Source organism: Campylobacter sp. RM12651 (genome assembly GCF_022369475.1).
Lineage (GTDB): Bacteria > Campylobacterota > Campylobacteria > Campylobacterales > Campylobacteraceae > Campylobacter_E.
In genome coordinates this window covers 1-57671 of record NZ_CP059601.1, presented here as the reverse complement: position 1 = coordinate 57671, position 57671 = coordinate 1, and the positions used below count along the sequence as shown (strand labels likewise).

The window sequence follows — 57671 nt, the reverse complement described above, 5'->3', positions numbered from 1 at the left end:
GCACTTTTATTGAATTTTAAGTTTTAGATTATACAATTTTTTACATAAAAAACAAGCATATAAAAGTAAACTTTAAAACTTAAAACACTTGTAATTAAACGTAAAGGCAGGATAAAATGAGCGAAATGGTAAAAAAAATTTTATTAGATTTAAAATTTCAAAATACCTTATTTACAAAAAATAAAAAAGATACCAAAGAAGAAATCATAAAGCAAGTTGCAAGAGAAAAATATATAGACGCAAATAATGAAAAAGCAAAAATTATTTATCCTGTAAAAAATTTTGAGTTCAAATATTTTTATAAAGCTACTAATAAAGAGAATATATTTATTAAATATGTCTATAAGGATATTATTAAACTTTTTGTTTTATTTTTTACTAATTACGATAAAGAGCAGTTAGAGCAGTACGGAAATAACTATAAGTTTCTTTTCAAAAGCTTTTCTCCGTTTTTAATAAAAGAAATTTTTAGGAATGGTGATTATATTTTTTTTCAATTAGGGAAAATTTTACATTCTTACGCTGAAGATGAAAATTATGAAAGAGTTGTTGAAAGACTCAAGAGATTTAAAAGAGAAATCTGTGTAGCAAAAATTGATTTTACTAAAACTAAAATAGATTATATGTTAGAAATATTTCAAGAAATACCTGATAGTTACAAAAATGCTAAATATGTTTTTGAAATATTTAAACCTAAAAAACATTTTTACATAATTAAAGATGAAAATAATAAAAATAAGTTTATTGCAGAAGAAAATAAAAACTCAATCTATTGTATTGCAGAAGAAGTACAAAATGATAGAGTCGATGCTAATATTTTTTTACCTTTAACAGATTGCTTTCAAAACGACAGATTTTCAAATGAACCAAATAAAGATGAAAAGCTGTTTTCAAATCTAGATTTTTCAGAAGAATTTTTTTCAGATTGCTTTGATTGTATTTTAAAAGAAAGTGGCAAATTTTGTATAGTAGGAAGTAACGAGAAAAGTAACTTTAGCTATAGTTATGAAGATACAAAAAATTATTTAGTAAACAATACCTTTTTAGGTTTGATTGACAATAATACTTATGAGTTTGTAGATGGATTTTTAAATATGAGTATGCAAGATTTCCATTTAAGAGAAGCTGAGTCTTATTTTGATAATACTACAATAAAAACTACCCAAAGCTATGAGATTGGGTATGGCAATAAAACAAAACAAGAAATTAAAGAATTATTTGATTTAAGTAACGAAGTATTTGAAAGATATATTGCAGAAATAAAAGGTGATAGTGTTTATTTGGGATTAATCACTTTAGTAGATTCATCGATTGTAGGATTAACACCTGCAGAAATTGTTCTAGAAGATATTTTTAGTAAAGAAATATCTTATAATCCAAACACGTTGAGTGTTTATTTTGCAACAATTATAAAAGAATCTAATTTAAAATATCTGGCATTCAATCCACAAATTATGAAGAATTTGTGGTATTTTGATTACGAAACTAATGAAGAAACTAGTTCTTTAATAAAAAGAGAATATGAAATAAAACAAAGGTTTTACACAAATTTAAGTGAAGCAGGGATTAATTTGAATAATGACAATGAACAATTTAATCCCAAGTTTATAGAATATTATACTAATTATTTAAGAGAAAGAGAAACATTTTTAATTCAAGCTATTAGTGAATATGATAGTATAGATATAAAAAATAGAATCACATTAAGAACTGATTTAGAAAAATTATTTACAACTGATGCTAATAGTACAGATTGTATTTATTTTCACAATAAAACGAAGATAAGCAATCCAGCACTTGCTTATCAAGCTTTTTACTCAAGATTTGATGCAATTGGTTTAACAATACCAAATTTTATAACTTCAAAAGAAGAATCGTTTTTTAAGATTACTTATCTCAATACTTCTTTTGAAAATGACCTCAAAAAAATGATAGAAAGCATATTTTATTTATACATTGAAGTGTTAGATGAATATCCTGAATATTATAACCAAATATTTAATGTTTTATACGATTTGGCTGTTTGTGGGTTAGACCATAATTTTGAAGAGATTAAGTTTTTTCATAACGGTTTAGATAGTAAAAATAATGATGTAATTTCACTCTTACAGCAAAAATGGGGGGCTTATAGAATTGCTTGTTTTAGAGAGTATGCGAAAGCATTTATCTTACCTAAAAAGATGTTAATTTCTTTTCACCAAAAAAGAATAGCATTTGTAAATAATGGCGAAAAAGAGACAAAAATTAACGAAAGTAAAGCAAACGCCGAAGCCTTGTTTAAGATTTTAGATTCTGCTCGTGTTGGTAGATTGTCATAACATAATTTAATCCCCCATTTATGCGTGGGGAATATGTCATTTCTTTGAAAAAATAGGAGAAAGATTTTCTGTAGTTACATAGAAGTTTTTATAAAATTTTGGCAGGAAACTATAGCAATAATCTTCTAAAAGATTTTCAAAGTGTTTAGGGCTGTATTTTTTACAAATGCTAATTTCGTAAATAATTTGTTTAATATTATTTTCATCTTCTTCAATAGCATCAAGGGAAGCTTTTACTTCGTTAATATCAAAATTATCAATATTGATATTTTGTGATAATAAATCTATCACATTTAAGATTTCCATATATAAGTCCGCTTCGCATTCTTTATATATAAGTTGTTCATTGAAAGCATATTCATCTATAAATTCATCATATACAATTAAGTTTGTTTTTTCACATATTAACTGCAAAATTTGTGCAAGTTTATCATAATACAAACCTGACCCAATTTTTTTTTCACCTATAATAAATTCAAAAAAATCTTCTTTATAATCTTTTATTTTTATTTTACTTTTTTGATACCAAGTAACAAATGAACTGTACGTTGTCTTTAATGTTTTTGTCATTGGAAAAGGATTATTGCTTTCTAATTCACTAATAAAAACATCATAAAAATCTTCAAGCTCAAAACTTGTTTTATGATAAATAGGTAATTTTAACAATATACTCATAAAAATAAGTGTATTGATTGCGATTTTATGTCTAAAATTAATACTTAAATAAGAAATTAAATACTCTGTTTTTATCTCATAAGCTGATTTTTCATCCATATTTTTTTTTAAAGTAACAAGTCTATGATTGTAAAGTTCTTGAACTGATGGAATTTCATCAAGTTTTAATAAACTAATGTCTTTCCATTTCTCAACTTCTTGAATTTGTCCGAAAAATCTACAAAGAAAATCTAAAGTAGGCACTTTTTCTACCAATTGAAAAACATAATCTCTATTTTTTAATATGTTTTCTAAAATTATTGTTTGCTCTAGTAGATGATAGTTTTTAGCTACACAATTAAAAATTGTATCTATATCTTTTTCTATTAAAATTTTTCTACACAAAGCATCATCAAAATTAACACATTTATATGTTTTATGTAAAAATATATTTTTCTTGCAGTATTGTAAGATTTTTGATGCAGGATAATATATAAGCAAATAACATATAAACATATCATCTTCTTGGTGTATTTTAGAATATTGTAAAAGCTCTAAATCTTTAGCAATTACATAAGAAATATTTCTAAAGTTTTCTTCTAACTCGTTTTCATTTAAGAGATAAATAAGTTTTTTTTCAAAAATAACCGTTTCTTTTAGTTTTTTACTTTTAACTTTTGTATATTGGTAAAGTTTTTCAATATTTTTAAATACATATTTATCTTGCAATTCATCATTCATTTTTTTATAGATATTTAAGAAAAAATTAAAATTATTTTTCAATAAAAAATCTAAGATTTTTTCTTCTTCTTTTAAATCCTTATTTAATCCATCAAAAATAAAAGTTCCAAAAGCTTTAATTAAAGAAATTGCTAAATCAATATCTTTAATATTTTTTAATTCAGTGATAGCTTTATTTTTATCTTTTTTTATCAAATCTTTAAAATATTTAAAATCCATTCTCGCTCCTTTTTATATTATTATAAAATAAAAAGATAAATATTTTATAATTTTTATATGAGATATTGACAAAAGTATAAAAAAATGTTATAGTAAAATGTTTAAAATTATAAAGGAGAAAAAATGTTAATTGAAATAGAAAAACTAGCAAAAGAACTCGTAAAAAATAGTTTTTTATCTTTAAAAGAAGAGGATTATAAAAAAGCTTTATTGCCTTTAGTAACTTTTCCTCTTGAGGATATTCAAAAACTAGACATAAAAGAACATATTTTGTTAAATAACGGGTTTAGAGTAGATTCAAGAATGAGTCAAGAACAAATAATACTTTTACAAATCTTTAAGAAAAAGCTTATAGATAGGCTTTTAGAAAAACGTCAAACTCTATATGAAAAAGTAGAGAAATTGTTCAGGGAAGAATCTCTAAAAGAAAAAAATTATCAAGAGGAATTATTATTTATTGAAATAACAGATACGATAAGAGCGATAGAAGAACAGCGTTCTTTACCAAAACCAGGTCTTTTAATGAAAGGAAATTTTAGAAAGAAGATATGCTTTTTATTTGGTCTTGAGAGTCAAGAATGATAAAATTGGTAGATGTTAATGGTAATATAATTTTAGACGCTCTATCAGATTTTCAGAAAGAGCGTCTAAATAGGGTAGAGCAGATAAAAGATATTGCAAAGCTAGCTGTTTGGTTTGGAAAATTAGATTATATTTGGCTTGATAGTGATAATATTGAAGAGCCTACATTTATAATAATAAAAGATATTGATATTATTAAAGAATATATTTTAATGTTTAACGCATTAATGTATGAATATAAGGCTTCAGGGGAAGAAGTATATACTTTAGCCGAGTTCATACAAACTTATAACAAATATCTTCCTAATAATAAAATGATTCCATTTTTAAAAAAACATTTAAAAATTGATAGGTTTGAAGATTACGAAGAAAACATAGATTATGGATTAATTCCTATATTACATTGTTCTGAGTATGTTTGTTTTGAAAAATCACTAGAAGAAGCTATCGAATATGATAAAAGATTTTTTCCTTGTTTTTTTAGGGGGCAAAATGTATGATTTTGGATTAAAAATGTTGTTTTTCATCTTATCAATTTGTATATTTTTTGTATCAGACGCATTTATTGTTTATTTTTATACAATTAATGAGCATATTGATTCTAGTGCTTTAAAACCGATAATTGATTTTTGCATAAAGTATCATATTTTATCTTTCTATATATGTATATTAAGTAACTTTATTTTTTACAAACATTACAATAATTATAAAAAGAGAACAAAATAATGATTTTAAAAGATACAATTAATAAGACAGGTCTAACGTATAATCAACTTTCAACTCTTGTAGGGTGTTCTGAAGCACTTATTAGAAAATACGCCTATAAGAATATTCAAGATTTACCGAATAAAACAGGCTCTAAAATATTAACCGAATTAATGAAAGTTCAATATAACAATAATCAGGCTCTAATTAAAAAATTGGAAGAAGAGCAAATACAAATAACAATAAATGAAATATCAAAAAACCTTTGGGAAGAAAACGAGCTATTATATATGTTTTTATATAGCTTAAAAGAATCCTTGCCAAAAAATAACTTAAATAATTTATTAGATATTTTAAGGTTTTGTGTGTTAAAACATTTTGATAAAGATATAAATAAAGCATTAGAAACTATAAATGTTTTTAGCAAAAGCTGGATTCGGGCAAATCCGCTTGAAAAGAATATAATAATTGCAGACCTTTTTGCTGTTTTTCCTAGTTCATATAATATTTTTCATTTTGATAAAAATAATAAAGACAATCATATAACCATTGATGATGATGGAGTAGTTTTAACTATTTTAAGCGATAAAGAACGTATCTTATATGATTGTATAGGTTTCGAAATACCTAAAAAAAGCAATCCAATAAGAGATTTTATTAAAAATGATTTCTTAAAAAAATATTAATTTTTTTATTTTTAAGTTAACTCTAAACTATTGTTAGTTATCCTATTGCTTATGATAACTCGACAAAAATTAAAGAAAATAAAAGAACAATTATTGAAGGATATATTAGACTTACAAAATAAAATTGAAAATCCGAAGGACTTTTCACAATTGATTCATTTATTACAAAATAGAGAGATTATATTAGAGAGAAAAGAAAAACAAATTTTAGAAATTTTAATGGATGTAGAGAAAACATTATGACTGTTTTTTTAATAATACTTATAGTAGCTTTTATAGCTTATAAATTCTTGACAGATGTAGAGAGATTAACTAAATGGGCAGAAAAATTGAGTAAACGGATTAAAAAATCACAAGCAGAGAGTATTGCTCAAGCTAAAGATTTTATGGAAAATAAAAAAAGAAATGAAGAAATAAGAAAACAGCAAAAATGGAATAGTTATCATAACAGCCAATCTAGTTCTTATAGTCAAAATTCATATCACAATATAAATCAGCAGAATACTTATAATAATTCATATAAAAAACAAAATAATTATAATGATGATGTTGAAGTGAAAAAATATTACAAGCAAAAAGGTAATAGATATGAATATAAAGTAAAATGTTTTTATGAAAGTATAGGATATAATGTTTATCCGCAAGGTTATATTCATGGTTTTAACGATAGAGGTATTGACCTAATAGCATATAAAAATAACGAAGTGCATTTAATACAGTGTAAATGCTACAAATACCCACCAAGACAAGACCTATTGAGAATTTTTATGGGTGATTGTGAATTATATATTCAAAAAAATTTAAACAAACTGCAAGGTAAAATTATTCATAAAGATTTTGTTACAAGCTGTAAAACTAAAGATTATGGAGTAGCAAGATTTTTAGAAGAAAATAATAACCCTATTAATTATTTAGTAATTGAAGAATAAAAATATGGAAACAAGCTTAAGAAAATTAAAAACTTTAATACGAGAAGTTTCCTTATTAAAAAAAATTCCGCAAAAGACAATTATTAAAACTTTAAAAATATCAAAAAATTTATCACATATGAACAAAGAAAATATAAATAATAGCATTTTATTTTTACAGGATATACAAGAGATAGAAAAACTGATAAAAACAAAGAAATGTCTTTTAGATAAATATTGCCAATTAGTATTAAAACAAAGTCAAGACCCAATTCAAATTAAATTAATAACAAAAAAAATTAAAGAAGTAAAAAGAAAAGAAGAAAAACTAAATAAAATTATAGAAAAAATTAATCCTTTAATACCCCTAATTTAATCATACCCTAAAATTAAAAATATACTTAAAAAGTCTACTATATAAATAAATGCTTGACCTTACAATAATAAAAGGGTATAATTATGTCAAAATAAAAAGGGGATGCTAAAATGTATATAATCGAATCTGATGTTTCTATAACAACAAGTGCTAAAAATGCTCTAGAATTATCTAGTTATTATAAAAATAATTATTTTAATTTTAAAAATAATTTGGAACACTATATATATAATGCGGATGATGTATTAAAAACCTATCTAAAAGACGAAATACTTTTAAACCTCAATGATAAGGAAAGTCCAGAGTTTAACAAGTTTCAAATTATCCTAGACGAAATCAATTCTAAAATAATTTTTGATATTTTAGTTCAAGATATGAAAAATCAAGAACAGATAGAAAAAGAAATTTTATTAGAAGAAACAACTAATGAAACATCAAATATTACAAGAGAACAAATAATTGAATACTTATCAACAGAGTTAAAATGCCTTGATAATACAGAATTTGATAAAAACTTATTTGCCCCAATAATCGAAAAGATTAAAGAAAAGGATAATGAACTCTCATTCTTATTAAGAGATAAAACTGCAGATATTAATCTCAACAATATTAACGGTGTAGATACTAGTAGTGTTAATTTATTAACAAAAGCTGAAAGATTTTATGAAAAAATATATTCACAGATTTCTTTTGAAGAAAAAGAAAATTTAATAAATGGGTTAAAAAATAGTAGCAGATATAATATTTTATATAATTCGCTTTTTGCAATTAATTTAGAGCCACGCACTGGAAAACAACTAGAAAGAGGACATGAAACTGAAAGAAAAGATTATTTTGCGAAAGGAACTTATTTATCTGAAAACAAAAATCCAATTTGGAAACCAAACTTTGTAGCAAGTTTGCAATCGGCAGGTTCTAGCGTTGCAGGTGCAACATTAGTTGCTGGGTTTGGAAGCAAGGGTGCTTCCCTTGCAGGGTTAATTTATAATAAAGTTAGATTATCACAGCTTGATGATATTGAGTGGATTAACTTTAAGAAAGAAATCATTAATAATCACAAATGTTATGCTTTAAGAGAAAAAATAGCATTTGATGATGAAAAAAGAGAAATACATCATATTTATACAAAAAACCATCACTTAGTAGCTAGCGAAATTAAAATAGCTCCAATGTTATTAGATTTAACAAGCGATAATCCATTAAAAATTTTAAAAACTGAGGAAGAATTAAGTAATGCTGAAAAACTATTAGAGCAAAACACACAAGCAAATTTAATCACTAGTTTCGATGATTTAAAAATGCTTATTATTAAAGACTCACAAAATATCAATAATTTAACTTTTAAAAATATTAAAGATAAAGGAAGATTGCAAAGCGATAGGGTAGATAATTATCCTGATGAAGATTTTCAAGCACTTTGTCATGTTTATAAAAATGAAAGAATTACTGCAAATGAGCTACAAACTAGAAACTCTAACTTAAGTGAGCTAATTCATTGTATTTCTTATAGTGCTAAGCCCGAAGATGAAGGTAAAAATAATAAGATTTCGCAAGTTCAAGCGGCCAACCTGAATATGTTAGAGCATCAATTTTTTAATGAAGTTGGAAATGCTTATATTAAAACAAAAAAAATACTCAGAGATGAGCTGTTGATTGTTACAGGTGCTACAAGAAAATCACCTTTTTCTTTTGATGCTTTAAATGGCTTTATTGTAGGAAAAGATACACTTGCTTATGAATGGGTTGAGACTAATTCTAAGCTTAGAGAATTTAACCAAACAGGCTCTTTGTCGCCTAATAAGTCAATTGAGCAAATAGAAAAAGATTTCAATTCTTCAAGTATAACAAATGAAGACAATAGTAATAGCATAGAAGATTTAATTAAATCTATGCCAAAACCTAAATTGGAGCTAGACGATATTTTAGAAGATGATACCGAAACTAAAACTTATTTCGGCGATGATTATGAAAATAAATCAATCAATGAAAAATTAGAGATTATAGAAAACAGAGTTTTAGAAGACTATAAAGTATTTCTTTTTGGCAATTTAGGCCAAAATGTAATCAATACTCAAATGGAAACAGAAAGAGCGTTAAATACGTTTAGAACAAACAATTCACAAAAAGAACAAGCGTTTTCTATAATGCTCGAGGGGCTAAAGAAGACAACACCAAATAAAGAGTTTACACTAGAGCCAATCGTAAGAGATATTATTTTAAAAGTTTTACCACAAAATATAAAAACCACAAATGAACAAGCAAGGTTAGCAATAACCGAAATTGTGCAAGGCTTCATGTCTTCTTTGGCAGTTCAACACTTAGAGAATGCTACAAATCTAGCTAATAATATAGAAGCATTAAAAGCCGAAAGAATAAAAAATTCAACATTGTTAGAAGATTTAAACAAAACAAACGAAGAAAATCTAAAACTTCAAAACGAAGTCTTAGATTTAAGTGATAATTTAAATAAAAATATATTAGCATTAGAAGACACTAGAATAGAACTTACTGTTGCTAGTGAATTATTGCAAGAGCAACTACTAACTAATAGTAAGTTAGAAAAACATATTAATGAAGTTCAAGATAATATTAAAATATTAATGGATAATCTACAAAAGATTACAGGCACAGAAATATTTGAATTTGCTGATATAACTAGTGCGGTAAATAATATGAAACTAGAACAGTTGGCTCAAATTAATTCTTTAAATGACAATATAAATAATTTACAACAGCAAAATAATTCTTTAGTAAGCTTAATAGAAGACCAAAAAATAGCGATACAAACCTTAGAAGAAAATATAACCAATAAGACTACTATAATAAATCATCTTACTGAAAATCTAAATAGTGCTAATGCTAAGATTAATGATTTAGAAAACACAAATAATCATCTTACTGAAAATCTAAATAGTGCTAATGCTAAGATTAATGATTTAGAAAACACAAATAATCATCTTACTGAAAATCTAAATAGTGCTAATGCTAAGATTAATGATTTGACAGTAGAAAAAGATAATTTAGAGCAAAAATATAAAGATTTACTTGAAAAGTATAACGAACAAAATCAAGATTACCACTCTTTAGGTGCAACAGTAGAAAGATTTAACAAGCAGTTTAAGGAGATGCTTGAAACAATTAAAAATCTAACTGAAGAAAATGAATACTTAAAATCATTAAAACTTGATGATAAAAAAACGGAAGAAGACTCGGAAGAAGATAATTTATTTTCTAATATAAACAGGAGATAAGTAAATGTCAAAAGTTATTATAAAAAACAAAAATTGAGAACTTTATAGAAAACACAAATAAAAAAATTATTGAGTTTTTAGAAATAATTAAGTTTGAAGATAAAAAGATAAAAGACCTAGAGAATGAGGTAAAAAAATAAAAAATTATAATAAATTAAATAACAAAAGAAATCAAATAAACTAAAAGGAGTTAAATATGAAATTAAAAGATTTAAACTTAATAGATTCAAAAATACAAGATTTTTATGAGAAAGAAAGTTTAAAAATTATTTTTGATGCAAGAAATTATAAATATCAAGAAACAGATGATGGTTTTATTGTTGATATAGTTTCAAAACATCAGGATAAACCAATACAAACACTAATAATAAGTGAATTAAATTCTTTTCATGCCAAGATAACATTAAAAACTGATGAAACTTGGGGTGAATATTTGGAGAATAATAATGAAAGACATAAACGATTTATAGATATAAATCGCCTTAATTTTATTCAAAACGCAAACAAAGATTATGTTTTAGAACTTAACCATCCTGAAAACATATATGGAAAGCTAGTTAGTGCTATACGCTTATCAGATATAACTACTGATATAATTAACGAGAAATTAAAAACCGATTATAAAGATAATGCCGATATTTTTCTAAGAGATAGTGGATTTTATAAACAAACAGATTTTAATTTTTACGGTAGAGAAAAAGACTTTATTATTCAAGAGGTTAGCTTTGAACATTCTAATAATATTAATAGAGATGATAAGATAAATATTATATTTAAAAGTTCTCATGATGTTAAGCTTTGCCAAAGTATGTTTCACAGACTAGAGGATTTTAACAATATAGCAAAACCATACTCATCAATAAATTTGAATCTTGAGCAAAACTCTATTACTTATAAAACAGATGTTAAATATAATTCATTAGATGATTTAAAAAGAATAAATGATACTTTTGATTTTTTACATAAAGAAATAAAAGAATTTGTGACCAATCAAGCTTTAAATCATCAAGATAATAAATATAAATTTCATGAAGAAATAAACTATTTATTATTTAAAACCTTACCGAATAAAAGCTTATTAGAAAAAGAATACAATTTTAATGATAAAGAAAGACATTGGCAAGATTATAAAGCATTTATTACACAGCAGTTAATAGCAATAACAGACCCAAAAGACTTACAGGCTTTAAATAGCACAGGCTTATTAAAAAATATGATAGATAATATATTTGATTTACAAGTTACTGTAGGAAAAACAAACCTCATACACGATAAAATTAGAGAAAGCCTAAAAGACATAAAAATAGACGAAAATCATTTTTTATCTAGACATGGATTTATTAATTATGTTTTAAACGACCAAACGGAAGAAAAAGAGCTTTTTAAAGGAGAAAGTAAACCTTTTGTTTTAAACAAAGATAATTTCTTTTTAGCAATGGATAGGTTGGTAGAAAAGATAGATAGTAAAAATCAAAGACATCAAAATCTTTTAATTGCAAAAGACACTTTATTATATGTTCCTCATATAGAAAGCAAAAATACAATTTTAAACATGTTAAAGGACAATAAAAACATTGAGAGTTTTACAGAAGATAATTCTTACAGCGATATTATATTTAGACAATATAACCACCCTAAATTAAATAACAAAGAAACAGCTACTTTTGTTGTAGATTTAAAAAATGAAACTTTAACAATAAATACTAATTCTTTTTATATTAATGGTGACAAAGTTATTCAAGACAATAACTATAATAAAATGTCTCAAGCTTTAAAAAATATTGCTATTCAAAACGACCTATATATAAGCGAACGCACCGCTAATAATTGGGATAATACACAATTTAAAATATGCGAAATTACCACTAGTATAAATAATAAAAATATTGATGAGATAATTAACGAAATCAATAAATATAGTGAAATGACTAAAAATTATACTGACTATGTTTATGAACATCATACAAGCAAAAACATAGAACACATACAAATTGTGGAAAATAGACAGGAAAACATTAATACTATGAGAATGAAATAATAGTGATTGTAATATTAACTTTCTCTAGCAAAAACAGGGTCGGGGGTTTCGTTAGAGAAAGTATTTTTGATTGTTAGCTTTTTTTATATCTCGTCTAGAAGGAGAATAAAGAGAAAACTTAAACTCTTTTGTTGTGATTTTGCAGATACTTTTAGTATCTACGAGCATATTGTAGTAAAATTAATTAAATAAAATGCAACAAAAGGAGTAAAATAAAATGAAAGTTTATACACCAACTAACAAACAAGAATTACAAGAAATTTTAAAAGAAGTAATTGCTGATTTTAATAACAATGGAATGATTGAAGTTGAAATTAATACTTCAGAAATAACAGATTTTTCTAATCTATTTGATTTTGCAAAAGATGAAAACGGAAATGTTAATCTCCCTAAAAGCTTTTATGAAGATATTGGTTTAACTAAATGGGATTTTTCTAAAGCTAATAATTTAGAAAACATGCTAAATGGTTGTAAAAATTGTAATGTAGAAATAATAATAAATTCAAAAAACACTAACATTAATATTTCAAATGCTTTTGCTAATACAAATATAGAGCCAAACAAAATTAATATCCCAGCTCACGAAAATATCAAGGGCTTAGAAGATATATTTGGAGCTGATAAAGATAAATACAATGCTTTCATGGAAAATGAGCTTTTATACAATAAGAATACTTCTTTTGCTTTCAAAGAATTAAGCATATACGATTTTGCTAGATATGAAATAATTAATGATATAGATAGCACACTTTCAGTAGTTAATAGTGAAGATATATTAAATCTTGAATATCCTTTAAGAATAGGTAAAAACGATGAGAGATTTAGCGAAAACCAAAATGAGGAAATAAAAAATCTTTTAGACGAGAGCAAAGCTTTATCTTTTAAAATTACAGGAAAGCTTTTAGATAATGAAATTACACAAGCTTTAAAAAATAACCCTGATGCTGATATTCAGGCGTATGTCTATAATGCTATTAATAAAAAGATAGAAGTTTTATTCGGACAAGACAACAACTTAAAAGATAACTGGGCTACTTATTTAAAAGACATTAATTGGGGAGTAAAAACAAATGAAGATGGAAGTTATGAAGCAACTATTGTTTTAAGTACCCATAACCAATTAAATCAAAAACTAAGAGAAAAAATAATTGCTGATATAGCACAAAAAGAAAAAGCATTAAATGATTTTATACAAACACAAACAAGAACTACACAAACACAAATCATTCCTATAACAGCAATGATTGAATTGCCAACACAACAAGAAGAAGAAAAAGCACACGAATTTATTGCTAATATAAGTAATTCATCGCCAATAGCCAAATATGATTTAATCCAACACGGTTTAGAAGAAATAAAAAATACTATAGCAACATTAGAAGAAGCAAAAGAAAAGCCACAAGAAGAAATAAAGCATAATTACACATACAATAGAAAAAGATTTTTCGACTATGATAGCTCTTTGGCTCAAAATATAGCAAACTATTGCAAAGCTTCAGCAGATAAATCAGGCAAGGCCGCTTGGCTTGGACTTAAATGTGGTATTAAAATGTTAGCCTTGTCTTCTCTTGAAGCAACTAAAAAAATAGGGCAAAGTTTAGTAGGTAGTTATATAGGTTTTTTTGGAGTAGGTTCATATGAACAATATAAAGATATTGTAATGAATGAAACAATAAAAAGAGATGAGGCTAGGGCATTGGCCGCAAAACTTTCTATGGGTGCTATAATTAATCCTGAAGAATTAGCTAAATACGAACACATATTACCAAGAGAATTCTTACCATCAACTGGGCCAAATGGAGAAATAATTCCTCCACAAAGAGATATAAATGAGTGTAGAGAAGAAGTAGCAAAACTCTTAGAACATACATTACAAAAATCTGAGTTTGACGTTTGGATGAATCATGCACTACTTAATATATGTGCTGGACTTGCAGAAAGCCAACAAGTTGATATAGCACGTCGTGCAAGGGGCGAAGATGTTGGATTTGATAAACTAATAAGAGAATTAGATAATAGCATACGCAAAGATTTGGAAAAACTAAATAAACTACAAAACGAATTCTCTAATGACACGAAAGATTTTTGGAGCAGAACGCAGGAAATGCTTAATGATGAATATCCTAAATACCAATCATCAAAAGCTGAAATTAAACTAGATGGAGCTATACCAAAAGTAGACCTATCAAATGTAAAATTTGCCTATAAGACAAGAATATTTTCTTGGAATGGTGAAGCTTCAAAATATGATAAAGACAATAATTTAAAGAGTGAAGAACAATACATAAAAGAAAACATATTCTTTAGAACTACAAGCGATTTAAAAGATGGTGAAGAGAGATTTACTAGATATGAAAAACCATTAGCTGATATGGAAGTAAAAGCATTTATAGATAAAGATGAGATTTTACTAAAAAAACTAAAAGATAATTCTTTACATGCAGTACATTTAAACGTAGGAGAGTTAAATAATCAAATACTTGATAAGATTTTACCTCCAAATCATCCAATGTTAAAAGAGTTAAAAAATGACCCTGAAGCATTTAGAAGATATTACAAAGGTTTTTTAAAAGAATATCTATTAAACCAAAACAGTATTTTATATGAAGAATCATACGCAAAAGCTCCGTATAAAATAATGGATGACACTTTTACAGGCAAAGATGGACTAATTTTATTTTTTGACAAAGATGAGGTAAAAAATCTAAACGAAACTCTAAGAGATTTAGAATTAGCACTAAGTGCAATTACTCAAAACGCTAGAATTAATCCTAAAACAGGCGAAAGCAATTTCTCTGTTTTAATTAAAGATTATGAAGAAAAAGTAAAATACGCAAGGCAAACTCAAGCTAATAGACAAAAACAAACTGGTGAAAATAACCAAACTAATAACACTGAAACTAACCAAGATGATATTTTTAACACAAATAAAGAAGCTGAAGTTAAAGAAACAGAAACAACAATTCAGGCTAGAAAAGAAGCTGTAAAAAATTGGAAACAATTTTACGAGACAACTCATCCCGAAACAAAAGAAAAGAAATACCCTTTTAATTGGGCTAATGAATTATCAGAATTTAACAATGACGGCTCTCCAAAATCTTATATTCAAGAAAGATATGAAAAACTTTATGCAAAAACAGTTATTGAAGGAGATTTGGTTTCTTTAATTAAAGATGCTGGCACGACTGCTCCACAAGGTTTTTACGGTTCTGATTTATCCTTACAAGGAACATCTGATATATTAAAAAGAAAAAATGTATATTTTGAAATAACAATTCCTGATAATTTAACCAATAGTTTTTATGGTAGAGTAAGACCCGATGCTTATGCTCAAGCACTTGCGAGAGCCTTTAACGACCCAACAAGCTTTATAAAGCAGGATGTAAATTTTCCTTCATCGTTAAAAGCTTTTTATAAAGATAACAAAATCTTTATAGCAGTAGAAGATACTGAATCAGAAAAAGCCCATAGAAAAATATTAGTGGCTATGAATAATCTACGCCGTTTTGCCTTAGATGAAAGTATAGAATCAAGAGTAAAAGCTACAAATGAATATTTTGCAAAAAGTAACGAAACAGCCACTTATAAAGAAAGAGATAAGTCTGATGCTTTAAGACAAAAAGAGCTTGATGAATTATTTTGTTGTGAAAACGAAAAAACTATCAAATACAATGGTGAAGGTAGTCAATATTTATCAAACGGGGACAAAAAAAGTGATACTCAACTTAGAGACGAACTTATTTTAATGAATACTTTTAAAGCTAAACCATACGGAATTAAAGCTTCAAACCCAAAAATATGGGATGGTTTAGGTTTAAGTAAGGCAATGCAAGAAAAGGCTAAAGATAATCACGTCGTAATGGTATCTATGACTTTAAAGCTTGATGAAAATTTAATAAACAATAAAATAAAAAATATAAGTCAAGATGAATATTTAAAAGTTCTTACAAAAGCACTTATTGACAATAATTCAATTATAAACTCACAAAGCGGTTTAAAAGGTGCAAAAGAGGTTGTATATCAAAAAAATATTGATGGAACATATACAATTAATTTATTCCAAGAAGTATTCAATAATGCCGAAGATGTATTAGTAAGAAGTGCTGTTGCAGATAAAATTAGAAATTCTATAAGTAGTTTTGCTGATTATACTTATTCTACAAAAACAAGTCACTCAAAATATCAAGATGACATGTTAAACTATGAATTAGAAATATCTTCAAAACAACAAAACACCAAACAAACTACAACGCAAGAAGATATTAAACAAGATAATCAAAAAGAGCAAGAAGAACCTACTGCTAAAACAAAACAAGATAACCCACAAGAAGAACCTAAAAAAGAAGAAGTAAAACAGCCTAACCAACAAGAAGATAAAAAACAAGAAGAAAATACGACTGAAATTAAAGAAGAAATAAATACAGAACCTATAGAAAAAGAAATAGATACAAGAAATCAATTCTTATATAAAATTAAAGATTTTAAAGGCAACGAGCATACTGTCATTTTACAAGATGAAACTACTTATTTTGATGCTAGTAATATGGATAATTTAAAAAGAAAGGATAATAATATTTTAAACGATGAGGTAAATGTATTACTGTCAAGCGTGAAAAATATCACAGCAACTCCTACTCAACAGCAAATTGAAAAATTAATGGCTTTAACAGATTACTATCCAGAAGATTTAAAACAAAAAGGGTTAAATGGTGAAATTGCAAGTGTTGTAATTAATCTTGATACATTTGTAAGTAAGACTACGCAAGAACCACAAATCTATAATAGCCAAAAAGGTATTATAGATACACATAACTATTTAAATTCTTTAACAAATATGCTTAATAATCAAAATAGTATATTTTATAGAAATACAAATTTAGAACCTTTAAAAGCAGTGCTTCTTGAATCAGGTAAAATTGCCTTATTTTATGATGCTATAAATCCTAATAATAAAGATTTTACAAATACTTTAAATAAACAATTTAGTGGCATTCTAGCTCTTACACAAGATAAAATTTCAGATACGCAAAAGACTATAGTTGCGTTTAGAGAAACTGCTGAAAGTGTATTTACAAGCCTTTTAAACCAACAAGAGGCTGAAGCATTAAAACAAGAACAAGAAAAAAGAAAGCAAGAAGAAGAAAGAGCAAAAGAAGAACTTGAAAAATTACAAGCTGAAAAAGAGCAAGAAATTTTAAAAGAACAACAAGCAAAAAAAGAGCAAGAAGATACAAAAATATTACAAGAAGATATTGATTTTATAGAAGATTATAGTGATGATATTTTAGATGATGATATTTTAGCAGAAAACGAAAGTATAGAAAAAAAACTAGCAGAAAACGAAAATAATGAAGATAATCAAGCACAACCTTTGCAAACAGAAGATACTAAACAAGAAGAAAATTATCAATCAATTAAGCAAGAGCCTGCGGATATAAGTCAAGAACCTAAATCACAAAACGAAAATAATTTAGCAATTGAAGTAATTAATGCTATACGAGAGTTTAAAAACTTTAAGGGTAAAAATGCTTTAACTTCTGAAAACATTCAAGATAGATTTGATAGTTGGTATGAAGTAATACAAAGATACAAAGAAGCAAATACAGAGTCTAAAATAATAGATAAAGCTTCTTTGCAAGAAATATCTGAATGGCTTGAAAACAATAAAAGCATTAAAGAAATAATGCAACAACCCATTCAACCTATAAAAGAAGTAAACCCAAATGAAGAGCTTTTAAGTGAATTAAAAAACGTAGAACATTATTCAACAATTTTGCAAGAAAAAAATAAAAATAGTAATATCCAAGAAGACGAAAACATTCTTGAAAGTTTACAAAAAACCTATGCTTTATTAGAAAAAATCAAAAAACTAGCTGAAAATGATAATATTGATATAAATAAAACAAGCTCATTAAACCAATTAGAGCAGACTATGATTAATTCAATAAGAAATCTAAAAAGCGAAATGGTTAATTTATCAAGTAAAGAACTTGAAAAAATTTATAAAGATATATCTACTAGTGTAAAAAATAAGGAATTAACAACTCAATTACTTGAAAGCTTTGATAAACAAATAAGTGAAATAGTAAAATATGTCCCACAGCAAGAGAGCAATATTTTTGTTAAATGGTTTAATAATGATTTTAAAAATGATAAAGCTATGCTTGATAAACTTTTAGCACAAAGCAATAATATTTCAACAATATCTGAAAATATCCCTACTCAATCAGATGTTTCACAAGAGAAAAAAGTATCTCAAGAAGATGAAACAATAAAAAACGAAATATTGAATAATATAGATGAGGTAGCGATTAAAGAAGCTTCTTTACCACAATCAGAAAATAAGCAAATAATAGAAGAAGAGCAAAAAGAAATTCAACAACTACCTCAAGAAGAACCAGTGAATAAAGAAGAACCTTTACAAATTGAACCTAAACAAGAAGAAACCATTTTACAAGATAATGATTTTAGTGAATATGACTATTCTATGAGTAGTAGCTACAACGATGATTATCCTTTAGATGCTTATTTAGGTGATTATTCAGATAACTATTTAGAATATACACAAGATACAGATATTCTAGCTGAAAATGAATTGATACAGAAAAATATAGCAGAATTTGAACGAACTCAACAACTACCTCAAGAAGAACCAGTGAATAAAGAAGAACCTTTACAAATTGAACCTAAACAAGAGTATAAACAAGAAACTGAAAATACAAAATATCCAATAGATTTTAAAGAAGCTATCAATTTACAAAATATCAATTTTGCAAGCATTAGTGAAATTGATAATAAAGTAATAAATCTTTCATTATTAATGTATAAAAATAGCACTTTAAACAATCAATTCTATACCGAAAAACCTATTATATTAGGTCAGGCAAATAATGAAGAAAGACAGATACTCTCAGATGCTATGGAAAAAATTCTAACAAGCAATGTGAAATATTGTTTTTATAATGCTGATACACAAGATATAGAGTTTCCTATAGAAGGAAATTTTAATGAGAAAAATATACCTACATCATTAAGTAGAATAAGATTACATATAACCTCATTTTTAACACACAATGAAGCCGTTAATTTTGCTAATATGATTTTAGCAAATAGGGTGGTTGTTTATTCTGATGGTAAATCGGAGCATAATATTTTTAAAGATAATGCTGACCCATCTTTATTTAAAGCAAGAAGTATTAATATTGATAGAATATTAGATAAAATTAACAATGATTATTATGCAAACGATGTTCAAAAACGTAAAGAGTTTAACAACTATTTAGAAGATATATCTAAATATAAAGATAGAAGCACAAATCGTATTATTAGACATCCTGGTTCAACGCAAGTATTTAAAAAGTTTTACGTAGTTTATTGTAGGTCATTTTCAAAAGAAAAAAATGAACTAGAAGAATCTAAATTATTAGCATATAACAAAGCAAATCCTAACACTCAAAGACAATTAGCATTTCAAGGCAATGCTTTTGAAACTATATATAAAGAGTTTGTTAAACAAAATGATATGGCTTTAAATGAATTAATCAATTCTCATCAAAATCAAAGACAAGTAGTTAATAATATAGAGCCTGTTAATAAAAATTTACAACAAGCAAGCAATATCAATATTGAAACTATTGATTTATCTAATATTCCTGCTCCAAGAACTCAACAAGAGATTAGAGAACAAAGACAAAGATTATTAGATAATATAGGAGATAAAAGTTTAGTTGCTGATTTTACAGGTTTAAGCAATATTGCTACGGTTGTAAATACTGAATATTTTGGTGAGATTTTAAACACTCTTAGAAAAGCATTATCAGATAACACCCACCCTTTGCATGAATTACCTATAAATATTATTAAGAGTTTTTACGGTGAAAGAGGTTTAGCTAGTGACCAAAACCCATATTTATACTTAAAAAAATCTTTGCAACAAATAGCGACTGAGTTGCAAAGAGACGATACAAAAAACAAATTAACTAAACTGTTTAATATCTATGATTTTAATCTTAATAAATTAAACACGGTAACAAGAGAGAGTGATTTAAAAAAACTAACATTAATTGACCCTAATGGAGATTTTACATTTGATAATTTAAATATAGATGCTAAAAGTTTAGGCATAAATACAGATTGGCCATTTAAATACACATTGTTAAATGGTGCTAATATGTCTCCTGCAATTCCAAGAAAGTTTGGAGAAGATATAAAAGCTTATAAAGCTAGAGTTGATGAAAAATTTCCTAATATATATGAAATTAGAAATCCTGTTATTGAAGAGATTAATAATACAATCAAGGAATTACAAATAGACTATAAAAATCGTAATGTAGGGGATGTGAAAAATACAGAACTTTTAAATGGTTTTATTTCTTATTTAGGTAATCCTAAAGACGTTAATAAAATGAATTATTTTGTGGATGCTTTTGCAAGTAAGGTATATGATTCTTTGTTCAATGATAAAAACTCTACTAGGGCTGTAGAAATAGCTTATTCTAGTTTAGTAAAAAATGAAAGTGTAAGGGATTACATTAAGAACAACTTAAATTCTACGACAGGTGGCAAAAAATCTTTGATTAAAACATTGGCTGAGAGATTAGAAAAAGTTAGTAGTATTGAAAAAGCTATTATTGATTTAAAAGCACCTGAGAGAATAGCTATTAACAGTAGTTTTCATTCGCTTTATAATACCGATGAAGAATTAAATTATGCTATGATAACAAATACAGTTCAAAACAATAAAGATTTGATGCAAAGAACAGTATTAGTTAATTTAATAGCTGATATTCAAACACTTATTAATGGCTTAAATGTACAAGTTTCGGCTCAAAAAGATTTATATAAAAACAAGATTTTAAACAATTTAGGTGAAGGTGTTGTTTTACCTAGTGAAAATAAAAATGTAAAAATAGGTTCAAGATATGAACTCTTAAAAACAGGTCGTTCTTCGTCAAGGGGTGAAAATGTTAAGGGTGATAGAATTGGGGTTTCAATTCAGTCCTTCAGTGGAAAGACAGAGAAATTTTTAACGTTAGATTCATTAAATAATTTTGGCTTCGTTGATTATAAAAAAACTGAGGTTATAAAGGATAAAATAAAAGATTTTTCTTCTAATATGATTTTAAAAGGTGATAAAGCAGATGATTTTGTTTCTATTGACTTAGCACAAGCAGAAATCAGAGCTGTTGCAGTGTTATCTCAGGACAAAAGATTAATTGGTGACCTTTCAGGTGGTAAAGATTTGCACGCTGAAACTGCTGATAATATGAATAGTGTATTAACTGAAAAAGACAAAAAAGTATCAAGAAGCGAAGCGAAGCAGATAAATTTCCAAATGCTTTATGGTGCTGGAGTAGAGAGAATTACAGAAGCAGTAGGATTAATTGATGAAAATTTTAGGCAAAAATTAGATGATTTATTTAAACTTACAAAAATGACAAAGGGTGTAAATGAAGCACTAGAAAATATACAAGAAAAAATAAATTTACATAAAAAAACATATCCAAATTTACACTTACTTAAAGATGCTATTACCGTTTGCTCTCGTGGTATTGATGAGGTTAATAAAAATACTGGGAATGAATACCAAAGAGAAATTAAAATATTTGTCAATTCAGATAAAAAACAAATTTCCAAAGAATTTTTTGATTGCCTTATAGGTATAAAACCTGAAGATAGTATTGTTGATAAAACTAGAGCTTATAATAGAAAAAATATTGCTGGAGAATTGGATTATTTAAAGAATTTCTCTGGTTTTGTTAGAAGCTATGATGAATTCTACTATAATATTTCAAAAAATAAAGATGTTCTTTATATAGCTGACCTAATTAGTAATTTAGTTAAGATTGAAACAATAAACGATGTTTCAAAAACAAGTGTAAAAACACTATTTGGTTTCGAAACTGAAGCGTTTAATCCAAAAATGGCTTCGACTAAAGCGTTAAATAGTCTTTTACAAGGTTCTGTTGCAGATATTATTGAAATTGGTTTAGCAAATCTAGAAAAAAACAATATTTCTACTTTAGCACAAGTTCATGATGAAATTATTTTGTCATTAGATAGTCTTGTAAAAGATAAACAACTTGACTTATCTAATGTAGAAAAAATACAAGAAGCATTAGAAAATCCTTTATCAAAAAAATCACTTATAGAAAATCCAAATATTGCTTCAGGTTTAGCGACACCTGTTAAAGAAAGATTACTAGCTAACGATTTAGATGGATGTTGGTTTAAATCTGATTTTGAAATACAAAAAGGAAAAAAACTGGTTAATGAAGAAGCAACTTCGTTAATTAAAGATGCTTTTAAATCTTATAAAGGCATTGAAGCTCAAAAATTAGTTAATTTGAATGGTTTAATAAATGATGGAAAAGAATTAAATTATTCTAATATTCAAACGCTATTAAAAATACAAAAATATGAAGTGGAACAAGAAGCAAAAACTAATACGCCACAAAAGGAGTTAGAAACTAATAATTTTTTAGGTATAAAAATGTTTGACATATTGAAAGGGAGTAATATACAAGAAGAAAAAAATAATTACAAAAACATACTTGATTTTATAAAAATTGATGATATTCAAGCATTGCCTAAATTAGAAACAAACAATATAAAAACTATGCTTTTTGAAAGAGGGCTTGCAGGAAAAGATAATTTTTCAATATTACAAGATAAAGAATTATTATTAAGCTTTGCAGAAAAGGTTTTAAATATAGATTTTAAAACTGATTCTATATTAAAAATCATGAACTCTAATTTAAAAAACGGAAGTTTTAATCAAGTTTTATCCATAAACTTTGAAAGGTTAGGAGAAAATATAGAACAGATTTTTGGAAAAGAGATTATGCCAACTTTATTTAGTAATAATGGCAAAAATATAACGAATTTTTTAAAAGCAAATAATGATATTGCTGTAGCATTTGACCCTACCACAAAAATAGCCAAATCATACCTTGAAGTAGGATTTAGGTCAGATATTCCTTTTGATTTAGATAAAAAAGAAGCAGAAAAAGTAAAAATTGATTTAGCTTTAACAGTTTTATTACCTGTTTTAAAAGATGAATTATTGCATTTAAAAAATCAAAAGCTTGAGAAAACTGAATATTTAGAAAGCAATAATATTAAAAAAGATGAAAAAATACTTTTTTATGAAAATTTAAGAGACAGTTTAAATAATAGATTATCAAAAGAAAAATTGCAGGATAATGATGAAATAATAAAAGACATTAATTTTTTATTAAGTCTTAAATTGACCGAATTAAATCCAAACGGCAAAAATACTTTCAATAACATGCTAGATAATCGAAATTTAACAAAAGAAGCTTTTGAAGATATCATAAAAGAATTAGAAGCTCTTGACGAAACTCAATTAGATTCAATTAGTTTTACAAATAAGATAAAAAGTGTCAGTAGCGATTTAAAATCTCACTATAGAGTTAGAGACTCTATAAAACATATTACAACTCAAAATCAAGAACCTTTAAAAAATGACGATACTAGTATTTACCAACAGCGTTTATAAAACTTTCAAGAATAGAATTTATTTTCTATTCTTATTTTTTGTGTATGAAAATAATTACAATTTAGCATGATTTAATTTATATAATTGTCTTGATATACAGATAAATTGATTAGGATTAAATCTATTAGTTAAATTTGACAAAATTTTTATTTCATTATAATATTTAAAAAAATTAATATATTTAACGAAAGGTTTTTTTTGGCTATAATATCGAGAAAGAGAAAAAGAAGCAAATTTTTTATTGGAGTTGAAATTATAAAAAACGACTCTTATAAAGAAAATTATGGGAAAATTCTTTTTAGATATGAAACTGAAATAAATAAAAAACAATACCTTGCAATAATACAAGATATGCTTTCTCTAAATTACATAAATTGTATAAAAAAAAATATAAAATTAGAATATGCACAAAATAGTATAGAAGAAAAAATTTATACAAAATATATAATTCCTAATTATAAAGCTGAAGATATGTTTTTTGATAAAGACTTTATAATAGAGTTTTACGAGCGTGTTTTTATGACATTAAATGATAGGGTGAGATGTCATAAAAAAGAAGAATTATCAAATATTGGTTTTTACATTCTTGCACCAAGAAGAGTATTGAATCACAAAACTAGAAAAAAAATTCTTGAAAATTTTGAAAATTCATTATCTGTAGAAACTACAGATTTTGAATATAGAATTTACAATGAAAAGCATATAAAGTCTTATATTTTTGCTTTACTTCAGTGCAAAATAAATCCAAAAAAAATAAATAAATACTATAAAATAGGAAATGTATATAAAACGTTTGACGTTTATAGTTATATATTAAGCTATAAAGAAGCTATAAATATAATAAAGGAAATAAAGTTCCCATACAAATACTTATATAATTCGCCCCATCCTGATAAGTTTTTAACTTATTTAAAAGATGGTAACAAAAATACATTTTTTGAAATTAACGTACCTGTAAAATGTAAGTTTTTAAAAGATATAGATTTGTCAACCGAAGCCAACTAAAAGTTGGCAAAGGTTATTTGTTGCTGAATCCTATAAATCTGTAATTTACCTGTCCATTAATTATGTACGGATGTGTTTGGTCTACTAAATTTTTACAATCTAATTGATACGAAGTTATGTTTGTATTTAGTAATTTAAATTCGTTAGGAACATAGTAACAATCCGTAGTTCTGTAGTCATTATGACTATTTAGTGCTATCCACACAAATCCATTTGGAATTAGTGTTGTTCCAATTTTTCTTAAATTTAAAGGATTATATAGTGCTATAAATTTAAATTTGTAATCATAAAAATATTTATCTACTTGTTTTTTATAATATTTTTCCAAATTATTCCAAACTTTAAAAGCTTTTGGTGTAAAAGCTGTATATTCAAAATTTGGAATTAACTTTCCTTCTTCAATCATTTCAGCACTATTACCTAAGTTATTAGATAATAAACTTACTACATAACCTTTTGTTAAAATTAAATCATAGTTTTTATTAGATTCTTCTAAATTATAGTTTTGGGTACTTTTACTACTAATTTTGAAATTATCAATTTTTGTTTTTCGTAATTTCATATCTCTTAGTTTTTGGTGGTCTATTTTCCCATTTGAAAAAATAATAGCATTTGCAGGACTAAAAGTTTCTTCATAGTTGCTTTTTAACATGAAAGGGTAACCATAAAAATCACCTTTAACATTTAAAACTTGTGTATCAGTATCTATTTTAGTGGTTGTTGATGCAATAGCTAATGCAGAAAGCACACTCAAAAATAATATTTTTTTCATTAAAATCTCCTTAAAATGGTTTTAAACATTATATTTTTAAAAAATAAAAATTAGCTTAATTTTTTTATTTTTAAGCCAAAGCTAAGTTTTAAAAAGTATGATTTTAAAAAATAATTTGATATAAATAATAGGGAAGAATATGGTTTTATCCAATAAGAGAAAAAAAGAAATTTACATAAAAGTGGCAAAAACTGTTAATACCGTATTTTTAGCAATTTTTGCTATAATAAGTGTACTTTTCTTATTAATACCTACATATGTGATTTTATTTATTGACTACGATACTCCTGCAGAATTTAAGGATGCTGAAAATGTTTTACATATGTTCTTTTATATTTCAGGGTTTGGTGGATTATTTGCAACATATTTATTAAAAAAAGTATCTGAAAAATTTGTATTTATCCCTGAATTAACTAAAACTGGAAGAAATATTAATGATATAAAGCTAAAAGCTATAAGAAGATATAATAAAATTAGAGGTAAGAAAGAAACTGTATTAGAAAAAATTAAAATATTATTGATAGTAGTATATATTCCAAATACTATATTTTTTAATAAATATTTTTATAAAGCATTTGAAGGATTAGACAGTGGCAACAATAGGTAATTATTCAAAGTCATTTTTAAGAGAACAAAATAATTTTGCTCTTTCAATTAATATCTTAGATAAAAATGGAGATGAATTAGATTTAAGTGAATATAAAAAAAATAATATAAAAACTATACTTTTAAATAACAATGCTTATGAAAGATGCGTTGTTGGAGCTTCTTTGTTAGAAGGAAAAAGCGTGGAAGAGTGCAAAACTATTTTATCTGAAGTAAGAAATTATTTAAAAGAAAGAGGTTTTTTAGGTATTGTAGAACTACACGCTAGCGACACTACTGTTAGTCAATATCACTTTCATTATTGGGGTGCAAATGCTAATTTGGCAAAAAGAGAATTATTTACATTTTGTAAAAAAAATAATTTAACAGATAATAATTTTAATATAGAAAACTGGGATACAAATGAAAAAATTCCGCAAGAACAGAGATATGATTTAAGTATAGATGTTTTAAATTTTAATGAAATTGCTGAAAATCAAAGAAAAGAAGCTGAGGAACAAAAACGCAAAAAAGCTTTAATGGATTCTTTTCGTAAAGCATCAGAAAGGATGATAGAAATTGCTGAAAATCAAAGAAAAGAAGCTGAGGAAAAACAAGTAAAGGAAAAAATGTTTTTGTTTAATTTTAGACAAAAACAAATAAAGGAGCTATTGTTAAATGGTTCAGAAAGAGAAAAAAGAGTAGCACTTTTACGAGCATTTGAATTATTAAAAAACAGCAATATTGAACAAGATTTTAAAGCGTTAACAATAAAAGTATTTAATGATTTAAACACTCCTAATAAAAATAGCACTACATATAACATATCTTTACCTTATGATAAAGAAGAATATAAAAAACGATTTTTAGAAAAAATTAGAAGTCAAAAAACATATAAAAACAATATTGAAAACTTAGAAGAATTAAAAAATCAAAAATTAAAAGAGTTAAAAGAAGCGTTAAAGATATGAGAATAGAGTTAATTCCTGAGATTTTTAGACCCACAAAGTTTGGCTGTGCAAGACTTTATAATAGTATTAATAATATCCTAAGCCACTCTCCTATTGAGCATAAATTATTAACTTATGATAATATCTTAAGATTAGATACTACTTTATTAGACGATAAGGAAAAAAAATATATAAATGCTATCTATAATGATAGACCTGATTTGCTTGTAGATGCCACGATTTTACCTAAAGAGTTTTTTAATGAAGACTTTGTTTTATGTACTCCAGGTTCTACACTAAGCAAAGACACTATATTAAAATTTTGTGTACCTTTTGACGGTAATACTATTAGCGATAATAACGATAGAAGAAAAGAGCTTACTTTAAATGGTGCAAAAGTTAAAGAAGAAGACCTAGAAGAATATCATAGAATCTCACAAGAAGATGGCAATAAACCTGTATTTGAAGGTGGTTTATTAGCTAGTATTATAGATATGGATTTTTTCTTAGATGAAATATTTGATGAATTAAAAGATTATGCACTTTTACCTAGCCATAAAAAATGGAGAGAAACACTAGAAACAATGAAAGCCGAAATAGAAGAAAAACTATTTACGGAATTAATGGTGAACGAAAAACAATTAAAGGACTTTAATAAAAAGGTTAAAACTCTAGGACTTATGTTACACGGAGAGCCACTAGAGTTCAAGCTTCCTTATAGAGAAGAAGTTTTAACATTTGCAAAAGTATTAAAGCAAGCTCAATCTTTAAATGATGGTATAGGCTTAAGAATTATTTTTGATAATATATTGGATAATTTATTTAAAGCTTCTCATGTAGTAGTAGCAAAACGCACAAGTATTAATGACGGTAATTTGTTTTGTGATTTTTATAATAAAAGAATTTCATTCATTAATGAACTAAACCCAGACTACAATGAAAACTTAGACTTCTTTATTAATTTCTTTGATAAAGAAGAATATAAAAAACGCTTTTTACACACTAAAAGAGCGTTTAAATATTTATATGAAAACATGGAAAGACTTGATATGTCTTTTTGTGATAAATTACATGGTAAAAAATTAATTGAAATTTTAGACATTTTATATCTTGAAAGAGATAATTTTCCTATATCTAAAAATGAAAAACAAATAACTATGTCTAAAAGTTTAGCTGAGGAATTATCTTCTTTAATCGCTCTTGCATCTTTAAACCCAAACTTAGATAGCGTATCTGAAGAGTTTTATTTAAAAGACCTCGCAAAAGAACTAAGAGATTATTCTGAAAGCACAACTAATATTAACGAACCATTTTTTCTTTATCATGAACAAATCACAGCAAAAGCTTGGTTTTCTTTAGCTTATAGGTTTTTAAATTATTACGTATCTAGAGGTATAAAAGATTTTGAAAAAGCACTTGGTATTTGCCAAACATTTCTTTTAACTTTTGGTAGCGAAAACATAATTCCTAGTGCAAAAATAAGCAGAATTAAAAAAACACAATTATTTTGCTTATTAATTAATGATAAGGAACTAACCATACTTTATGAGGGTATAGATAACATTATTAGCACTAATGAAGACGTATTAGCATCGGAGATTGAAAGGATAAGAACATTGCTCCTTAACGGTGGTGGTGGGCTTTTGTATTCAAGACCAGCATATGAGACTATCCATAAACCTAAATCTTCAAACGACCATTATTCTTGGGGGGTTCAAGAAGTAGGTAAAGATAGCGTCTATGACATGTTTCATAAAGATATAAAAAGAATTTATTGTAAAGAAATTATCCCTGAAACTACTAAGGAACAATATGATACTTTCAATTCTACAATTACAGACAAGCATAGAACAAGAACTTATAATAAAAATATTAATGGGTTTTCGCTATTTAATAGTTTTAAAAAATTATTTTATAATAAATATAATTTTAGCTATGAAAATCCACAAATAATTCAAGCTTTTGATTGTAAAATTACTGAAAATAAATACTATTTAAGTCAATCAGAACTACCTATTTTTACAGAACATTTATTTTTTATTGCAAATAGTAAAAAAAGAATTCATAATTATTTTCTTACTTACTTTGATAAACAAGAAAATAGCGTATTTACTCATTTCAATTGTAGAGGGCATTTCTTACAAAATATCAATTTTTCATTAAAAGATAATTTATTTTATAATGACATAAATAATCGTAAATATAAAAAAAACTTTTCAAACAATTTTTTAAAATGGGATAGAGGTTTTATCCGTGAGTCAATAGAACCTATCAATCAATGGAAAACATTTGGTATAACAATAATTACATTTTTTTTCCACCCAGCTAGATTTCTAGGATGGAATATAGAATTTGAGATTGTCAAAAAGGAAAACTTTTACGATTCTTTAAGAGAAGGATTTTTCTTTTATTATAAGAATAATTTTTATAAAAAAGGAGCTTAAATGGAAATAATAAATGATGAAGTTATAGTTAATGAAAATCGTATTAATTCAGACTTTAAGGAATTAAAAGATTCAATATTAGAGCTTCAACAAAATATGAGAATGACAAAAACAAGTATCGAGGACTTAAGGTCTGAATTAGATGATATCACTGATAAGATTAAATCTTTAGAGAAAAGAATTATTGATGAATATGTAATAGATTCTAAAATCAGAGGCGTAGAACAAGATATTAATATGATAAAAATCATAGATAATGAAGAAAAGAAAAATGTTGTTGAAAGTTGTCATAAACTTGTAAAAAATGAGATTAATACTAAAGAAAACTTTACAGAAGTAATTAGAGAATCTGAAGATTTTTTTAATAATTTTTATAAATGGATGGTAGGTAAAGATTGGGCTGAATTAAAATCTAATAACAACAATAAGGTAGAACAAATAGAAAAAGTTATAAGTAAAGCTACAAAAAGCTCTATGACGAATTTAATACTAATTATTTGTTGTTTTTTATTATTTTCAGGTGGTTTGTTTTTCACTTATCAAACATTGAAAAACAATATAAATACGATAAATATAACTCAGCAAAAAATTATTAATCATTTAACAAAAGGTAGGTAAAATGAAAATATTATATGAAGAATTAAAATATTTAGAGGATTTTAAAAATAAAACCCAAGATGGGGCAAGCTTTGAGGACTTTGAAGATTTTTTTAATCAGCAAAAAGATAGATTTTCTGAAGCTTTTGAAAAATCTAATTTTTTTGGATACAACTATAATAAATCTTATTTTGAAAATGTTAAAGATATGAGCAAACGCTTCCAGGATACAGCAAATGAATTTTTAAACGATAATATGTCTTTCAAAGGTAGCTACAAAGATAGACTACGAGAGGGTATAAAAAACTTACGTTCTATGGAAAAACATTTAAAAGATAATCCATATGATGAGAAAACAGCTGAGCTTATTAAAGATGGAAGAGAACAATTAAAAAAATTACAACATAATGGTAAAGCTTATAAAGATTTGATGAAAAGGTGTATCCCTTCTATGATGGATGGGCTTAATAAAGATATAAAAAAAGAAACTGATAGAGCAATGAAAGCTCTTAAAAACCCTGATTTGCAAAAAGATATTACAGGTGAGGCACAAGCTATAATAATTTTACTCGCCATATTAATGTCAAGTAAATCAGTTATTAAAGGAACTGCTATGGCGGGTTTTCTTACAGTTAGAAAACTATTACAAGATAATAAACACTTATCTGAATTAGAGTCCTTAGCTTCTAATTTTACTAAAGAACCAAATTTGAATAATTTAAATCGTTTAGTTGATGGTATTAAAAATACAAGCACTGGAAAAGAGTTAACGCAAATAGCTTCAAAATCTTTAGATGTTACCGCAAAAGACTCTTGTCTTTTGCTGGAGCAACATGGCAATTTAGATAAGCTTATCGCTGTTACAAATGTTGGCGGACATTCATTAGATACGAAATTTTTATCAATAGAAAATCAAACAAAATTGGAAGATTATAATACAGGTAAAATTAGTAAAGGATATATGGCTTCGGATACTTTGAAAAATTTAAAGAATGAAAATTTTAACGTAAGTGAGGCTAAAAATTCAATTTTAGATTTAAATAATTATTCTATTACAGCTGGTATATTGTCTTTAAAGGGAGAATTAAGCTCCGATTTAGTTAATAGCTTAAAAGAAAATAATATACAATTTGCACATTTTTCTGAAAACTGTTATAAGTTAGCTGAAAGTTTGAGAGATGAGGCAACTAAGTCACCTGAAATCAAAGAAATTTGCGACAAATCTATTTTATATATAACATCATTACAATATGAAGTTGGAAAGGCCGCTGAGATTGATGATAACATAATTTTGGAAAATTCATTATTTTCAAAAGATATAGAAAACAATATCTTTGGTGAAGGGACAAGAGGTTTATTTAATGAAGAAATGTATAAAAATTTATATGAATATGTAGATAAAGAAAAAGCCCCATTAATGAAAGAAGCTTTTGAAAGTATGGATAAACTTGTTGATTCTACAACAAGTCAAGAAGTTAGAGAACATGCAAAAAATTTCCTAACTGAAAATAAACAAGAAGTTTCACAAACCGTAGCTGAAACTTCATCAAAAATAGTAGAGTCAGATTCGATTAGGTGAATGTCTTAAATGAATGGAATTGGTATAGTAATTACTATTGTAGCCGCTTGTCTTTATTGGCTTAATAGATATATGAAAGAATTACGCCATGTCTTATTGGCATATTGCGTTATTGTAGCAATAGGTTATTGGGCAACTTTAATGTTTATATCTAAAGCAAATATAGCAGTAAACTCCTATCTTATTATACTTTATACGTTTTGTTCGATTGTTGCATTTTTTTATTTAAGAGGAACTGTTTCTATAAAACCAATTATAATCAAAGCAAAACAGCAAACCTACTGGGGTATTGACTCTAACAAAGTAGATAGAGCCTTTAAACATTTAGAAGATGTACGTTCTAATAGAGTTGAAGTTAAAGTTCCGTTTGGGAACACCTTTTTTACTGTTTTAAACGATAAAGAGGTATTAACACCTTCAACAATTGAATACTACACTTATATGAGTTGTTATTACCCAATCCCATTAATAACTAACGTCTCTGTTTTAGAAGATAATTCTTTAGCAGAATTAAATATTCATAGAATGATTTTTAAAAAACTAAAAGAGTTGATAAAGGATAAAGAACAAAATATAAATTATAATGAAATTTTAAGGTTTTGTAATTACAGAGCTGACTTCTTTTTAATGGCACTCTGGGACAGAGTAGTTCCTGAATTTAATTTGGCAATAGGGCAATTAGAAGCATTAGTAACTGACAATATATTTCTCCAAGAGTTTATAAATGCTCTTGATTTATTAACAAGAAAATCAGTAAAACTAAGAGGGTCTTATTTAAGAAGCGAATATGAATGTTACATTAATGGCATAAAATCTGCCTATTTTAAAGATGAAACAGATAGAGTATTCAGCACAACAGCTGGTGAAGCTCTTGACCATTTACTAAATAATAAATAAAGGAAAAATATGGCTGTAAGAAGTGATGGAAAAAATGTTGTCTATGACGATATACAAGAAAGGGTAATGCGTCCTAAAAGAGATAACTTTTACGACGCATTCACCACTCAAGAAAGTATTAATTTTATAACTACTTCACTTAATTTTATGGGAATAGGAGTAGGTATTTACTTGGTTTTTATGATAATATTTAAACAGCAATATATTTTTAGTAAGGAAGTGCTTATATTTTTTTTATTATGGCACTTTCCATTCTTTCGTGATGGGCATTGCTGTTTTTTTTGGACATTTAGAAAGGAAAAAAGAAGCCAGTGAAAAATTGGGGTATTTATCAAAAAACACAGAAAAAGATAAATATTTAATCCAAATAGGTACTCATATTAAGGAGTTTTATGGAGATGCTAGAAAAAGTTCATTTCTTACAAACTACAAGGGGCCTATTCTTTTAGATGCTGAAAAGTTTAAAAGACACTTAGCTATAATCGCTACTGTTGGTGGTGGTAAAACTGTTCTTATGAAAGGTATTGCAGAACAACAATTACAACTTGGCGGTGGTTGTTTTATTATTGACGGAAAAGGAACAGCAGAGTTCGCCCAAGAAATGTTTGCTCTAGCTTGTAGATATGGTAGAAGAGATGATTTTATCCATATCAATTTTTTAGATATGGATAATACAGCTAGTATTAACCCATTGCAGAACGGGTCATCTAGCAACCTTTATGAGATTATGAACTCTTTATTGATAGGTGAAGAAGACCAGTGGAAACAAAAACAAAGAGAGTTTATGAATAACCTTTTAAAATTATTGGTCTATATGAGAGATAAGGAATTTATTCCTTTGAATTTCGGCTCATTATCTAATTATATGGATATACCTTCACTTTTAAGAGCCGCTATAATTTACAGAAAAAAATCTAAAGAAGTGTCTCCTATTGCTGATTATGTAAAATATATTACATCTTGTTTAAATGTTAATTATGAAGACTTTGTAGAACATGATTTTAATATTGTTTATAGCGATGGACGTGTAAAATCAATCGAAACAATTTTAAAGGATGGTAATCCTGATACATTCTATGCTGATATTTTAGAAAAAATTAAAGCTAATAAAGAACAAGGTATCTATGATTTTGGTGTTAGTATTGGTGCTTGGCGTAGTGTTATTACCAAGCTAGGTTCTGATTATAGGAGTGTTTTTAATACTCAACATCCTACAACAGATTTATGGGAAGTAGTTCAACACAATAAAATGTTATTTGTAACATTGCCATCAATGGATTCAGACCAAACACCGAAAGAACTAGGAATGCTTTTACTTGGTATTTTAAAAGGTGTAGCACAAAAGAAAGCTAAAGAATCTTACAACCCCAAAATACCTTTTTTGTGTATGTTTGATGAGATTGGTTCTTATTGTGTAAAAGGTTTTGGAAGATTAATGTCTAAATGTAGGGCTTTAGGATTCTCGATTATTCCTATTTTTCAATCTTTGTCTCAAATTGATGAAGTTGATGATGGCAAAGGATTAGAAACTAAAGAAATGCTAGGTATGACTGGAACGCTTTGCATAATGAAAACAACTTCAACAGATGTTAGTAAAATGATAAACGAAAAGCTAGGACAAAACAGATTTATAGATAGAAGCTACCAAGAAAGACGCTTAGGTGTTGAAGGTAATTCACATGTAGAAGATAGTTTCCAAACACAACTAGAGGATAAAATTAAACATCACGATTTAGAAAAAATGAACAATGGTGAAATGATAGTTGTTACTGATGGTGAGTTTTATAAAGCAGTAGCTTGTGCTGAAAAATCATTACTACATAAAGGCAAAGTTACTACTTATGGCGGTAATGATATTCATACAAAATTACCAATAACACAATATTTAAATTTCGATAACTTTATAAAGCAAGTTTGGTCACGCAGAAATAATATTTTTGCAAATAAGGAATTTTTAGAAAAATACCGTGTAAAAATGAAAAGTATCTCTTCCGAAATTTTATGGTATGAATTACCTGTTTTATCTAATGCTAAAACACAACCAAAACAACCAAAATCTAATTTGAAAAAAGGTGTATATTTTACACACCTTTTTGATGATGCCAGTCCTTTTAGTGATTCTATTGGTATTTCTAAAGAACACCAAGAAAAAAATTCTTTTAAATGCTTTGGAGCTTTAACTAAAGAACAAGAAAAAGAACTAAATAATTATAAAGAAATAGATTTTGACAATAAAATCAATAAAAAGTTAAGAGAACTCAAAAATAAGTCTACAGATTTTGATTATGAATCAAGATATGAAAAAGAAGTAGCATAAAGGATAATTTATGATTTGGATTTATGCAGAAGACATGAATTTGTACTTAGAAGAAAATATAAAGATGCTTTGTGAAAAGTATGGTAAAGATAATGTTATCTTGTTTCCAACAAGAGAAGATATTACTAAAATTGATGCAAGACAAAGAAATATTACATTATACTTAGCACCTTATCCAGTTTTTCAAGAATTTAGATTTTTTATACCTCAAAAATATGAATTCTATAACGACAGCCCTTTAACATCTCAAGAACGACTCCTAGATGTAAAAGAGGACACCGCTTTGGCGTTACGACTAGGAATTGAAATTGTTAAACCTAATGTGTCTTTGGATACTGTAGGCGGGGCGTTTGAGTTAAAAAAATTTACAGAAGAATTTTTAAGAGCAGAGAAAAATGGTTATCGTTCAAAAGCCTTTTTTTTAACTGGATTGGCTGGTACAGGTAAAACTTTTTTTGCTAAAGCTTTTGCTGGTTCTACTGACAGAACATTAATATTTTTAAATCTTAGCGTCGTTATGGCTAAACCTGAACCTATAGTGGAATTATATAAAATTCATGATTATCTTAACTTATTTCAAAATACAAAATTTTTGATTCTAATAGATGAAATTGAAAAAATGATTGGAAATGGTAGCCCAAATGAAAAGCAGATGCTTGGAGCAATGCTTACATTAATAAATGAAATAGATAGTCCTGTTTCAAAATATAAGGATTTAGATGTTGTATATTTAGCTACTGCAAATAACTTAAGTACAATTTTGGCAGAAAACCCTGAATTTGTTCGTAGGGGTCGATTCGATGAATTATTTTTTGTAAATTTACCTACTGAAATAGAAGCAGTAGATATGTTCGATTTATATATAAAAAAATATAATCTTAAAGAACATCTTTTTGGAGAAAACCCTATTTTTTCAAATACATTTGAACTAGTTTTAAAAATCTATGATGTACACACACAAGAGGATAACCCAGCAGTTGGACGTTTTGTATATACGCCAGCCGAAATCGAAACATTTTGTAAATTATTATCTAGAAAAATAAAAGCTGATATTAAATTAACAGAAGAAGTGCTTGTGGGTGTAATAAGAGATGTTATTCCTATTACAAAAACAGCTCAAGAATCTGCAAAAAAAATGTTAGCACAAGCGGAACTATTTAAGCAACTTTAAGGACATTTTAAGCATAAAGATATATTATTATTGTACTATTAGCAATATAAGTCTTATTATTTAAATAATGATTATATTGCTTACTAATATGGGGTATAAAGGTTCTATAGTGCAAAAATTTATTTATTTTTATCAGTTTCCATTCCTACCATTTACAACATCATATGGAGCAAATGCTGAATTAACAAAAATCAATGAAGATAGCTTCCATATTATTTATAACCGCAATGAAACTGACAGGGAATACGATATTTTAGGAGATAGAAAAACTACTATAAAATTTTTTATAGTAAAATATTTCTTTCCTATAATACTTTTATTTTTTACAATAGGAGTAGATTTTTTAAAGCTAGATATTTCTATTATTGTTGTAGTATTAGCATCTATCTTTTTTATGCTTTTCAAAAATATTGATATTGTAACTAAATTTACAATCATTCTGTTAGGTGGTTCAATTTACTTTAGTTTTATTAATTTTGACTTAATTTTAATATTTTTTAAGTATGTTTTATTGTTTTGTATAGCAATAGAATTTATTTTTGACACTGCTTTTAGAAAAACTTTTGCATTGTTAGAAAATGGACAAATTATAACTTATTGTTATTATGAAAAAGGAATAAAATGAAAAAAATAATTTTTAATACTATTTTATTAACAGGTTTCTTAAATGCAGAACATTTAGGAATTCCTTTAGCACCCGAAAACTTTAAAGATACAAAAACAATCTATTATCCAAATAGACCAGCAGACCAACAACCAAACAATAATCCTAATGTAGGTGATGTTGAAATTAACAAATTTTACTTAGATATGGATAATGGTGAAATCAAAGGCTTACAAAAAAGGGATAAAGAAATAAAACATCTTTTAGATAAGTTTGACTCTGTAAGGATTAGCCAAAATCCTTTAGTAAAGTCTATTTTATCTCAAGATGAAATAGCTGTTCATCCTTATTTTACTTTTACAATACTTTTGCCAGCAGGTTCTAAAATTACATTAGCACAAGGCAAAAGTCTTGAAAAGATAAGTTTTAATGAAAATATTGTTTTATTCGATGTAAATAATGATTTTGATAGAGGTAATCTTATAATTTTATATACAGATAAAAACAATAAAAACAGAATATTAAACATTTTGGTTCGCAGGTTTAGCGTTGATGAAATTCAGAATCAGGAGTTAAATACCGTGTATACGTATTTAGACCAAAAAATTTTAAAAGATGAAGAAGTTTTAGAAGCTTTCTATAAACAATACAAAAAAAGTCCTGATAAAAAATTTAATTATTTATACATAGATGACATGGTTTATCAGATAGTAGAAGATGAAATTAATGGAAATTTATATGTAAAAAATAAAAAATATAGAATTGTAGTTACTAGAAAGGAAAAATAAAATGGTTAATTTGATTAAAAAGTATAAAGCCTTATCATTTGGTGTTTTTACTGTAGTGATATTATGTCTAATCGTATTTTTTAGGAGTCCCAAGCAAGAAAATAAATCACAATTTGATAAATTAGAAACCTCTACGCCTACTGAAATAAAATCAACAGTAGAAGAGATGAGCCAAATAATTGAAGAAAATAAAGAAGTTGTTAAAATTGAGGATGACACGTCTAATAAAGGAGGTGTTTCAGACATAATCGAAAATCCATTTATCACCAATACAAAAAACGACAAAGATACAAATAAAAAGGTTGAAAATTTTGAAAATATATTAAACAATACTATTACAACAGAACAACCACAGCAAGAAAATACATATAATACAAACAACGAGAAATTTTATTCATCTTTAGAAGATAATTCATTAAAAACAAAACCACAAGAAGAAATAGTTGATAAATCAACTAACGAAATACCTGCTCCACAATTACAAAATTATGTTGATGAACAAGAATTTTCAAATCATGTTAATACATTAGACTTTCCAATAAAAGAAGTACAACAAGAACCTAAACCACAACCACAACAAGAACCACAAAATAATTTAATAGAACAAAATTGTCAAGTTGTTGGGGAAAAGGTAAAATATAAAACTGGCGAAGAAAGAGCCAAAGATATTAAAGAAAGCGAAGCTATGCTTTTCGATTACAATGGTTTAATTGTTAACTCTTACAAACAATTAGAATATCTTAATCTACAGAAAGTATTTTCTTTTTCTGAAAAAGAAAACTGTATAAATATTGTAAACGAAAAAGAGTGGTGTTTAAACGAGACACGATATGGTACAGATTTAATAAAAATAGATAAAACTAAGAAACTAGTTAGAATAAAAATTCTTAAAGATTCAGTATATGTAAATTTAACAATAAACGATAAGGAAATACAATGAGAAAAATATCATTCTGCTCAATCATATTAGCTTCACAATTATTTGGAGCTTCTTATGAAGAATTAGAAGTTTTTAAAAAAGGTTTTACAGTAGGACTTGAAGCTGTTGATTATCAATTAAACCACGAAGGTTTTGAACCAAAAAAGATAGAAACAACTTCTCCATATGCGGTTGTTTGGGAAATAGAAAAAGTTCAAACAAGAGATATTCTATATCTACAGCATCTTTTAAATCGGGATGGTATAGAGAGTTATATAATGAAAGATTTTTTACTTGTTTCAACTTTTGATAGGTTAGCAGATGCAAAAGCTTTGGTTAAAAAAATCAATAAAATGTACGGAGTTACTTTAAAAGTTAAAGAATTAGAAACAGGTACATTGGAGACATATCCTGTATTATTTGCAAGCAAGACAAAAGAGCTTACGGATAATTTTTTACAAAGACAAAGGAAAGTATATATTACGCCTTTACAATTAAAATTAGCTAAAGGTGAAATTACTTTAAATGATATTCCTATGGATAAAACAAGATATAAAGCAAATAAAAATAAAAAATTTAAGCTAAAAAATAACGCTGTAGCATATGAATATAATCTTAAAGCCGATAAGAAATTAAATTGTAATGGTGCTTATAAAAAAGGTAACTGCTATTTAGCATATAATTTTCACTCTATAGGTGAAGTAAAAGAAGGAACTGAATATACTTTAGGCGGTGTATATTTAAGAAATGATGGTATTAAGATGCAAAAAGTTTTAAATAAAAATTTATTTTTCTTCCTTGACGATATTGATGGTGGAGAAGAATAATGATTATAAGAAAATTATTTTTAGTTTTAACACCATTAGTAATTACAGCTTGTTCTTCAATTCAGCAAACAAATGATTTACCTACTGAAACTTTGGAAAAGGTTGTAGTCCACAATGGTAATAAAACAAAATATTATTATTTAAATTTAGATAAAAAAAAGGAATTTGAAAAATTTGTAATAAAAGAATTTGAAACTTTTGAAGAATTAGATAATGATTATGATACAGTATGTTTAGATTCTACATGCTTGAATAGAAAAATTGTAAAACCAAGCACGGAATATTTAGAAAGTAGATATTTAGACAAACTATGGGCGGTAGGATATGAATATGATAAGAAAAAATACTAAAATTCTGCCTATTGTTTTATGCTCTGCTTTTTTACAAGCAAATCAAACCCCAATGTTAAATCAAAACATTCCTAATAACGCAGATTTTTTAAGACAAGATGTTTCTAATTTTGGTAAAACAAATGTTGTTAATGTTGAACAAGAGCCTTTAAATTTATTTAATGAAGAAGATAATAAAAAACAAAATTCTAATGAAATGAGACAATTGCAATCTCAGCAAAATAAAATTTCTAATAACGTAGACTACAACAAAGCTATAATAACAGATTATAAGAGAGAAGTAATGTTTAACTTTATTGTTTCAAGAGCTAATAATGCTAAATTTAATAGCATTAAGGGTGACAAAACTCTTGAAATTAAAGATATTGAAGCAATAACACCTAAAACAGAATCTTCTAAGCCAAAAGAAAAACTTGCGAATATTAAAGGTTACTGTTTTACAGAGACAGATGTTAATGTTGGATTTCAGCCTATGGGTGCTAGCTTAAAATGCAATACAAATTATGGAACAATGACGTTCTTTGGAAATTATGTCCCTAACAATGAATTATATACCCTTTTTATAACTGGTCTTTTTGTTGAAAAAGGAGATTTTAAATATCCAATTGTTTCAGGCAAAATTTTAAACAAGGATAAAAATAGTTATAATATAGCTACTTATGTGAATTCAAATAAAATAGAAAAAGCTTGGTTACAAGCTGGGGCAAATACTGCTGATGTTGTTAAAGCAGGTGCTAATGATTATATGAAACAATTAGAACAAAGCAGAAAAAAAGAAACTGGCGGAGCAACAACTGTTAGTTCTAGTGGTGCTATAAGTCAAGAGCCTACAATAACAAATTACGAAAAACCTAATTTAACTGAATACATTATTAAAGGCGGGGTTGACGTAGTAACTACTGTTGCTAAAGAAATAACGCAAGCTCTCAAAGAAGAACTTCCGTTTGCTTATAAAGTTGTAAAAGATACTCAGTTTTATATTGACATTTGGGTAAAAACAACGCCTATGGAAAGTGATACTACTTTAGATAACGAATTTGATAATAAACCAACAACTGATGGTTCAATAAATACTAAAAATCAAAATTTATTGGATTTAAAAAAAGAAGAACAAATACAAGAAACATTAATAAAACAAGGTGATTTTTTACAAAAGGAAATTAGATGAATAAAATAATATTTATGAGTATTTTATCCGCTTTATGCTTACACGCAAATCAAATTCAGGATTATTACTATAATGAGGGTTATGAAAATGGATTTCAACAAGGGCTTTTAAAAGGACAAGAAATAGCATTAGAGAGTGCAAAAAAAATTATAGAGCGTTATAAGGCTAGAATTAAAAGTTATGAGATTGGAAAATATTTAATAGCAAATAAAAATTTAACTGCACCCCAAATTTATCAAAAAATTAATGGTAATAAATTTGAAATAATAGTATTACCTTCAAAAATAGAAAAAGAGTTAGATATAGAAGCTATTTTTAATGAATTTGGTTCAGTTCCTGAATTAGAGCAACCTTCTGAAACAAATACTAATACTAATATTTTAAATAGCATTGTCTTACAAGAAAAGGATTTGTATAACAATAAAGGTATTTTATCTAAGCCAAGTGAAAAAACTTCAACAAACAAACTTACACTTAAAAAAAATTCTAAGACAAAAGAAATATTACAGAGTGCGAACGTAAGTTTCGTTGAGACTAAAAACAATTTTGAAGTTATTTTCTTCACTAAAGAAGAAAGAAAAGAATTTTGTGAAAGCTTTAAGGTTTGTAACTAAAAAGGGGTTAGTATGTTCAATAAAATAATAAAGAAAAATAATGCAGAAAAAAACATTAACTCTAACGAAGCTGAATTAAAAAGTGAAAAATTAGATACTACAATAGAGGATACAAAATCTAATTCAGAAAATAAAGAAAATATAAAATCACAAAAGCCAAAGAAACAAAAAGACATAACTTTAGATGAAGGTTATGCTTTTAAAGCTGAAAGATTTTTTGCTAAGAATTGGATTTTTATTTTTACAATTACATTAGTTACTATTTTTTATTCTCTTTATACACAAAAATCAGTTACAGACAAGGTCAATCGCATGCAAGAGATGATGGAAAAGGCAAATTTGTATGTAGTTTTAACAACCGTTGATGGGCGTAGTGTAAAAGTTCAAAAAACTGAACTAAGCTCAGACTATATAGAGCGTTGGTTAGCAAGAACTTTAATTGATGGTTTAATTGTTACAAGAGCAGAATTGACGGATAATTTTAAAACTACTGATTTCTCAGATGTTGCAGTGATTATGAAAAATAGTTATAAATTAAGCAGTCTATTACAATATGTTTTAGATGAAAATCCAAAAGAATCTAAAGCAGTAGATAATTTAAGAACGTACCTGTTTGCTTTACAGCAAGCATTGGCCGCCGATACTTTACCTGAATTTATGAATATTGTAAAATATAGAACTTCTTCATTTAGTTTTAAAAATAACCATTTTTCAATAGAAGTAGAAGTGGAATTATCTACATATAACAGGCTTTCCGCTCAAAATAAAAATGTTTTTGGAAAAAGTAAAATTAAAATCCAGGCAGAAGGTATTTTAAGCTTAGAAGATAGTTCTGAAAACAACCCATATGGTTTATTAATTAGACGTTTTGCCGTAGAAATTCCAAAAAAACCTACAACATAAAAAACAAATAGGGTAATAAATAATGATAAAAATAGGATTTATTTTTCTTATATACATAAAAATGTTTGCATTCACTGATTTGGAAATAGCAGAAGCAATAAAGAAGGTTGCATTTGAAGAAAATATTAATCCTAAGATTTTATATACAATTGTAAAAATAGAGAGTAATTTTAATCCAAAAATAATTTCAATGTTATTGGAAAAAGATGAAGTAAACAAAATCATTACTTTAAACCGCAAGAATAAATTTAAAGTATCTTTTTATGATTATGCTTTAAACTCTAATAAAAAAATAGTCAATATACTTGCTTATAATAAAGATGATTTAGTTATCCTAACACAAATATTAAAAGAGAATAACTTTTCTTTTGATGTTGGACTAGCTCAAATTAATTCATATAATTTTTCTATTTCTGAAGTTGAGCAAGTTGTTAGTTTGGAGGGGAATTTGAGAAAAGCAACTCAAATTCTTAAATCTTGTATCGTTGCAAAAAAAGATATTGAAAACGCTATAGAATGCTACAATTACGGTCTAAAACCACGTAAGAAAAATATTTATTTTGCAAGGTTTAAAAAGAGTTTTATAAAAGATTTCGGAGTTTAAATGTTTTATCTTTGCCTTAATATTTTCTTAATTTTTATTATAATAAAAAGTGCCAAAAACAATCATATGTTAGGCGTTGAAAATGAAAGAGACCTTTTAGATTATGTTATAAATAAGTTTTCTTTAATTTTTTATAAGTTTAAAAGTCCTTATATGCTAGATTTTGATAGTTTTAATAAAAATAGTGTAAAGTTCAATACTTGTTATCCTTCCCTTTATGGCTTAGTATTAAAAAATACTCTTGAAAATAAAGATATAGTTAGTTTTAAAGAAAAGTTTAATAGTAATTTAGGCTTTTTTTTCTATATTGAAAATTTTAACTCAAAGGGAAATAAAACAATATACATATTATCACCAAATCAAGAGATTATCAAAACTTTACATGATAATAAAAAATCTAAAATATTATCAGGGTTAGAAATTCTTAATCTAGTAAAAAGAAGTGTTTTTACTTCTACAAACTATATGAATAATATTTTTTTAAGTACCCAAATCTTTAGACAAAAAAGAAGTTTGCTAAAAAAATATGTTTATTACGCATATAAAATAATCCCGCCTAAATTTTATACTGATAAACACAAAGTGAGTATAAGAAATGCAACTTTATGGCAGACAGTTGATTTTTATGATAATAGAATTACTAAATATTTTCCGAAAATAGAAAAAAATAAATATGCTAGTCTGAACTGTATATTAGTTGCTGAAAACAAATTAGATTTTGATGACTTTTTTTGTATACAAAATAATTATTATTATTCATTGTTAGAAAAAAAAGACGGTATAGAGAATATTCTAACTACAACACCATTAAAATCAAGAGGTTCTGAGAATCTTCTTGTTTTAACAAAAAGATTATTTCTAAGAGGAAGAACAGATGGATAATAAAACAAAAGTAACTATTTTTTTATTTTTTTTAAATCTAGTTATTATTCAATTTTTATTTTTAATGTTGATTAATAATACTAGATTTGTATGGGTATTTTTTTCATTATGCTATATATTATTTTTTTATATTTGGCTTAAGTATAAAAAATTCCCAACTTTTACTAAAATGTTTTACAAGTACTTTGTAGTTTCTTTCTCTTTTTTAGTTTTTAATCACAAATTGAAAGATAGGGTAAAAATTTTAGAAATAAAAGAAGACAGTATAATACTAAATACCATGAATAAAGAGCTTTTTGGGGTAGAACTTACAGGTACAAGTTCTGTTGAAAAATATATCAATAATGAAAATATACGAAGCATCTATGATTCTGCAACTAATGAAAAAAAAGGTTTGATATATCAAGTTATAGTTAAAAATGATAAGTATCAAAAAATGTATATATTTTCATACTACAGAGAAGTTGTAAAGTTGATTGCTGATATTTTAAATATACGATTACTAAAAGGCACAGCACTTGCTGACGCATTGGTGGATGTGAATTTGAATAATGATTATTTTATTGCTGATAGAAAATTAAACAAAATAATTAATATAGACCACGCAAAAGCAATAGACAATAATCCTAAAGAAGCAGTAATAAATTCTATATTAAAAATTTCAGTTGCAGACAATGTAAAAAAAGCTCAGGTATATAGAGCATATGCCGTCAAAGATACCTCTATGAGACCTATAGACTATGTTAAACTTTTCAAAATCCCTTTTAAGGGAGTGATTTGGTGTAACTTTGATTTTTATAAAACTCGTAGAAATGGTTTTGCACAAACTTTCCACGATGCTAGAAAAATGTGGGGACAAAAAGCGGGGTTTGAAAATTTTAAGGATATTTTTGATAGAAATCCTTCAAATCCTATTTTAACAAGTTCTACTGCATTATTAATCGATTCTGATGGTAGTGATATTATTCAAATTGGTGAAATACTAGGATATTCATACTCTAATTTTCAACATTCTCGGTTAAACCCTATTTGTGTAATGCCCTTACAAAAAGTAGATACACACTTTGTATTGCCGATAACATCGGATTTCTTAAATTACAGAATTGCTTTAACACACAAAGAACAAACTTTAAAAGCAGACATCTACGGAGTAGATTTAAAAGGTGCTTTTATTAATTTTTCATTTGCTAATGAAAACAATGCCCCACATTCTGTTATTTTAGCAGAAACAGGCTCTGGAAAATCTTTTGCAAAACAAAAGATGTTAGCACAAATGTTAGATTTAGATATAAAAACTGGTTATTGTGAGAAACTAGGACTAAATAGCCATCAGTATGCAATAAGAAATTTAGATATCGGTGGCTCAGACTTTAAAACATTCAAACTTATAGAAAGCAACCCTAAGAATAATGCTAGACGTATTTCTGAAGATTTTGAGAATTTTGCTTTCAATATAGTTAATTTTGACATTAACCCTGAAACTAAAAAACCGTATGAAGAAGATATAGGCTTTGCTGTAGATTTAATTTCGATGTATTTAGAAGCCACAGGTGTTAAACCCTTAACTGCAAATGAAACTAAAGCATTTAAGGATATTGCTTTCCGTATTTATGCTGGTGATTTAGAAATAGAAAACTATCGTGTTAGTAATTTAAGACTTTACAATAAAGAAACCTATATAAAGTTAAAGGAATCTTTAGGCTATGCCGAAGCTACACTTTTAGCCGATATAAAAGAAGATGAGTTTAATTTTTTAAAAAAGCCAAAATTACTTGACTTTCAAAAACATGCTTCAATTTTAGCTAAAAATAATCAAATTGAAACCGCAGAAAGGGAAGCATATTTTTCTCTTGAAGGTAAATTATCAGGCCTTAAGGAATCTGTATTTAATAAATTTGATAATTTTTCAGTGGGGGAAATCGCTTATATTTATGCTGATTTTAATACTATAAAAGAGAATAGGTTATTTGTACCTTTGTTCTTTTCAATTTTTTGGAAGATATTTATTAAAGATAGAAAACGTAGTATTGAATTTAAAAAACAAGGTAAAGCATCTCCTAAATTAATTTATGCTATTGAAGAAGCAAGTAATTATTTTAGATTTGATAGTTTTATCACCATGTTTGAAAAATTAGCTTTAGAAACACGAAAATACAATGTTCATTTAATGTTTATCCTACAAAATTTAGAGGATGTCCCACCAGCAATTATGAACAATTTGCCTACAAGAATTTTTTTAACAACACCTGCAAAGAAACAGGATTTATTGTTTAAAATAAAAAATACACTTAACCCGACAAATGAATTTATAAGAGCTGTTGAAGTGTGCGAACAGTATATTATGATAATTCAGTATTCTAAAGGTGTTTTTAATTTAAAATTAGAATATACATCTGAAGAAGCGGCACTGTTTTCATCAGACCCTAATGAAAACAAACCTAAAAAAGAAGAGAGCGAATCAAAAAATGAAAAGTAAGTTACTACTATTATTATTTTTACAAGCATTATTGTTTTCTGCGGGTACTGGTGGAAGTGGTATATTGCCAGTTATTGGCGGAACAACTGGCAATCCATTTGGTAATTTAAATAGCTTAGAAGAATCTAACGAATGGATGTGGGCTGGAATTTTAGGAGCTTTTACAGCTTGTACTACTATAATTCCATTTATACTGTCATTTTTTCATGGTATATATAAGGAAAGAACTCACCATAACCAAGATTTCTCAATGGTAGGGGTTATGGTTAGAAGTATAGCTTGGCATTTTTTAGCTTGTATAGTAACAATGTTTTTTATAGAAGCACTTCATTTTACCGTTGGCTCTGATGGTTTTATTCAAATAAAAAGCATTAAAGAAATGCTTATAATGTTTTGGTCTCAACAGCCTTATTCAGCAGGTGCAAACGGAGCTTCTGATACTTTAGCATATGTATTTTTTATGATAGCATATTTATTTTATAACATATTTTGGATAGCTTGTGTAGCTTTTGCAGGTCTATATAGTTATCGCTCAGCAAAAGTAAAAGCAGATGCTTCAATAGCGAGTATAGGCATATCTACTTTTATAGGTTGTCTTTTAGGTTATCTTATTTATATAGCTTGGGAAAATACTACAGAACTTGCCACTTATATGAATATTTCAGGTGTAAGTATTAAGGAAAACTTCATACATCATTTTTGGACTACATATGCCACAGTTAAAAACTAATAAAACATATAACTTTAAGTGAATTTTAAGTTTGTAAGAGTAACATTTTCTTACTTTAATTAACAATTTGAAAGGATGAATATGAAAAAGATTAGCACATCTTTTTATAAACTATCAGCCATATTAATGACAACTCAAGCTTTTTGTGCTGGTGCAGGTGGCAATGTTACAGGAGAGCAGTTTAAAAATTTTACATCTATTGTTGATGAATCTGCTTCAACAGCTCAGCATTCAATTGGGACTTTTGCTCAAGTTTTTTTCTCTCTTTTACCTTTAGCATTAATTATAATTGGCGTTTTGGGTGGTTTGAAATTTCTAAAAAAACAATCAAATGGACAAGAAGAAAACTTTGGTAAGCAAATGGGTTATGGTACTGCTGGTGCTTTAATAGGCTTTTTCTTTTCAGTAGTAGTAACAGTAGCTATTTCATATATGCTTACAGGAGAGGGTGATGCTATTCCAGGAAGAGTTTATGTATGGTGGAAACAGTCTTTAGGAATATAAAATATAGCAACTTTAAAAGTTGCTATATTGAGGTTTTTTCATGAAAAAGATATTTTTGTTAATTTTTTTAATGTTTTATTTTACACAACAATTATGGGGTGTCTGTGGGCCTTGTAGTCCATATCCAGAATTGTATTATAATTCTTTGTCAAAAACTTCTATAACAACGTCTTTTGAATCTTATTATAGAGCTACTACTAATTCAAAAGGATTAGAAGCATTTGCCACAACATACGATAATCAAAAAATTCAAAATGAATTATTAAAAAAACTAATGGAAATAAAATTACATAATACGCATTTAACAAACAAAATTAACCACAACTTACAAAAATTAATTGAAATCAAAAATTTAAAGATAGATAGTGAATCTTTAAAAGTTATTGATAATTTAAAAACAGATTTTAAGGAAAATAAATGAAAAAAATATTTTTAAGTATTTGTTTAGTTTTATCTGCAAATGCGTTTAATATTAGTGGAGTTTTAAGTGGTGCTGGTGATAATTTATTAGGAAATTTAAAAGATTTATCAAGTAGCTCATTAAGTAATATTTTTAAAACCGCTGGTAGTCCTTTGGATTTTTTTGAAACTTGTCAAAATGATTTGATTGATAGTGTAACAAATGAAGTAGCAAAAGAAATAACTAATAGAATCGGGTCTGCAAATTTTTGTGCGTTAATAAACAATAGTCTTGCAAATGGAGGGAATTTAACTTGTGGTGGTAAAAATCAACAACTGACTATAGACGCAGAAATTAAAGAATTTTGTAAAAATTATGAATCTGCTTTAAATAACACAAGTGGAGATATAAAAGACTCTGTAAACAACTCAGCTCGTTCAATAGCTAAATGGGCTAAAGAAGAAAATAGCAAACCTTATAATGATACAAGGGATAATCTAAAAGAAGTAGAAAAAACAGCTCAAGATAAATTAGATGAAATTTTTTCAGGCAAGAACAAAGAAGAAATAAAAAGAGCTGGGCTAGACTCTAAAGGTGAAGATAGTATATTTAAGATGGCTTCAGAAAAAAATTCAAAATCCCCACTTTTATCTGTTTTATCAAACATGGATACTCAATTTCTTGCAAAAATGTATTTAGATTATTTTTCAGAAACAGCAAATATAGAAGCCTTACAGAAAGATATTGCTAATGCTAAAAAAAATAATGGAAAATATGAACTAGATAAAAAACAATCAGCTAAATTAGACTCAGCTGAGCTTAGAAACTTAACCAAGTTAAGCTTTCCAGCAAATATTGAATATACTTTAAATGATAAAGGAGAAATTACTCATATAGGAGGTCAACCCGTTGGAGTAGTTACTAATAGACTTTCTCTAAAAGTTAAAAGTGCAAAAACAGAAGAACAAAAAAATATATCATCAGAGACAAACACAAGAATAAATGGTTATATTGATAACATGATAAATATTAATGATGCTTTAATAAAACATCTAAAAAATTCTTGCTTAAACCCTTTGTTTGAAGGTTTTAATTTTAAAGGATGTTCTACAACAATAAGTAGTGCCGACGAACTTTATAACATATTTAAAAATTTAAAATTAGTTCCTTTATCAAAAAGCTATGAAAGAATTGCAGGATTGGAAGTTCCGAATGGGTATTTTGACGAAAAAAATAATTCTTACAAAAATACCAACTCAGTTAATCTTGAAAAAGAAAATATCATTAAGTTAGATAAATTAAAACCAACTGAAACAAATATCATTAAGTTAGATAAATTAAAACCAACTGAAACAAATATCATTAAGTTAGATAAATTAAAACCAACTGAAACAAATATCATTAAGTTAGATAAATTAAAACCAACTGAAACAAATATCATTAAGTTAGATAAATTAAAACCAACTGAAACAAATATTATTAAGAGTGAGAGTGGCTCTAATCACTCTGACACCACTATAACAACTAATAATAAGGGATATACGAACAATAATATTTATACAAATAAAACTCCAAATCAAAATAACAGTAGTGTTGTTAAAAATAATAACCCTACTATATTGAGTAGCGATTATTATGAAATGACTTCAATCGGAAAAGCTTACTATGAAGCTTTAGGGATATTTGATAACGGGAGTGAGGATAAAGCAAGCTATGAACCTACAGCAAACGTAGATAAAAATCTACAAGAATTAAAAAGTATTACTTCAACTGCTGAAAAAATAAATTATGTGAAAACTTATATTACAGAATATAGATATAAAATAAGTGATTTAAAAACAAGTATTAATAATTCATTAGGTATATTTTTATCTAAAAAAAATTATATAAAAACTAATTTAGAATCATTAGAAAAACAATTAATTAGAGATTGTTCTATGTCTTGTCGTTTAGTGAGAACAGATGAACAGTGCTACATTTCAAAACAAAATCCTAATGTTAATCATACAATAGTTTCAGAAGGCTGTTATATATGTGATAATCCTCCAACAAAAGGGGCTACTAACGGAACATGTCAAACACTAAAAAAAGATATTCTAAACTACGAGTCTTTACTAACAAAGATTGATTATAATATCCAAGATTTAGAGACTAGAACGTCTGAATTAAGTAATATATTACAAAGATTAACTGATATTAATTATCAAATAGATACAGAAATTAAAAAATTTAATTATAATATAGATAAAAGTGGCGATGGCGTATATTCAGCTTATAATTTTTTAAGTAAATTTTATGAAGATGAAAATCGTTTTAGAGATAAAGCAAGAGAATATGCTGTAAAAAACCAAGAATTAAATAATAAAAATAGTATTGCTGAAGGCGTAAGTTTATTTGATATAAATCAAGCTGATATTATTGAAGCTAAAGCTCCTAAAACTTTCAATGAATATAAAAAAGGGGTGAAAGATATATCTCAAGCAATTCAAATGGATTCAATCTCTAGTGGTTCATCTGCTAATAAGATTATTTCTTCTATTCCCACAAAATCTTATAAATCAACTGACGCTAATTCTGTTAAACAAGTAGGAAAAGAGGTTAGTGAAAAAGTTGATATTTTAAATAAAAATATAGAGGCAACTGCTAATATAAAAAAAGGTTTATTAAAAGATTACGCTACTACTAGTAAAGATATAGCTGTGCCAACAAAAGATTATATTGAAAAATTTGTCCCTAAATCTCAAATGGCGATTTTAAGACAAATACAAAAGCAACAAATGAGAGAAGCATTGATTGAAGCTCGAGTTGATGAAGAAGCAAGAATAAAGAAAGAAACAGTCAAAATACTAGCAAACAAAGCTCTTATATTAAAAGAGGAATTTGATGAAGAAGCAAGCTATAAAGCATTAAAAGAGAGAATAGAGCAGGTAAGATAGGATGAAAATTGTATACGTTCTTTTAATTTGTGGCTTTGTTCAGGTTAATGCTGGTTGTGATGGTAATATACAAAATGTTACTAAGAAGTTTCAAAAAGCTCTTGATAATATGGATAAAAGTGTTGCTAGTGAATTTGATAAAATCACACAAGAATTAATTGACTTGTTTAATAATGAGGGGTCTGAAAATATTAAAACATTAGAAAAAAATGGTAAAAGTAATTTTCTATCTCTTATAAAAAGAAATTACAATAATAGTGTTTTGCTAAAAATACTAAATCTAAAGTCTTTAAAAGTAGACTCTGAAGGACTATAATGAAGAGGATACCTTTATTATTTTTTATTTGTTTAGAATTATTTGCTTTTCCCGCACAGTTTGTGAAAAAAGATTTACCTAAAATAAATAATAAAGAATCGCAACAACAATATTTAGCAATTAGCTCATTAAGTCAAAAGCTTTTTACAATTAAAACTTTATTTCTAGATAGAGATAAGGAATTAAGGCGTGTTTTAAGAGAGACAAGTATCAACCAAACCAACTTATCTAACAAGGAAGTTTGGTTGTGGCAAAAAATAATAAATTTAGAAAGTTTAAATATTGATTTAGAATTATTGAATCAAAGCAAAGAAGGTATAACTACAAAGGAACTTGAATGAGAAAATATTTGTGTGTATTATTATTTTCTAGTAATCTTTTTGCTTATTGTTATTTAGATGGGAGTGTTGATGAAGCACTTAATGCACTTTCGTCTTACAGCACTACATTAGAAAAAGAAGCAAATAAGATTAAAGTAAAAATAAGAGAAACATTAAATACTAGTATAAGGGATTTTCGTCAAGCATACCAGGAAAAATTACAGTATGAAAAGAAAATTTTAGAGTTAGATAACATCTCTGCTGTAAATGAAAATAAAACTAGTTTTTTATTAGAGAAAATTAAAAATTTAGAGAATCTAGAAATAGAAATTAAATTACTCAAAAAAGAAAGTAAGATAAACAATGAATATTAAAAAAATAATTATATACATATTTTTATCAGTTTTTTGCTATGCTAATTCCAATAGTACTAATGTTACCTTTTCAGATGATAAAGCCGTGTTGTCTCTTATAAAATCAAAAAAAAATCTCTTTTGTACCCCCACTATTTCAAAAGGGCAATATGCTACAAGAATTACTGGATTTGACCCTACTACTCTACATATTTTTTGTGGAATAACAAACACTGATGACATTGAAGGAGAAGAAGAAACTTCAGCTGATAAATTGAAACCACTAGAGGAAGTTTTAAATAGCGAAAAAGCTTCTATACAAATTTTACCTATATTAGAAAAATATAAAGCATATAATATTTTTAATAATTACGCTAATAATTTTTCAGCACGTTTTAACACAGAATTATCAAAAGCATATGATATAGACAAGCTTAATCTTAATTTAAAGATACAACTTTTTACTGAAGCTTTTAATCATATATCTTCAAATCTTTCTAGTTTATATTTAATTACACCTTTTGGTGTTTCTAAAAATCCAAACACGACAAGGGAAGAAAGACAAAAGATTTTAAATGAAGCATTAGGTAAAGCTACAATATTTCAAGGCTTAGTAAAAGCATTAACTTATCTTGAGGATGCAATTAAACCTGGTAAAAGGGATGAAGCTTATGTGGAAGCCGCAGTTAATAATGTTTTAGCTGAGACATTTAATGAATTAAACTCTGGATTTTATTATAATATCCCTAATTACATAACCATTTCACAGTTATTAGCAGGAATGTCAGTTTTAAATCCTGATATTTTAAATTTTAAAAATAATAGCGGAAGTGGTATAACAGATATTGCACCTTCAGCTTTTTTCTCTCTTAAAAAAAATAATTCACAGGGTCTTGATGGGGATTTTGTTAATGGCGTAAATAGTTTTTTAAATCCTAGTTTAAAGCTTTATAAAGGTGCAGGTGCAGATGGGACTTCTATATTAGCAAAGACTGCTGGTAGTAAAGATTATTTAGATTTTTCAACTATGCTATCGTTAGATAATTTAAATTATTATGTAATATTATTTCAAAGTATTCAGATAGTATACAACTTTTTGACTAAATTTTTACTTGTTTTAATAGGAACTTATTTTGGTGGTTTATATATGGTTAAAAAAGGCTTTAGTAAGTTTATTGAAAAACAACAAAGTCAAGTAGATGTAAAAAGCAAACTTGCTCTTATTATTGTAACAGGAGTTCTTTTTTTTATTCCTATTAACCAAGAAAATCAAATAACTACGACTATCTATCAGAATACATGGAAAAAAGCAGTTAATATGTCTATGTTAATAGCAGATAAAACTAATCAGTTAGGCTTTAGAGCAATAGTGAATAATTCTTTTGGTTCAATAGAATCTCCCAATGTAAAAAATTTAGCTCAAACCTTTGATAATATAAATTTAACATTGTTAAATACTTTAGTTTTAAAAGAACAGATTTTAAAAAATTGTTATGAAGGAAAACCATATGATGTAGCTGAAAATTATCAAGTATATAATGAATTAGAAATAAAAAATATAGAAAAAAAATCTACAGTTTTAAAAAACAACACTTCTAATGATATTATTTCTTTTAGAGCTTGTAGAGAAATGGAACAAACTTTAGCACACATGCAAATAGAATTAGCACCACAAATAGAAAAACTTATTAATTCATATTATTTTATAGAATCTTTTTATAGAGATATAGAGGGTGCAACAACAGGTAATTTAATGTTTGGGGGTAATATGTTTTTCAGATTAAAAGCAACTTCGCTTTTAATGGCTGATATTACAAAGCAATTAGGCTGGATAAGTTCTGCTATTATGCCAAGTTATGCTTCTATTATTAGCATCAATTTAATACCTGAAGTTAGTGCAGATGCTTCAATAAAAGCTAAGACAGATGTAAAAGCAATTTCAAAGGAATTAATAAAAGAAGTTGATAAAGGAGCTTTACCAAATCAAGGCAATATTGTTACAAAGGGTATAGATAAAATTGGCGGTTATGTAGGTAGTGCAGTTCAAAGTTTGGAATATAGTTATGCAGAGATTATAGGTGGAACAGCTTATTTATTAGTTCCAGGAGTATCGTCTATTTTTGATTTTGTTAAGAGTATTTTTGATACTTTTGACGATAAAGTTGTAGGAAGGATTTCTGGTTCTCTTGGAGTAGTAGGTGCAATTGGAGGAGCTTTAGTAAGTGTAGGGTTAAGTATAGCTGGGACTTTACTCGGAGCTTTAGTGGCTATTTGGGTAGCACATCTGTTTTTAGAAAAAGTTCCTTTGTTAATCGGGACTGTTATAGGGATGTTTGCCGTTGCTTTTTATTTTTATGAATTGATTATTTATACTTTTATATCTCCTTTTGTCGTTCTCTTTGCTATGACTACGGGAGGTCAAACATCAAAAATTCAACGTTTTCTAACAACAGGTGTAATACTAGTTTTAAAACCTACTCTTATTGTTTTGTCTATGTATATTGCTATTTATACCTTTTATATTTTTCAAGATATAGGTAAAATTATAGAAGAATCATTTTTTGCATCTCAATATAGTTTAACAAAAGGTTTTATTGCCCTTAGTTCTTTATTTTTTATGTCTATATTGATAAAAATAATTACAACTTTTGGTGCTATAATTATATTATATAAAACAATTACGGGCTTTCCTAATTTGGTATTTAAATTATTGGGGCTACAAGATGTTTATGATAATGAAAATGTATTAAGTGAAGTTATGAAAACTAAAAGTGGTCAAATGTCAGGGTTTCAATAATGTTTAATAAAGGTGTAGTATGAATAAAGATTTAAATTCTAATGAACAAATAATTTTAGCTAAGGAAGTTATATATTCTAAATACTATAATATAAAACTTCCTTTGAGATTTTACTTTCAGACTTTATCTTGTTTGTGGGTATCAGTATTGTCAGCTCTATTTGCATACAAAATTTTAGATTGGGGATTAATAGGTATAATAGCAGTTATATTTGGTGCTAACTATACATATTATCTTTATAGCTATAGCGAAAGAAGAGGGGAAGAAAATAAAACTAAATTGGCACTTTTTTTCCATAAATTTAATTGTTTAGTTTTGCAATTATTAAAAGAGAGGAATGGTAGATGAAAAAAGTATTAATTTTATTATTGTTTTCTTTACAAGCTATTGCTTGTTATTGTGGGCCTATTTATATTAGTTTTTTTGGAATTACATTACCACAAATGACAAACAAAGTTATAATGTCAGCTCAGTTACAGATACAAAATAATTTTTATCCTGCAATAAAAGAAGTTAATAAAGCTATAGAACAACAAAACAAAGAAATTAAAAAATTAATTGAAGCTGAAATACAAAAAGGCTTAGCTTTAGAACAGTTAAACTTTGAAATAGATAAAGCCCTAAAAATTCATTCATTAATAAATTAGACAGATTAAATTGATTTATCAATTTTTATATTAACATCAAGATTTATATTTAGCTCTTTATTAAAATATAAATCTTGATGTTTAGATATGTACTGATTACTATATATGTTTTTCATAATATCAATAATAGTATCTACTTTATTAATAGCTTTATAATCAAAAATAAGTTCATCATGAATTTGTAACAATGGTACAATATCTAGCTCTCTTTTTATTACCAACATAGCTAACTTAATTACGTCTGATGCAGATGCTTGACATAAGTTATTTATAGAAACTCTGTCTAATTTATTAATTAAAATTCCATTTTCAAAATAAATTTTACGACCATTTAAACTATGGATATATTTATTATTTCTAGCTTCTTTTTGCAATTTTTCTATAAATTTTACAGCACCATTTAAAACATTTTGATGCCTTTCTATATAATTTTTAGCTATCTCTATTGGTTGTTTTATTGTATGAGATAAAGCTCTTGCACCCATACCGTAAATTAAACCAAAATTAATTGCTTTGGCAATTTTTCTATAATGCTCTACATTTTGTTTGTTTATTTCAAACTTAAATAATTCTGTTGCTGTGTTTAAGTGAATATCCTCTCCATCTTGAAAAGATTTTATCAAAAAATTATCTTGACTAAAATGAGCCAACATTCTTAACTCAATCTGAGAATAATCAATTTTTATAAAATCACTTTTATTATTTGATTTAATATATTTGCTGACAAAAAAGTTTTCTATTACGCACTCTCTTGAAATGTTTTGTAGATTAACTTCACTGGAAGTTAGTCTGCCAGTTTTTGTGTTAGTACTTGAAAATGTTGTTTTTATTCGGTCATCTATAGGTTTTATTGCCTTTACAGCTTGTATAAAATATTTTAAAGCTCTAATCTTTTTAAACGCTAAAAAGTCATTTAGATAATTGGCACTTAAATTGTCTTGATACCTTAATAATTCATCATTATTTAAAACAATTTTATTATTTTTCGTTTTTGATTTAATATTTATTTTTTTAAAAAAATAAACTATATTTTCATCACATAAAAAGGAATTAAAATCTGTATTTTGTAGAAATAACCCTTTTGATTTTAGCTCTTTAATTGTTTCGTCAATATCTTTTTTTATTATATTATTATCTTTTTGCCATTCAATATTATCAAATAAATAACTATTAATGTTCATTAAATCTAAAATTTTCTCAAATTCCTTTTCTAATGGAAAGAACCTTAAATTAAAAAAATTCATTTTTCTAATATGTTCAAACAACACCTTTAAACCTATTAGTTTTTTAATCTCCATTTTTTCATCTATCCCAATTTTTATATCTATATTTAATAGTTTTTCAAGCATAAATTCTATGCTAATATTTTTTTTCGTATTATCTATCAGCCAATAATATAATTTTAAATCTTGATAATTAGGAAGCATAAAACCCAATATTTTAAATATTTTTTCTTTATCAAAAATAATAAAATTATTTAATTTTATAAAATTTAATACTTCTTCATTATCGACTTTATCTATTTCAAAATATTCAAAATTATCTAATATATAGATAATTTTTTCTTTATTGCTATCTATATAAAATGTTTTTTGTTTTTGTTGAAATAGTTTATTTAAATCATTATTTTTTTTATATTTTTCAGTATTTAGATATAGTTTTTTTTCTAGAGTGCAGGCAACCTCTTTAATTGTTTTTATTTTAACAAAATATTCAAAAAATAGATTTTGAATATACTTTATTATGACGCTAATTTCAATATTATTAGTGACCAATTCTTCTGTTTTATCAAGCAAAAATTCTTCTAGTGTTATAAAAGATTTTTCCTGCATTTCATCTATATATTTTTTTATAATATCAAATTTATTCTTTTTGTTTATATCTTCATAGTTATATGTATATTTTGAAAAAAAGTTTTTTATATATAAATTTTGATTATATTCCAACTGTAGTAAAAAATTTTTATTATTAGTAAAAAATATTATTGTTTCTTTTTTATATTTGTTTAAAAATTTATATATGAAAGCATTTTTATCTTCTATACTTTTTCTTAACACAACCAAAGATGTGTCTTGAGTTATGATTTCTATGTTTGTTTTATCAAATTCTTCACTTAATACAAAACAGCTAGATAATCCCATCTTAGCTATTTCTTTTAAGAATTCTATTTTCTTGTTATAATCCATAAATATATCAAAATCGAATAATAAAATCAT

45 protein-coding genes are annotated in these 57671 nt (G+C 26.2%); 42 read left to right on the top strand and 3 right to left on the bottom strand.

What is annotated here, in order from left to right:
- Nucleotides 1-116: 116 nt before the first annotated feature.
- Entirely contained in the window at nucleotides 117-2318 is a 2202-nt protein-coding gene (locus AVBRAN_RS10580) for a hypothetical protein (RefSeq protein ID WP_239803855.1), read from the top strand.
- Nucleotides 2319-2354: 36 nt separating this feature from the next.
- Here AVBRAN_RS10580 and AVBRAN_RS10575 read toward each other — a convergent pair whose 3' ends face one another.
- Entirely contained in the window at nucleotides 2355-3932 is a 1578-nt protein-coding gene (locus AVBRAN_RS10575; RefSeq protein ID WP_239803854.1) for a hypothetical protein, read from the bottom strand.
- Between the two features lie 123 nt (nucleotides 3933-4055).
- Here AVBRAN_RS10575 and AVBRAN_RS10570 point away from each other — a divergent pair, with 123 nt between their 5' ends.
- From AVBRAN_RS10570 to AVBRAN_RS10520, 11 genes are all read left to right on the top strand, one after another.
- A complete protein-coding gene (locus tag AVBRAN_RS10570) occupies nucleotides 4056-4514 on the top strand; it encodes a hypothetical protein (RefSeq protein WP_239803853.1) in 459 nt (152 codons plus the stop codon).
- Nucleotides 4511-5014 (top strand): hypothetical protein, encoded by a 504-nt coding sequence (locus tag AVBRAN_RS10565; protein ID WP_239803852.1) that lies wholly within the window; start codon nucleotides 4511-4513, stop codon nucleotides 5012-5014. The genes AVBRAN_RS10570 and AVBRAN_RS10565 overlap by 4 nt, the downstream gene beginning before the upstream one ends.
- Nucleotides 5007-5240, top strand: a complete 234-nt coding sequence (locus AVBRAN_RS10560) for a hypothetical protein (protein ID WP_239803851.1) — start codon at nucleotides 5007-5009, stop codon at nucleotides 5238-5240. Before AVBRAN_RS10565 ends, AVBRAN_RS10560 begins: the two co-directional genes overlap by 8 nt.
- On the top strand, nucleotides 5240-5905 hold the full coding sequence (locus AVBRAN_RS10555; protein WP_239803850.1) for a hypothetical protein: 666 nt from the start codon (nucleotides 5240-5242) through the stop codon (nucleotides 5903-5905). The genes AVBRAN_RS10560 and AVBRAN_RS10555 overlap by 1 nt, the downstream gene beginning before the upstream one ends.
- Nucleotides 5906-5956: 51 nt before the next feature.
- Nucleotides 5957-6148, top strand: a complete 192-nt coding sequence (locus AVBRAN_RS10550) for a hypothetical protein (protein WP_239803849.1) — start codon at nucleotides 5957-5959, stop codon at nucleotides 6146-6148.
- Nucleotides 6149-6234: 86 nt separating this feature from the next.
- Nucleotides 6235-6834 carry a restriction endonuclease gene (locus AVBRAN_RS10545; protein ID WP_239803848.1) on the top strand — a complete coding sequence of 200 codons (600 nt, stop codon included), beginning with the start codon at nucleotides 6235-6237 and terminating at the stop codon, nucleotides 6832-6834.
- A gap of 4 nt (nucleotides 6835-6838) precedes the next feature.
- Complete coding sequence (locus AVBRAN_RS10540; RefSeq protein WP_239803847.1) at nucleotides 6839-7189, top strand: hypothetical protein; 351 nt, start codon at nucleotides 6839-6841, stop codon at nucleotides 7187-7189.
- Between the two features lie 110 nt (nucleotides 7190-7299).
- Nucleotides 7300-10440: a hypothetical protein gene (locus tag AVBRAN_RS10535; protein ID WP_239803846.1), complete on the top strand. Its 3141-nt coding sequence runs from the start codon at nucleotides 7300-7302 to the stop codon at nucleotides 10438-10440.
- 196 nt (nucleotides 10441-10636) lie between these two features.
- Nucleotides 10637-12478, top strand: coding sequence for a hypothetical protein (locus tag AVBRAN_RS10530; protein ID WP_239803845.1), 1842 nt, complete (start codon nucleotides 10637-10639; stop codon nucleotides 12476-12478).
- Between the two features lie 217 nt (nucleotides 12479-12695).
- Complete coding sequence (locus tag AVBRAN_RS10525) at nucleotides 12696-23999, top strand: DNA polymerase (protein ID WP_239803844.1); 11304 nt, start codon at nucleotides 12696-12698, stop codon at nucleotides 23997-23999.
- Nucleotides 24000-24197: 198 nt separating this feature from the next.
- On the top strand, nucleotides 24198-25004 hold the full coding sequence (locus tag AVBRAN_RS10520) for a hypothetical protein (protein WP_239803843.1): 807 nt from the start codon (nucleotides 24198-24200) through the stop codon (nucleotides 25002-25004).
- A 13-nt stretch (nucleotides 25005-25017) separates the two neighbouring features.
- Here AVBRAN_RS10520 and AVBRAN_RS10515 read toward each other — a convergent pair whose 3' ends face one another.
- Entirely contained in the window at nucleotides 25018-25776 is a 759-nt protein-coding gene (locus tag AVBRAN_RS10515; RefSeq protein ID WP_239803842.1) for a hypothetical protein, read from the bottom strand.
- A gap of 139 nt (nucleotides 25777-25915) precedes the next feature.
- On the opposite strand from AVBRAN_RS10515, the gene AVBRAN_RS10510 reads away from it, so the two are divergent.
- From AVBRAN_RS10510 to AVBRAN_RS10365, 30 genes are all read left to right on the top strand, one after another.
- Nucleotides 25916-26383 (top strand): hypothetical protein, encoded by a 468-nt coding sequence (locus AVBRAN_RS10510; protein WP_239803841.1) that lies wholly within the window; start codon nucleotides 25916-25918, stop codon nucleotides 26381-26383.
- Nucleotides 26367-27332 carry a hypothetical protein gene (locus AVBRAN_RS10505; protein WP_239803840.1) on the top strand — a complete coding sequence of 322 codons (966 nt, stop codon included), beginning with the start codon at nucleotides 26367-26369 and terminating at the stop codon, nucleotides 27330-27332. The genes AVBRAN_RS10510 and AVBRAN_RS10505 overlap by 17 nt, the downstream gene beginning before the upstream one ends.
- Entirely contained in the window at nucleotides 27329-29755 is a 2427-nt protein-coding gene (locus AVBRAN_RS10500; RefSeq protein WP_239803839.1) for a hypothetical protein, read from the top strand. The genes AVBRAN_RS10505 and AVBRAN_RS10500 overlap by 4 nt, the downstream gene beginning before the upstream one ends.
- A complete protein-coding gene (locus AVBRAN_RS10495) occupies nucleotides 29756-30373 on the top strand; it encodes a hypothetical protein (RefSeq protein ID WP_239803838.1) in 618 nt (205 codons plus the stop codon).
- Between the two features lies 1 nt (nucleotide 30374).
- The gene (locus tag AVBRAN_RS10490; RefSeq protein WP_239803837.1) at nucleotides 30375-31931 is read left to right on the top strand and encodes a hypothetical protein; all 1557 of its coding nucleotides are present in this window, start codon (nucleotides 30375-30377) and stop codon (nucleotides 31929-31931) included.
- Between the two features lie 9 nt (nucleotides 31932-31940).
- Entirely contained in the window at nucleotides 31941-32828 is an 888-nt protein-coding gene (locus tag AVBRAN_RS10485) for a hypothetical protein (RefSeq protein ID WP_239803836.1), read from the top strand.
- A gap of 9 nt (nucleotides 32829-32837) precedes the next feature.
- Nucleotides 32838-33143: a hypothetical protein gene (locus AVBRAN_RS10480; protein ID WP_239803835.1), complete on the top strand. Its 306-nt coding sequence runs from the start codon at nucleotides 32838-32840 to the stop codon at nucleotides 33141-33143.
- Between the two features lie 4 nt (nucleotides 33144-33147).
- Nucleotides 33148-35145 carry a TraM recognition domain-containing protein gene (locus tag AVBRAN_RS10475; protein WP_239803834.1) on the top strand — a complete coding sequence of 666 codons (1998 nt, stop codon included), beginning with the start codon at nucleotides 33148-33150 and terminating at the stop codon, nucleotides 35143-35145.
- A gap of 10 nt (nucleotides 35146-35155) precedes the next feature.
- Nucleotides 35156-36316 (top strand): ATP-binding protein, encoded by a 1161-nt coding sequence (locus AVBRAN_RS10470; RefSeq protein WP_239803833.1) that lies wholly within the window; start codon nucleotides 35156-35158, stop codon nucleotides 36314-36316.
- Between the two features lie 109 nt (nucleotides 36317-36425).
- Nucleotides 36426-36941: a hypothetical protein gene (locus AVBRAN_RS10465; RefSeq protein WP_239803832.1), complete on the top strand. Its 516-nt coding sequence runs from the start codon at nucleotides 36426-36428 to the stop codon at nucleotides 36939-36941.
- Nucleotides 36938-37708, top strand: a complete 771-nt coding sequence (locus AVBRAN_RS10460; RefSeq protein WP_239803831.1) for a hypothetical protein — start codon at nucleotides 36938-36940, stop codon at nucleotides 37706-37708. Before AVBRAN_RS10465 ends, AVBRAN_RS10460 begins: the two co-directional genes overlap by 4 nt.
- A 1-nt stretch (nucleotide 37709) precedes the next feature.
- Nucleotides 37710-38648, top strand: a complete 939-nt coding sequence (locus AVBRAN_RS10455) for a hypothetical protein (protein ID WP_239803830.1) — start codon at nucleotides 37710-37712, stop codon at nucleotides 38646-38648.
- Nucleotides 38645-39454: a hypothetical protein gene (locus AVBRAN_RS10450; RefSeq protein WP_239803829.1), complete on the top strand. Its 810-nt coding sequence runs from the start codon at nucleotides 38645-38647 to the stop codon at nucleotides 39452-39454. Before AVBRAN_RS10455 ends, AVBRAN_RS10450 begins: the two co-directional genes overlap by 4 nt.
- On the top strand, nucleotides 39454-39804 hold the full coding sequence (locus AVBRAN_RS10445) for a hypothetical protein (protein ID WP_239803828.1): 351 nt from the start codon (nucleotides 39454-39456) through the stop codon (nucleotides 39802-39804). The genes AVBRAN_RS10450 and AVBRAN_RS10445 overlap by 1 nt, the downstream gene beginning before the upstream one ends.
- Entirely contained in the window at nucleotides 39779-40972 is a 1194-nt protein-coding gene (locus tag AVBRAN_RS10440; RefSeq protein WP_239803827.1) for a hypothetical protein, read from the top strand. The genes AVBRAN_RS10445 and AVBRAN_RS10440 overlap by 26 nt, the downstream gene beginning before the upstream one ends.
- The gene (locus AVBRAN_RS10435; protein ID WP_239803826.1) at nucleotides 40969-41586 is read left to right on the top strand and encodes a hypothetical protein; all 618 of its coding nucleotides are present in this window, start codon (nucleotides 40969-40971) and stop codon (nucleotides 41584-41586) included. Before AVBRAN_RS10440 ends, AVBRAN_RS10435 begins: the two co-directional genes overlap by 4 nt.
- 12 nt (nucleotides 41587-41598) lie before the next feature.
- Complete coding sequence (locus AVBRAN_RS10430) at nucleotides 41599-42489, top strand: hypothetical protein (protein ID WP_239803825.1); 891 nt, start codon at nucleotides 41599-41601, stop codon at nucleotides 42487-42489.
- A 22-nt stretch (nucleotides 42490-42511) separates the two neighbouring features.
- Nucleotides 42512-43093: a transglycosylase SLT domain-containing protein gene (locus AVBRAN_RS10425; RefSeq protein ID WP_239803824.1), complete on the top strand. Its 582-nt coding sequence runs from the start codon at nucleotides 42512-42514 to the stop codon at nucleotides 43091-43093.
- Nucleotides 43094-43246: 153 nt separating this feature from the next.
- The gene (locus AVBRAN_RS10420; protein WP_239803823.1) at nucleotides 43247-43975 is read left to right on the top strand and encodes a hypothetical protein; all 729 of its coding nucleotides are present in this window, start codon (nucleotides 43247-43249) and stop codon (nucleotides 43973-43975) included.
- Nucleotides 43968-46451: a hypothetical protein gene (locus AVBRAN_RS10415; protein WP_239803822.1), complete on the top strand. Its 2484-nt coding sequence runs from the start codon at nucleotides 43968-43970 to the stop codon at nucleotides 46449-46451. Before AVBRAN_RS10420 ends, AVBRAN_RS10415 begins: the two co-directional genes overlap by 8 nt.
- The gene (locus AVBRAN_RS10410; protein ID WP_239803821.1) at nucleotides 46441-47181 is read left to right on the top strand and encodes a hypothetical protein; all 741 of its coding nucleotides are present in this window, start codon (nucleotides 46441-46443) and stop codon (nucleotides 47179-47181) included. The genes AVBRAN_RS10415 and AVBRAN_RS10410 overlap by 11 nt, the downstream gene beginning before the upstream one ends.
- Nucleotides 47182-47262: 81 nt before the next feature.
- Nucleotides 47263-47685: a hypothetical protein gene (locus AVBRAN_RS10405; protein WP_239803820.1), complete on the top strand. Its 423-nt coding sequence runs from the start codon at nucleotides 47263-47265 to the stop codon at nucleotides 47683-47685.
- Between the two features lie 40 nt (nucleotides 47686-47725).
- Nucleotides 47726-48106, top strand: a complete 381-nt coding sequence (locus AVBRAN_RS10400) for a hypothetical protein (protein WP_239803819.1) — start codon at nucleotides 47726-47728, stop codon at nucleotides 48104-48106.
- A complete protein-coding gene (locus AVBRAN_RS10395) occupies nucleotides 48103-51021 on the top strand; it encodes a hypothetical protein (protein ID WP_239803818.1) in 2919 nt (972 codons plus the stop codon). The genes AVBRAN_RS10400 and AVBRAN_RS10395 overlap by 4 nt, the downstream gene beginning before the upstream one ends.
- 1 nt (nucleotide 51022) lies before the next feature.
- The gene (locus tag AVBRAN_RS10390; protein ID WP_239803817.1) at nucleotides 51023-51337 is read left to right on the top strand and encodes a hypothetical protein; all 315 of its coding nucleotides are present in this window, start codon (nucleotides 51023-51025) and stop codon (nucleotides 51335-51337) included.
- Nucleotides 51337-51678: a hypothetical protein gene (locus tag AVBRAN_RS10385; protein ID WP_239803816.1), complete on the top strand. Its 342-nt coding sequence runs from the start codon at nucleotides 51337-51339 to the stop codon at nucleotides 51676-51678. Before AVBRAN_RS10390 ends, AVBRAN_RS10385 begins: the two co-directional genes overlap by 1 nt.
- Nucleotides 51675-52031 carry a hypothetical protein gene (locus AVBRAN_RS10380; protein ID WP_239803815.1) on the top strand — a complete coding sequence of 119 codons (357 nt, stop codon included), beginning with the start codon at nucleotides 51675-51677 and terminating at the stop codon, nucleotides 52029-52031. Before AVBRAN_RS10385 ends, AVBRAN_RS10380 begins: the two co-directional genes overlap by 4 nt.
- Nucleotides 52021-54807, top strand: a complete 2787-nt coding sequence (locus AVBRAN_RS10375; RefSeq protein WP_239803814.1) for a hypothetical protein — start codon at nucleotides 52021-52023, stop codon at nucleotides 54805-54807. Before AVBRAN_RS10380 ends, AVBRAN_RS10375 begins: the two co-directional genes overlap by 11 nt.
- 19 nt (nucleotides 54808-54826) lie before the next feature.
- Nucleotides 54827-55156: a hypothetical protein gene (locus AVBRAN_RS10370; protein ID WP_239803813.1), complete on the top strand. Its 330-nt coding sequence runs from the start codon at nucleotides 54827-54829 to the stop codon at nucleotides 55154-55156.
- Nucleotides 55153-55455: a hypothetical protein gene (locus tag AVBRAN_RS10365; RefSeq protein WP_239803812.1), complete on the top strand. Its 303-nt coding sequence runs from the start codon at nucleotides 55153-55155 to the stop codon at nucleotides 55453-55455. The genes AVBRAN_RS10370 and AVBRAN_RS10365 overlap by 4 nt, the downstream gene beginning before the upstream one ends.
- 5 nt (nucleotides 55456-55460) lie before the next feature.
- Here AVBRAN_RS10365 and AVBRAN_RS10360 read toward each other — a convergent pair whose 3' ends face one another.
- Entirely contained in the window at nucleotides 55461-57671 is a 2211-nt protein-coding gene (locus AVBRAN_RS10360) for a DNA polymerase (protein WP_239803811.1), read from the bottom strand.

Bases quoted from the DNA above. Each gene is read 5' to 3' on its own strand.
- AVBRAN_RS10580 (WP_239803855.1), top strand. From the start codon at position 117: ATGAGCGAAATGGTAAAAAAAATTTTATTAGATTTAAAATTTCAAAAT.
- AVBRAN_RS10575 (WP_239803854.1), bottom strand. From the start codon at position 3,932: ATGGATTTTAAATATTTTAAAGATTTGATAAAAAAAGATAAAAATAAA.
- AVBRAN_RS10570 (WP_239803853.1), top strand. From the start codon at position 4,056: ATGTTAATTGAAATAGAAAAACTAGCAAAAGAACTCGTAAAAAATAGT.
- AVBRAN_RS10565 (WP_239803852.1), top strand. From the start codon at position 4,511: ATGATAAAATTGGTAGATGTTAATGGTAATATAATTTTAGACGCTCTA.
- AVBRAN_RS10560 (WP_239803851.1), top strand. From the start codon at position 5,007: ATGTATGATTTTGGATTAAAAATGTTGTTTTTCATCTTATCAATTTGT.
- AVBRAN_RS10555 (WP_239803850.1), top strand. From the start codon at position 5,240: ATGATTTTAAAAGATACAATTAATAAGACAGGTCTAACGTATAATCAA.
- AVBRAN_RS10550 (WP_239803849.1), top strand. From the start codon at position 5,957: ATGATAACTCGACAAAAATTAAAGAAAATAAAAGAACAATTATTGAAG.
- AVBRAN_RS10540 (WP_239803847.1), top strand. From the start codon at position 6,839: ATGGAAACAAGCTTAAGAAAATTAAAAACTTTAATACGAGAAGTTTCC.
- AVBRAN_RS10535 (WP_239803846.1), top strand. From the start codon at position 7,300: ATGTATATAATCGAATCTGATGTTTCTATAACAACAAGTGCTAAAAAT.
- AVBRAN_RS10530 (WP_239803845.1), top strand. From the start codon at position 10,637: ATGAAATTAAAAGATTTAAACTTAATAGATTCAAAAATACAAGATTTT.
- AVBRAN_RS10525 (WP_239803844.1), top strand. From the start codon at position 12,696: ATGAAAGTTTATACACCAACTAACAAACAAGAATTACAAGAAATTTTA.
- AVBRAN_RS10515 (WP_239803842.1), bottom strand. From the start codon at position 25,776: ATGAAAAAAATATTATTTTTGAGTGTGCTTTCTGCATTAGCTATTGCA.
- AVBRAN_RS10510 (WP_239803841.1), top strand. From the start codon at position 25,916: ATGGTTTTATCCAATAAGAGAAAAAAAGAAATTTACATAAAAGTGGCA.
- AVBRAN_RS10500 (WP_239803839.1), top strand. From the start codon at position 27,329: ATGAGAATAGAGTTAATTCCTGAGATTTTTAGACCCACAAAGTTTGGC.
- AVBRAN_RS10495 (WP_239803838.1), top strand. From the start codon at position 29,756: ATGGAAATAATAAATGATGAAGTTATAGTTAATGAAAATCGTATTAAT.
- AVBRAN_RS10490 (WP_239803837.1), top strand. From the start codon at position 30,375: ATGAAAATATTATATGAAGAATTAAAATATTTAGAGGATTTTAAAAAT.
- AVBRAN_RS10485 (WP_239803836.1), top strand. From the start codon at position 31,941: ATGAATGGAATTGGTATAGTAATTACTATTGTAGCCGCTTGTCTTTAT.
- AVBRAN_RS10480 (WP_239803835.1), top strand. From the start codon at position 32,838: ATGGCTGTAAGAAGTGATGGAAAAAATGTTGTCTATGACGATATACAA.
- AVBRAN_RS10470 (WP_239803833.1), top strand. From the start codon at position 35,156: ATGATTTGGATTTATGCAGAAGACATGAATTTGTACTTAGAAGAAAAT.
- AVBRAN_RS10460 (WP_239803831.1), top strand. From the start codon at position 36,938: ATGAAAAAAATAATTTTTAATACTATTTTATTAACAGGTTTCTTAAAT.
- AVBRAN_RS10455 (WP_239803830.1), top strand. From the start codon at position 37,710: ATGGTTAATTTGATTAAAAAGTATAAAGCCTTATCATTTGGTGTTTTT.
- AVBRAN_RS10450 (WP_239803829.1), top strand. From the start codon at position 38,645: ATGAGAAAAATATCATTCTGCTCAATCATATTAGCTTCACAATTATTT.
- AVBRAN_RS10445 (WP_239803828.1), top strand. From the start codon at position 39,454: ATGATTATAAGAAAATTATTTTTAGTTTTAACACCATTAGTAATTACA.
- AVBRAN_RS10440 (WP_239803827.1), top strand. From the start codon at position 39,779: ATGAATATGATAAGAAAAAATACTAAAATTCTGCCTATTGTTTTATGC.
- AVBRAN_RS10435 (WP_239803826.1), top strand. From the start codon at position 40,969: ATGAATAAAATAATATTTATGAGTATTTTATCCGCTTTATGCTTACAC.
- AVBRAN_RS10430 (WP_239803825.1), top strand. From the start codon at position 41,599: ATGTTCAATAAAATAATAAAGAAAAATAATGCAGAAAAAAACATTAAC.
- AVBRAN_RS10425 (WP_239803824.1), top strand. From the start codon at position 42,512: ATGATAAAAATAGGATTTATTTTTCTTATATACATAAAAATGTTTGCA.
- AVBRAN_RS10420 (WP_239803823.1), top strand. From the start codon at position 43,247: ATGCTAGATTTTGATAGTTTTAATAAAAATAGTGTAAAGTTCAATACT.
- AVBRAN_RS10415 (WP_239803822.1), top strand. From the start codon at position 43,968: ATGGATAATAAAACAAAAGTAACTATTTTTTTATTTTTTTTAAATCTA.
- AVBRAN_RS10410 (WP_239803821.1), top strand. From the start codon at position 46,441: ATGAAAAGTAAGTTACTACTATTATTATTTTTACAAGCATTATTGTTT.
- AVBRAN_RS10405 (WP_239803820.1), top strand. From the start codon at position 47,263: ATGAAAAAGATTAGCACATCTTTTTATAAACTATCAGCCATATTAATG.
- AVBRAN_RS10400 (WP_239803819.1), top strand. From the start codon at position 47,726: ATGAAAAAGATATTTTTGTTAATTTTTTTAATGTTTTATTTTACACAA.
- AVBRAN_RS10395 (WP_239803818.1), top strand. From the start codon at position 48,103: ATGAAAAAAATATTTTTAAGTATTTGTTTAGTTTTATCTGCAAATGCG.
- AVBRAN_RS10390 (WP_239803817.1), top strand. From the start codon at position 51,023: ATGAAAATTGTATACGTTCTTTTAATTTGTGGCTTTGTTCAGGTTAAT.
- AVBRAN_RS10385 (WP_239803816.1), top strand. From the start codon at position 51,337: ATGAAGAGGATACCTTTATTATTTTTTATTTGTTTAGAATTATTTGCT.
- AVBRAN_RS10380 (WP_239803815.1), top strand. From the start codon at position 51,675: ATGAGAAAATATTTGTGTGTATTATTATTTTCTAGTAATCTTTTTGCT.
- AVBRAN_RS10375 (WP_239803814.1), top strand. From the start codon at position 52,021: ATGAATATTAAAAAAATAATTATATACATATTTTTATCAGTTTTTTGC.
- AVBRAN_RS10370 (WP_239803813.1), top strand. From the start codon at position 54,827: ATGAATAAAGATTTAAATTCTAATGAACAAATAATTTTAGCTAAGGAA.
- AVBRAN_RS10365 (WP_239803812.1), top strand. From the start codon at position 55,153: ATGAAAAAAGTATTAATTTTATTATTGTTTTCTTTACAAGCTATTGCT.
- AVBRAN_RS10360 (WP_239803811.1), bottom strand. From the start codon at position 57,671: ATGATTTTATTATTCGATTTTGATATATTTATGGATTATAACAAGAAA.